This is a genomic window from Neolewinella antarctica (assembly GCF_011927835.1).
GTDB classification, from domain to species: Bacteria; Bacteroidota; Bacteroidia; order Chitinophagales; family Saprospiraceae; genus Neolewinella; species Neolewinella antarctica.
The window spans coordinates 444,775-502,445 of record NZ_JAATJH010000001.1 but is presented as its reverse complement, the minus strand read 5'-3'; the positions used below and the strand labels follow the sequence as shown (position 1 = coordinate 502,445).

General features: G+C 54.9%; 46 protein-coding genes (1 of these 46 running past the window's edge). 23 read left to right on the top strand and 23 right to left on the bottom strand.

Features of this window, described 5'->3' with window-relative positions; translation table 11 throughout:
• Positions 1–73 precede the first annotated feature (73 nt).
• Complete coding sequence (locus GGR27_RS02075; RefSeq protein WP_168035734.1) at positions 74–391, bottom strand: hypothetical protein; 318 nt, start codon at positions 389–391, stop codon at positions 74–76.
• Between the two features lie 105 nt (positions 392–496).
• On the bottom strand, positions 497–2,551 hold the full coding sequence (locus GGR27_RS02070; RefSeq protein WP_168035733.1) for a S9 family peptidase: 2,055 nt from the start codon (positions 2,549–2,551) through the stop codon (positions 497–499).
• 120 nt (positions 2,552–2,671) lie between these two features.
• Between GGR27_RS02070 and GGR27_RS02065 the strand changes: the two genes are divergently transcribed.
• The 3 genes from GGR27_RS02065 to GGR27_RS02055 all read left to right on the top strand — a co-directional run bounded on the left by GGR27_RS02065 (position 2,672) and on the right by GGR27_RS02055 (position 6,794).
• Complete coding sequence (locus GGR27_RS02065; protein ID WP_245184362.1) at positions 2,672–3,805, top strand: cytochrome c biogenesis protein; 1,134 nt, start codon at positions 2,672–2,674, stop codon at positions 3,803–3,805.
• An 89-nt stretch (positions 3,806–3,894) separates the two neighbouring features.
• Complete coding sequence (locus GGR27_RS02060) at positions 3,895–5,202, top strand: ATP-binding protein (RefSeq protein ID WP_168035732.1); 1,308 nt, start codon at positions 3,895–3,897, stop codon at positions 5,200–5,202.
• A 338-nt stretch (positions 5,203–5,540) separates the two neighbouring features.
• Positions 5,541–6,794: a tetratricopeptide repeat protein gene (locus GGR27_RS02055; protein ID WP_168035731.1), complete on the top strand. Its 1,254-nt coding sequence runs from the start codon at positions 5,541–5,543 to the stop codon at positions 6,792–6,794.
• A 13-nt stretch (positions 6,795–6,807) separates the two neighbouring features.
• On the opposite strand, the gene GGR27_RS02050 is transcribed toward GGR27_RS02055, so the two are convergent.
• The 3 genes from GGR27_RS02050 to fahA form a co-directional block, all read right to left on the bottom strand.
• Positions 6,808–7,332, bottom strand: coding sequence for an AAA family ATPase (locus tag GGR27_RS02050; RefSeq protein ID WP_168035730.1), 525 nt, complete (start codon positions 7,330–7,332; stop codon positions 6,808–6,810).
• Between the two features lie 17 nt (positions 7,333–7,349).
• Positions 7,350–8,318, bottom strand: coding sequence for an SPFH domain-containing protein (locus tag GGR27_RS02045; RefSeq protein ID WP_168035729.1), 969 nt, complete (start codon positions 8,316–8,318; stop codon positions 7,350–7,352).
• 88 nt (positions 8,319–8,406) lie between these two features.
• Positions 8,407–9,627, bottom strand: a complete 1,221-nt coding sequence (gene fahA, locus GGR27_RS02040; protein ID WP_168035728.1) for a fumarylacetoacetase — start codon at positions 9,625–9,627, stop codon at positions 8,407–8,409.
• Between the two features lie 360 nt (positions 9,628–9,987).
• On the opposite strand from fahA, the gene GGR27_RS02035 reads away from it, so the two are divergent.
• The 3 genes from GGR27_RS02035 (at position 9,988) to GGR27_RS02025 (ending at position 16,278) form a co-directional block, all read left to right on the top strand.
• Positions 9,988–12,930 carry a TonB-dependent receptor gene (locus tag GGR27_RS02035; RefSeq protein WP_168035727.1) on the top strand — a complete coding sequence of 981 codons (2,943 nt, stop codon included), beginning with the start codon at positions 9,988–9,990 and terminating at the stop codon, positions 12,928–12,930.
• 115 nt (positions 12,931–13,045) lie between these two features.
• Positions 13,046–14,656, top strand: a complete 1,611-nt coding sequence (locus tag GGR27_RS02030) for a T9SS type A sorting domain-containing protein (protein ID WP_168035726.1) — start codon at positions 13,046–13,048, stop codon at positions 14,654–14,656.
• 77 nt (positions 14,657–14,733) lie between these two features.
• Positions 14,734–16,278 carry a glycoside hydrolase family 28 protein gene (locus tag GGR27_RS02025; RefSeq protein ID WP_168035725.1) on the top strand — a complete coding sequence of 515 codons (1,545 nt, stop codon included), beginning with the start codon at positions 14,734–14,736 and terminating at the stop codon, positions 16,276–16,278.
• Between the two features lie 149 nt (positions 16,279–16,427).
• Here the strand turns inward: GGR27_RS02025 and GGR27_RS02020 are convergent, their stop codons facing one another.
• Complete coding sequence (locus GGR27_RS02020) at positions 16,428–20,717, bottom strand: response regulator (RefSeq protein WP_168035724.1); 4,290 nt, start codon at positions 20,715–20,717, stop codon at positions 16,428–16,430.
• A 64-nt stretch (positions 20,718–20,781) separates the two neighbouring features.
• A complete protein-coding gene (locus tag GGR27_RS02015) occupies positions 20,782–22,476 on the bottom strand; it encodes a glycoside hydrolase family 88/105 protein (protein ID WP_168035723.1) in 1,695 nt (564 codons plus the stop codon).
• Positions 22,477–22,843: 367 nt separating this feature from the next.
• Here GGR27_RS02015 and GGR27_RS19790 point away from each other — a divergent pair, with 367 nt between their 5' ends.
• The 6 genes from GGR27_RS19790 (at position 22,844) to GGR27_RS01995 (ending at position 27,657) form a co-directional block, all read left to right on the top strand.
• A complete protein-coding gene (locus tag GGR27_RS19790) occupies positions 22,844–23,167 on the top strand; it encodes a sulfatase-like hydrolase/transferase (RefSeq protein WP_209037854.1) in 324 nt (107 codons plus the stop codon).
• Between the two features lie 9 nt (positions 23,168–23,176).
• Positions 23,177–23,317, top strand: coding sequence for a hypothetical protein (locus GGR27_RS19785; RefSeq protein ID WP_209037853.1), 141 nt, complete (start codon positions 23,177–23,179; stop codon positions 23,315–23,317).
• A gap of 267 nt (positions 23,318–23,584) precedes the next feature.
• Positions 23,585–24,406, top strand: a complete 822-nt coding sequence (locus GGR27_RS19780; protein WP_320060331.1) for a sulfatase-like hydrolase/transferase — start codon at positions 23,585–23,587, stop codon at positions 24,404–24,406.
• Positions 24,407–24,574: 168 nt separating this feature from the next.
• Entirely contained in the window at positions 24,575–26,104 is a 1,530-nt protein-coding gene (locus GGR27_RS02005; RefSeq protein WP_168035722.1) for a glycoside hydrolase family 28 protein, read from the top strand.
• Between the two features lie 100 nt (positions 26,105–26,204).
• A complete protein-coding gene (locus tag GGR27_RS02000) occupies positions 26,205–27,455 on the top strand; it encodes a cation:proton antiporter (RefSeq protein ID WP_168035721.1) in 1,251 nt (416 codons plus the stop codon).
• A gap of 16 nt (positions 27,456–27,471) precedes the next feature.
• Complete coding sequence (locus tag GGR27_RS01995) at positions 27,472–27,657, top strand: hypothetical protein (RefSeq protein ID WP_168035720.1); 186 nt, start codon at positions 27,472–27,474, stop codon at positions 27,655–27,657.
• 102 nt (positions 27,658–27,759) lie between these two features.
• Here GGR27_RS01995 and GGR27_RS01990 read toward each other — a convergent pair whose 3' ends face one another.
• Positions 27,760–27,972: a hypothetical protein gene (locus GGR27_RS01990; RefSeq protein WP_168035719.1), complete on the bottom strand. Its 213-nt coding sequence runs from the start codon at positions 27,970–27,972 to the stop codon at positions 27,760–27,762.
• A 361-nt stretch (positions 27,973–28,333) separates the two neighbouring features.
• On the opposite strand from GGR27_RS01990, the gene GGR27_RS19775 reads away from it, so the two are divergent.
• From GGR27_RS19775 to GGR27_RS01980, 3 genes are all read left to right on the top strand, one after another.
• Positions 28,334–28,795, top strand: a complete 462-nt coding sequence (locus GGR27_RS19775; protein ID WP_209037851.1) for a carboxypeptidase-like regulatory domain-containing protein — start codon at positions 28,334–28,336, stop codon at positions 28,793–28,795.
• 3 nt (positions 28,796–28,798) lie between these two features.
• Positions 28,799–31,297: a SusC/RagA family TonB-linked outer membrane protein gene (locus GGR27_RS01985; RefSeq protein ID WP_262887701.1), complete on the top strand. Its 2,499-nt coding sequence runs from the start codon at positions 28,799–28,801 to the stop codon at positions 31,295–31,297.
• A gap of 72 nt (positions 31,298–31,369) precedes the next feature.
• Positions 31,370–32,719, top strand: coding sequence for a RagB/SusD family nutrient uptake outer membrane protein (locus GGR27_RS01980; RefSeq protein WP_168035718.1), 1,350 nt, complete (start codon positions 31,370–31,372; stop codon positions 32,717–32,719).
• Positions 32,720–33,016: 297 nt separating this feature from the next.
• Here GGR27_RS01980 and GGR27_RS01975 read toward each other — a convergent pair whose 3' ends face one another.
• Positions 33,017–34,126 (bottom strand): glycoside hydrolase family 88/105 protein, encoded by a 1,110-nt coding sequence (locus GGR27_RS01975; protein WP_168035717.1) that lies wholly within the window; start codon positions 34,124–34,126, stop codon positions 33,017–33,019.
• A gap of 473 nt (positions 34,127–34,599) precedes the next feature.
• Entirely contained in the window at positions 34,600–34,989 is a 390-nt protein-coding gene (locus GGR27_RS01970) for a hypothetical protein (RefSeq protein ID WP_168035716.1), read from the bottom strand.
• Positions 34,990–35,111: 122 nt separating this feature from the next.
• Between GGR27_RS01970 and GGR27_RS01965 the strand changes: the two genes are divergently transcribed.
• Complete coding sequence (locus GGR27_RS01965; protein WP_168035715.1) at positions 35,112–35,459, top strand: DoxX family protein; 348 nt, start codon at positions 35,112–35,114, stop codon at positions 35,457–35,459.
• A gap of 45 nt (positions 35,460–35,504) precedes the next feature.
• Here GGR27_RS01965 and GGR27_RS01960 read toward each other — a convergent pair whose 3' ends face one another.
• The gene (locus GGR27_RS01960) at positions 35,505–35,870 is read right to left on the bottom strand and encodes a DoxX family protein (RefSeq protein ID WP_168035714.1); all 366 of its coding nucleotides are present in this window, start codon (positions 35,868–35,870) and stop codon (positions 35,505–35,507) included.
• Between the two features lie 315 nt (positions 35,871–36,185).
• Here GGR27_RS01960 and GGR27_RS20220 point away from each other — a divergent pair, with 315 nt between their 5' ends.
• Entirely contained in the window at positions 36,186–36,314 is a 129-nt protein-coding gene (locus GGR27_RS20220) for a hypothetical protein (protein WP_262887688.1), read from the top strand.
• Between the two features lie 5 nt (positions 36,315–36,319).
• Here GGR27_RS20220 and GGR27_RS01955 read toward each other — a convergent pair whose 3' ends face one another.
• The 6 genes from GGR27_RS01955 to GGR27_RS01930 all read right to left on the bottom strand — a co-directional run bounded on the left by GGR27_RS01955 (position 36,320) and on the right by GGR27_RS01930 (position 42,188).
• Positions 36,320–37,246 (bottom strand): hypothetical protein, encoded by a 927-nt coding sequence (locus GGR27_RS01955; protein WP_168035713.1) that lies wholly within the window; start codon positions 37,244–37,246, stop codon positions 36,320–36,322.
• Between the two features lie 10 nt (positions 37,247–37,256).
• The gene (locus GGR27_RS01950; protein ID WP_209037849.1) at positions 37,257–38,582 is read right to left on the bottom strand and encodes an MBOAT family O-acyltransferase; all 1,326 of its coding nucleotides are present in this window, start codon (positions 38,580–38,582) and stop codon (positions 37,257–37,259) included.
• A 550-nt stretch (positions 38,583–39,132) separates the two neighbouring features.
• Positions 39,133–39,798 (bottom strand): response regulator transcription factor, encoded by a 666-nt coding sequence (locus tag GGR27_RS01945; RefSeq protein ID WP_168035711.1) that lies wholly within the window; start codon positions 39,796–39,798, stop codon positions 39,133–39,135.
• Between the two features lie 74 nt (positions 39,799–39,872).
• Complete coding sequence (locus GGR27_RS01940; RefSeq protein ID WP_168035710.1) at positions 39,873–40,688, bottom strand: sensor histidine kinase; 816 nt, start codon at positions 40,686–40,688, stop codon at positions 39,873–39,875.
• On the bottom strand, positions 40,685–41,332 hold the full coding sequence (locus tag GGR27_RS01935) for a hypothetical protein (protein WP_168035709.1): 648 nt from the start codon (positions 41,330–41,332) through the stop codon (positions 40,685–40,687). The genes GGR27_RS01940 and GGR27_RS01935 overlap by 4 nt, the downstream gene beginning before the upstream one ends.
• Before the next feature lie 64 nt (positions 41,333–41,396).
• A complete protein-coding gene (locus GGR27_RS01930) occupies positions 41,397–42,188 on the bottom strand; it encodes a hypothetical protein (protein ID WP_168035708.1) in 792 nt (263 codons plus the stop codon).
• A gap of 539 nt (positions 42,189–42,727) precedes the next feature.
• On the opposite strand from GGR27_RS01930, the gene GGR27_RS01925 reads away from it, so the two are divergent.
• Positions 42,728–43,399, top strand: a complete 672-nt coding sequence (locus tag GGR27_RS01925) for a hypothetical protein (protein WP_168035707.1) — start codon at positions 42,728–42,730, stop codon at positions 43,397–43,399.
• A gap of 119 nt (positions 43,400–43,518) precedes the next feature.
• Here GGR27_RS01925 and GGR27_RS01920 read toward each other — a convergent pair whose 3' ends face one another.
• Positions 43,519–43,941 (bottom strand): hypothetical protein, encoded by a 423-nt coding sequence (locus GGR27_RS01920; protein ID WP_168035706.1) that lies wholly within the window; start codon positions 43,939–43,941, stop codon positions 43,519–43,521.
• Between the two features lie 408 nt (positions 43,942–44,349).
• On the opposite strand from GGR27_RS01920, the gene GGR27_RS01915 reads away from it, so the two are divergent.
• Together GGR27_RS01915 and GGR27_RS01910 are read left to right on the top strand one after the other, a co-directional pair.
• Positions 44,350–45,831, top strand: coding sequence for a T9SS type A sorting domain-containing protein (locus GGR27_RS01915; RefSeq protein WP_168035705.1), 1,482 nt, complete (start codon positions 44,350–44,352; stop codon positions 45,829–45,831).
• 894 nt (positions 45,832–46,725) lie between these two features.
• Positions 46,726–47,739, top strand: a complete 1,014-nt coding sequence (locus GGR27_RS01910) for an alcohol dehydrogenase catalytic domain-containing protein (RefSeq protein WP_168035704.1) — start codon at positions 46,726–46,728, stop codon at positions 47,737–47,739.
• Positions 47,740–47,796: 57 nt separating this feature from the next.
• On the opposite strand, the gene GGR27_RS01905 is transcribed toward GGR27_RS01910, so the two are convergent.
• From GGR27_RS01905 to GGR27_RS01895, 3 genes are all read right to left on the bottom strand, one after another.
• The gene (locus GGR27_RS01905) at positions 47,797–49,644 is read right to left on the bottom strand and encodes a PLP-dependent aminotransferase family protein (RefSeq protein ID WP_168035703.1); all 1,848 of its coding nucleotides are present in this window, start codon (positions 49,642–49,644) and stop codon (positions 47,797–47,799) included.
• Positions 49,645–49,998: 354 nt separating this feature from the next.
• Positions 49,999–50,940: a diacylglycerol kinase catalytic domain-containing protein gene (locus tag GGR27_RS01900; protein ID WP_168035702.1), complete on the bottom strand. Its 942-nt coding sequence runs from the start codon at positions 50,938–50,940 to the stop codon at positions 49,999–50,001.
• The gene (locus tag GGR27_RS01895) at positions 50,930–51,970 is read right to left on the bottom strand and encodes an SPFH domain-containing protein (protein ID WP_168035701.1); all 1,041 of its coding nucleotides are present in this window, start codon (positions 51,968–51,970) and stop codon (positions 50,930–50,932) included. The genes GGR27_RS01900 and GGR27_RS01895 overlap by 11 nt, the downstream gene beginning before the upstream one ends.
• A 521-nt stretch (positions 51,971–52,491) precedes the next feature.
• Between GGR27_RS01895 and GGR27_RS01890 the strand changes: the two genes are divergently transcribed.
• Together GGR27_RS01890 and GGR27_RS01885 are read left to right on the top strand one after the other, a co-directional pair.
• On the top strand, positions 52,492–54,411 hold the full coding sequence (locus GGR27_RS01890; protein WP_168035700.1) for a TonB-dependent receptor plug domain-containing protein: 1,920 nt from the start codon (positions 52,492–52,494) through the stop codon (positions 54,409–54,411).
• The gene (locus GGR27_RS01885; protein WP_168035699.1) at positions 54,408–55,376 is read left to right on the top strand and encodes a DUF4465 domain-containing protein; all 969 of its coding nucleotides are present in this window, start codon (positions 54,408–54,410) and stop codon (positions 55,374–55,376) included. Before GGR27_RS01890 ends, GGR27_RS01885 begins: the two co-directional genes overlap by 4 nt.
• Before the next feature lie 192 nt (positions 55,377–55,568).
• Here the strand turns inward: GGR27_RS01885 and GGR27_RS01880 are convergent, their stop codons facing one another.
• Positions 55,569–56,339, bottom strand: coding sequence for a hypothetical protein (locus tag GGR27_RS01880; RefSeq protein ID WP_168035698.1), 771 nt, complete (start codon positions 56,337–56,339; stop codon positions 55,569–55,571).
• Between the two features lie 3 nt (positions 56,340–56,342).
• Positions 56,343–57,110, bottom strand: a complete 768-nt coding sequence (locus GGR27_RS01875) for an SDR family NAD(P)-dependent oxidoreductase (RefSeq protein WP_209037848.1) — start codon at positions 57,108–57,110, stop codon at positions 56,343–56,345.
• Positions 57,111–57,184: 74 nt separating this feature from the next.
• Between GGR27_RS01875 and GGR27_RS01870 the strand changes: the two genes are divergently transcribed.
• Positions 57,185–57,671 carry the 5' portion of a hypothetical protein gene (locus tag GGR27_RS01870; RefSeq protein ID WP_168035697.1) on the top strand. The gene runs 452 nt beyond the window's last position, so 487 of the gene's 939 nt are visible here — the first part of the coding sequence; the start codon lies at positions 57,185–57,187; the stop codon falls past the right edge of the window.

Genomic DNA, 57,671 nt, shown 5'->3' with positions numbered 1-57,671 from the left:
CACGCAAATGGTCCTGGCCGCGCCAAAGGTAGATCGCTAATCGGTAGCTGAATCGCTCACCCGTCGTGAAGGATTACTTCTCCAGGTCTTTCTTCAGTTCGTTGAACTCGCCCTGCGTGGGGATCTGCCCCGTTTCCTTGAGCGTATCGATCGCTTGCTTTGCTTCCTCTTTACTGAGGTCTTGGTCGCGGTGACCATCCATGCCTTCGCGGTTGATGTTATAGTTGGAATCGTTCACGACGTGACTGTATGCGTCGTGCTCGGCTTTCTTGAGTTCGATCTGGTCCGTCTTCGCTTTCTGGTAGTAAAGCACGAGGCCGACAATGATTACGACAACACCAAGCAGGTAAGGCCAGTCGGAGGCTAAGTTCGTATCGTATAAAAGGTACATGTTTATCGGTTTGGTTAATGGTAATACGCAGCGTCATCCCGGGGTGTTTACCCCGGCGTACGTGTGCGTAATGTTCGGCAGCGGGGATGGTTTATTCGCGACAAATCATTTTGCCTTACCCGCCAAATCCAGTACCCAGGCATAATCCCGAGCCACTTCTTTAATCGCATCAAACCGCCCGGATGCACCACCGTGGCCCGCTTCCATATTCGTGTGCATGACGAGTTCGTTCTCGTTCGTCCGCAGCTCACGCAGTTTCGCGATCCACTTGGCGGGTTCCCAGTACTGAACCTGGCTGTCGTGCAGGCCGGTCGTAATGAGTAGGTTCGGGTACGCTTGCGCCTTCACCTGGTCGTAGGGGCTGTAACTCAGGATGTACTCGTAGGCTTCCCGCTCGTTCGGGTTGCCCCACTCGTCGTATTCCCCCGTAGTGAGGGGGATGCTGTCGTCGAGCATGGTGGTAACGACGTCCACGAAAGGAACTTGCGCGACGACGCCGGCCCAGAGGTCCGGGCGCTGGTTAATGATGGCACCCATCAGCAGGCCACCGGCGCTACCGCCCATTGCGTAAAGATTTTCCGGCTTGGTGTAGTTGTTGTCAACCAGCCATTCTCCTGCATCGATAAAATCATTGAAGGTATTTTTCTTCTTCAGGAGTTTACCATCTTCGTACCAGTGCCGCCCCATCTCCTCACCTCCGCGTACGTGGGCGATGACGTAGATGAAACCGCGATTAAGAAGCGATAGGCGGGCGACGCTGAAATAGGGGTCCATGCTGTGGCCATAGCTCCCGTAAGCGTAGAGGAGCAGGGGAGCGGTGCCGTCTTTCGGGGTGTCTTTATGATAGACGATGCTCAGTGGGACTTTCGTGCCGTCGCGGCTAACGGAAAAACGACGCTCGCTCACGTAATCGTCCGGACTGAATTCGCCGAGGACGGGTTGCTGCTTCAATAAGGTCTGCTCCTTGGTGACCATGTCAAAATCATAAGTAGAGGCCGGGGTGGTCATCGACTGGTAGCCGTAGCGAAGGGTTTGGGTGTCGAATTCCGGATTTTGGGAGGTGTAGGCCATGTAGGCTTCGTCCTTGAAATCCAGGTAGTAAGAGTTGTCGGTACTGTTTTTCAATTGACCCGGGTTTGAAATCACCCGCAGCTGCGTCAAACCGTTCGTGCGCTCGGAAAGGACGAGGTAGTTTTTGAACAACTCGACGTCCTCCAATAAAGTGTTCGGCCGTTTGGCAATGACAGTCGTCCAGTTATCTTTTTCGGTCGCCTCCTCCGGCGTTTCCATCAGCTGGAAATTCTTGGCGCCGAGGTTCGTCAGGACGTAGAAGCGATCGTCGATGTGCGCGATGCTGTATTCCAGATTGCGCTCGCGGGGTTGAAACATCCGTGGTTCCGCGAGTGGCTCGTCGGCCTTCAGCAGCCGGTACTCGTTGCTGACGGTTTGGGCGGAACCGAGGATGATGTATTTCCGGGATTTACTGCGGTAAACGAAGGCGCGGAAAGTCTCGTCGGTCTCTTCAAAAACCGTCACGTCGTCCTGCGGCGCGGTGCCGAGTTCGTGGCGCATGATCTTGTAGGGGCGCAGACTTTCGTCTTTAATGGAGTAGAATATATAGTTCCCGTCGGCGCTCCAGACACTGCCGCCGGTGGTGTTGGGGATAACGTCGGGCAGGTAATGACCGGTTGCCAGGTCTTTGATACGGATGGTGTAGATACGGCGGCTGATCGTGTCTTCGCCGTAGGCCAGGTAACGGTTGTCGTCGCTGACGGTGAGGCCGCCGACTTTGTAGAAATCGTGGGGTTCGGCGAGTTCGTTGACGTTGAGCAACGTCTCTTGCTCCTTCTTGTCTAGCTTGCGGCGGAGGTATTTAGGGTACTGATCGCCAGTGTCGTAGCTCGTTTGGTATTCGTAGCCGCGGAAGACGTAGGGGACGGATTGATCGTCCTGTTTGATGCGGCCCTTGATTTCTTCGAAGAGATCGTTTCTGAAATCATCGGTGTGCTTCGTGCGGTCGGCGAACCAGGTGTTTTCTGATTCGAGGTAGGTGATGACTTCGGGGTTTTCGCGTTTGTTTAGCCAGTAGTAATCGTCGTTGCGGTCCTGGCCGTGGGCGGTCAGGGTGTGGGGTTTCTTGGTGGCTTTGGGGGCGGTCATGTTCGGGGTATTTGTCGGGTAGAACGGTATTTAGCTGCTTTCGATCACGGTATCATCAAATTCCTTGCCCAGTCCCCCGGCACCCGCGTCCGCGCCCAAATTGTCAGGTATCTTTGCGGCATGGAAAAGATGATGCGTAAATCCTGGTGGAAATGGCTCGGCGTGGCGCTGGTCGTTTACGGAATCGTGGCGGGTTTGCTGGTGCCGCTGAAGCCGAATGCTTACGGCGTGATGCCGGGTAGCGCGACGTTGGGGCAGACGGAAACGTTTGAAATGCTGGGGTATAACACCAGTTTTTTGGGCGCGGACGCAGGTGCCGTGAATGCGTGGGTAAGAGCAGGGGAGGGACTAGCCCTCCGAGCGGACCGCATAGAAATAATTGACGACCGGCGCGCCAAACTGACCTTCACCTTTCCTGAATATCTGCCCGAAAACGATGTCCCCGCCGGACAAGCACGCGCGCTCCCGATTATCATGACCACCGACAACGATGGCACCTTCGTCGTGCCGGATGCCGTGACCTTGCGGCAAGTCACCACCCCGCTAAGCACGGAAGTGGCGGAAACCGGCTGGACGACCGGAGCTATCGTAAAGGGCGACTTGTTCCCAAGCCAAGGAATCACTTTTCCCTACCGAAATGTCTTATTGGAAACGATCCGGAACACTTACTTTCACGTCAGTCTCTGGTTCGCGATGATGTTTCTGTTCATCGCCGGGGTCGTGTACGCGATCAAGTACCTGCGGCGCAGTGGCGAGACGATGCTGGACGGTATCCACACCGTCAGCCGCCGCGATAAAGCTGACTATTGGGCCGTCGCCTTCACTTCCGTCGGGATGCTTTTTGGTATTCTTGGTCTGCTAACCGGCGCGGTTTGGGCCAAATACACCTGGGGGACCTACTGGAGCTGGGACATCAAGCAATTCACGACGCTCATCGCATTGCTGATTTACGGCGGTTACTTCGCCCTCCGCGCCGCACTGCCGGACGCCGAGCAGCGGGCACGACTGAGCGCGGCTTACAATATTTTCGCCTTTGCCTGCCTCATTCCCTTAATCTACATCCTGCCCCGGCTGGTCGGTGATTCCCTGCATCCGGGGGCGGCGGGCAACCCGGCGATGGGCGGCGAAGACCTCGACAGCACCATGCGCATGGTCTTTTACCCCATCATAATTGGCTGGACGCTCTTTGGATTCTGGATGGCGTGCATTACTTTTCGGGCACGGGTTTTGCTGGAACGGACTTTACGGGTCTGACGGCAACGTTTTTGGCCCTAAGATCATTTAAGCGAACACCGGTGCCCACTCGGTTATTGACGAACGGGCGGTAAAACCCAGGACTGAACATGGACCACCAAAAAGAACTCAACGACCTTCGCCAAGCCCTTTCCGCTTCTCCCGAGAACGTCTACATCAGGCGTTTACTGATCGAGAAATTGCGGGAGGTTGGTGGAGAGGAGAAAGAACTTGAAAAGGAACTGAATAAACTGATCCGTAAGGAGCCTCATTCGATCGACCTTAAGGAGTACCTTATAGAAGTCTACTTCAAACAGGAAAAATATTCTACCTGCCTCATCATTTTCGAGGAAGTCGAAGAACCCATTCTGCTCTCTCCGGAATCGCGCGTCCTGGTTGCCAAAGCTTACCTGAAGGACGGCGACACGGCCCGCGCCGGCGAAGTCTACCGCGGCGCGGTGGAGCACGACGATGACGTCGCCGACGACGAGCTCGACCAGCAATTTCGCCTGGGCGTCGATATTGAATACACCATCGACGCGACCGAAGACGAATTCCGCCTGATGGCCAAGCCCGACACTAACTTCTCCGACGTCGGCGGCATGGAAGGCGTGAAGCGGGAAATCGACTTAAAGATCATCCAACCCCTCCAGCACGTCGACCTCTACAAAAGCTACGGTAAGAAAGTCGGTGGCGGTATCCTACTCTACGGACCTCCCGGCTGCGGCAAAACATTTATCGCCCGCGCCACGGCCGGCGAGATCAACGCCAACTTCATCAGTGTCGGACTCAATGACGTGCTGGACATGTGGATCGGCAATTCCGAAAAGCAACTTTCCGAATATTTTGACCTGGCTCGTCGCAAGGCGCCCTGCGTGCTGTTCTTCGACGAGGTAGATGCGCTTGGTGCCAAGCGTTCCGATATGCGCCAATCCGCTGGCCGAAACCTGATCAACCAGTTCCTCGCGGAGCTCGACGGGATCGAATCGAATAATGAAGGTCTGTTGATCATCGGCGCGACCAACGTTCCCTGGCATCTCGATACCGCCTTTCGCCGTCCGGGGCGTTTTGACCGCATCATCTTCGTCCCACCACCCGATGCGACCGGCCGGGAGGCCATCCTGAAACTTAAGCTGAAGGATAAACCGCTTGGAAAGATCGATTACGTTAAGATCGCTAAGCGCACGAAGGACTTCTCCGGTGCCGACCTGAACGCAGTCATCGATATTGCCATTGAAAATATTCTGGAACAGGCGATCAAGACGGGGGCTCCCAGGCCAATTGAAACCAAAGATTTGCTAGCTGCCGCCGAGCGGCATAAGCCTTCGACCAGCGAATGGTTTTCTACGGCGCGGAACTATGCTACTTTTGCTAATAAGGGGGGGCTTTATGATGATATTTTGGGGTATTTGAAGTGAGGGGAATTAGACTCATTCATTAAAATTATTTGTGGGATAACAAAAACATTTCAGGACAATAGCCCATAACCACAAACCAAATTGTGGGACACAAATCCTTATAAATAATAAACGGAAACGTGGGGCTGCATGCGCATGCTACGAATTAAACGAAAACGTGGGACTGCATGCGCACGCTACGAATTAAACGAAAACGTGGGGAAGCATGCGCTACGCGTCTCCTTCGGGGTCCCACGCTACGGTAGACGACCCTCCGGGCCTAAACGGAGATTGCTGAAAATACCAGACCAATATTAGTAGTGGTCAATCTTTGCTATTTCCTCTAAACTCATCCCGATTTGTCACCAAACAACCTACAACAACGCCTCAGTCTCCTCTTTCAGCAGGATCGTTTTAAGGAAAGCCGGGAACTGCTGGAGAATTATCTGTCGGACTTTCCCGACGACCGGTTCGCGCAACTCAACTACGTCAACGTGCTGCTCAACTTGGGGGAGAAGAAGGCAGCCCGCGAGGTGATGGGGCCGATCGTCAATGAGAATCCAGACGATCCGACCGTGCTCCGGCTGGCTGCCTCGCTGGAGTTGATGGATGGTAAGGACAAGGTGGCCCAGACCTACGCCGAGACGCTCCTGCAAATGAATGCGCGGGATGCGGACGCTTACGTACTGATGGCCCGCATAAAGATGAAGCAGCGTAATTATGACGGCGCGTTATACTACGTGGATGAAGCACTCGCCATCAACCCCGAAGATTCGGCGGCGCTTAATCTCAAGATATTCGTCGGTAGTCTTTTGGGCCACAAGGATGTTGGCGTAACGGTCGAAGATGCCTTGAACCTTTCTCCGGAAGACCCGACGACCATTGCGCAACACGCCTACTCGCTGCTCTCGCAGGGGAAGTCGAAGGAGGCACTGGAGCGCGCGCGCTACGCACTAAGCCTGACTCCACAAAATGACATGGCGAGGTACGTCATGCTGGAAGGACTGAAGGCCAGATTTCCCATCTACCGGGGCTATTTTAAATACCAGCAATTCATGGCCCGGCTGTCTGGCAGCGCCTCCTTTGGCATCACTATCGGATTGTGGATCGGCGTGAATGCACTGAACCGGTTCGCAGGCAGCAACCCGGCTTACGCGCCTTACGTCCAGCCCATTGTGTACTTCTTCGTAGGAATTTTCTTGCTCTCCTGGATCATCACGCCTTTGATGAATTTCTACTTGCTCACGAATCAGTACGGCCGGGTGCTGCTGGATCAGGAGGAGAAGGTCATGGCCCGCCTCGTTGGTGGCTCCTTCATTGGTGGGGTAATCAGCTTCGTAGCCAGTGCAGTAACTGGTTACGATGTGTTCTTTTTATTGGGGATGGTGTTGATTGCGCTGACCATTCCACTCGGTACTTTTTTACGGCCGTTGCGGAAGCGTCAGAAGCAGATCTTGACTGCGTATACGGTCGGGTTGGCCTTAGTGGGACTTGCTGGTGCGCTACTTCTGAATTTGACCTTGCTTAGCATTGCGGGCGTTGCTATTCTGGCTTATCAATTTATCCTCAACGGGATGGCGGCGCGGGAGATGGGGCGGACTTTTGGGGAGTGATGGTATGAGGTAATTATTTCGAACAGTTGGGATAGAGAACCCGAATGGCCTGAATTGCCGTTTGCTCTCGATCCTCACCAGAGATAATCGCAAGGGTAATACCCGACTGGTGTACCAGCTTCAGATACCGTTCGTAAATAAGTAACCGATCTCTTACGTCAGGGTGTTCACGCAGCGGATCATCCGCCCACGGCAAGTCAGGATAACAGAGTAAAATCAAGTCATAATCAATCTCCGCAATAGCTTTCGCAATGGCCTTCGAGACCTGGCCATACTTGACGGACGACCACACGTAGAGCACGATCGGACCGGTATCACAAATCATAATTTCTACATCCCCGAGATCTAAAGCAGCCCGTTCACCAGCTAACTGACCAGCTAACATTACATCCAAATCCGCCGCAACGTAAGCGGGGTCCTTTTCCAGGTACCCCCGCGCAAACTCCGGCACGTACGCCCCCGAAAAAAAAGTGGCAAGCCCACGCGCTAACGTCGACTTGCCACTGCTTTCCGGACCGGTAACTAAGATTTTAATCATTGGTTACCCGGGTGGTTTTAGCGTTGTAATTCGATCTTTTCCTTGGCTTTAGCTGCCTTGAGCGCTTCTGAGCTGGTTTTCATCTCCTCACCCATCTGCTGGCTGGCGATGAAGCTGGCCGTCATTTGGCTGAGCATGTCGGAACCGGCCGTAGGGGCGTTGGGCAGCATGATTAGGTTGGAGTTCACGTTTTCGCCCATGCTCTGGAGCGTATCGTAGTGCTGGGTAACGACGATGAGCGCGGAAGCTTCCTGTGAGTTGATACCAACGGAGTTCAGAATGTCTACCGACTCTTCCAGTCCCTTGGCAATCTCCCGCCGCTGGTCGGCGATACCCTGACCCTGAAGACGCTTTGATTCGGCTTCGGCCTTGGCCTTGGCGACGATCCGGATGCGTTCTGATTCTCCTTCGTACTCGGCGGCCAGTTTTTCACGTTCGGCGGCGTTGATCCGGTTCATGGCCATCTTTACGGTAGCGTCGGGGTCGATGTCCGTAACGAGGGCACGAACGATGTTGTAGCCGTAGGCTTGCATGGCGTCTTGAAGTTCCGATTTAATGGCGTTGGCAATATCGTCTTTACGAACGAAGACATCGTCGAGGATCATCTTGGGTACTTCGGCGCGCACCACGTCAAAGATGTAAGAATTGAGCTGCTCGTCGGGGCGGTCGAGCTTGTAGAAAGCATCGTAGACGGAATCGCGACCGACGACGTACTGCACGCCTACCTTCAATTTTACGAATACATTATCCTTGGTTTTTGTCTCAACGTTGACATCTAGCTGCCTAACTTTCAGACTCATGCGGCCGGCGACTTTATCAACAACGGGAACCTTGAGGTGTAAGCCTGGCCCCCGGATGGAAGAAAAGCGCCCGAAGCGTTCCAGAATGACCATGGATTGCTGCTTCACGACGAAGAAGCTGCTCATGAAAACATAGAGGATGAATAAAAGCGGGAGTAAAACTAGCGGGTTAAACAAAAAGTCCATAGACGTTGATTTTGTGTAAGATAATATACTTATCGACAAAAGGTTAACGTGCGGCGGGAAAGAATGGATGTCGCTCGTAAACCTTGTGTCACCGAGCCGGCAAAACCCGTCCGCTGGCTTCGCCGAACCCTACCCGCAAGCCGTCTTTTACGCCGTATCCGCGCAACACAATCGTATCGCCATCTTCCACGAACGTTCGTTCGGTTCCGTCCGGCATCGCTAATGGTGAACGACCACCCTCGCTTATCTCCAGTAGGGAGCCGTAGCTGGTTTCGTCCTTGCCCGAGATCGTTCCGGAGGCCATCACGTCACCGACCCTGACGTTGCAACCATTGCTGGTGTGGTGGGCTAGCTGCTGGGCCATGTTCCAGTACATGTATTTGAAGTTGGACCGGGAAATAGTTTTGGAAACACCGGCGGAGGTCGTGAGCGTCACTTCTAGTTTAAGATCGAAATTGCCGTTTCCTGTATATTTTAGGTAATCCAGCACCTCCGGGTCCTGCGTTGGCCCGGGTGTTCGGAAGGGTTCGAGGGCGGCGAGTGGGACGATCCAGGGGGAGATCGTGCTCGCGAAGTTTTTGCCGAGAAAGGGGCCGAGAGGTACGTATTCCCACTTTTGGATATCGCGCGCGGACCAGTCGTTGAACAGTGCCAGTCCGAATATATAATCATCCGCGTCTCCGGTGGCGATCGGCTCGCCCAGTGTGGAGTCTTTACCGATGACGAACGCCATTTCTAGCTCAAAATCTAATTTCGACGTCGGTTCGAACTGAGGGGTGGGGTAGTGGTTTGGCTTCACTTGTCCGCGCGGGCGGGTGATGTCGGTGCCGCTAACCACGATCGAGGAGGCGCGGCCGTGGTAGCCGACGGGGAGGTGTTTCCAATTAGGTAGCAGGGCGTTCTCCGGGTCACGAAACATCTTGCCGACGTTGGTGGCGTGCTCAATGCTGGAGTAGAAGTCGGTATAGTCGCCGATGCGGACGGGCAGGTGCATCCGCGCCGCTTTGCGGGCTACGAAAACTTCCGGGTGTCTAGCCAGTAAACCTTGCTCCTCTTGCAATAATTCTTGCACCCGCGACCGCGCCGCATCCGTCACCTCTTTGCCCAGGGAAATAAATGGATTCAGGTGGTCCTCGTAGAATACGCTGACGTCGAAATCGAACAGTCCCAGTTCAGCTACCACCGACATATCGATGATGTGGTCGCCGTAAGCAACACCCACGCGAGGGTCGTTGCCAGCCACGGAGAATATACCCCAGGGGAGGTTTTGGAGGCTAAAGTCCGAGTGGGCGGGAAGGGTTGGAATCATGGCGGCAAGATAGGGCGCGGTCGCAGGTGCAAGGAATTAACGAAGTGATAGTTTATTACTCATCCAAAATTTTCTTAGTTGAAATCTAATAATTACTACTCACTAACAAAGAAATCGTACACCTCACTTACGTAGCAACTTGTTACCGGCAGCAAATCGGCAGAGATTTTCAAACAGTTCCCATTTGCCCACCGGCGAGTGCATAAAGTGCTTGGAATCAATCAAGTATTTCTCCCCGTTACTATCTTGGAGAAGTTTGGTACTATTACGAAGCGCCCGGGCGGGGCCCGCGATTACCTTTGGAAGGTGGTTATTACCGTAAGTTTTAATTGCTTTTCGATCATTCGCATTTTATAGTATATGTATCAAACCGACCAACTGAATTTGCTCCCGGGAGTAATCATGTCAGTGCTTTTCACCGTCTTACTTTCCACTAACCTGAGTGGACAGGGCTCCGTCGCCGGCGTAGTGACCGGGGCGGAAGGGGAGACCCTGATCGCCGCGAGCGTCTTCGTGCCCGGCACGACCAAGGGGAACTTTACGGATCTGGACGGTGGCTACCGTTTGAGCTTGCCCGCCGGCACTTATGAAATACAAGCAAGTTACATCGGTTACGAGGCAAGTAGTCAGGAAGTTGTTATCATAGACGGAAAAACGGCCAAGCTGGATTTCGTGCTGGCGACGGCTAATATGTTTGGTGAAGAAGTCGTGGTGACGGCTCAGATGATGGGGCAACGCTCCGCCATCAGCCAGCAATTGAACGCCGACGGTATCGTAAACGTCGTTTCTGAAGAACAGATTCAGGAACTCCCGGATGCCAACGCGGCGGAATCCATCGGCCGCCTGCCGGGCGTTTCGCTAAAGCGATCCGGTGGCGAGGCTAACAAAGTCGTGCTACGGGGGCTGAGTGATAAATTCAGTCTGATCACCCTGAACGGGGTGCCCATTCCCGCGACCGACGCCAATTCTCGCGGGGTGGATCTCAGTATGTTCTCTCAGAGTTCCCTTGCGGGAATCGAAGTGACGAAAGCCGTCACCGCCGATATGGACGCCGACGCGATCGCGGGAGCCGTCAACCTCGTGACGCGTAAAGCGCCGGAAGAGCGGGAATTTCGCGTTGACCTCGGCGGAGGATACAACCGGTTAGAAAAAGATTTTGGGCAGTACCGGGTGGACGTGCGTTACGGCCGCCGGATATTGAATAACAAACTGGGCGTGCAGGCATCCGTCAATAACGAACGGCTGATCCGGAGTCGGGAGTCTTTTAGCCAGGGTTGGCAGATTGACGCGGATAGCTCTACCCAGATTACCGACCTGGGCGTCAACTACGTAGACGAAACCCGGGGTCGCCTGGGCGGCAACTTACTACTCGATTACGATACCGGTGACGGCGGCACCATCCGCTTCAACAACTTCTACACGCAGACTAGTCGGGACCGTATTACGTCCAGCCGGGACTATCCCGTGACTGGCGACGTTAACTATAACATCTCCGATACCGAGACCATCAACAGCACCCTGAACAACTCGCTTTCGGGCGAGAACTTTCTCGGGAATGGCATTGAGATCACTTGGAATCTCTCTCACGCGCAATCCGTCGGTAGAAGCCCGTACGACTACTCCATGAACTTCCAGGAAGGCGGCGCGCCCGAGACGGGTATGCGGAACGTCCCCAATGAATTGCTCGACGGACCCGGCCAGGCGCTCATTCCGCTGGCGTATAATAATTTCCGGCAAGCCTTTCTTTACGGCGCGCGCTTTAGTGACGCCGAGAACCGGGATCGGGATTTCATCGGTACCGTAAACGTAAAAAAATCGTTTTCGCTCAGCGAAACGATCAACGGTTCCTTCAAGACGGGCGCAAAGATTCGTCAGAAAAGACGGACGCGCGAGGCGGACAGTCAGCAGTCGCTCGACTACCTGGGATTACCCAAAACGTTCGTTCAATTGCCCAACGGCGACATCGTTCCTCAGGATTTTAGCGCCACGTCATTCAATGATTTTACGAAGGTCGGGGGCAGCAATGTTTCCTTGGTGAACTTCCTGGACGCGACACCCGCGCAACGGGAACTGCTGGATCAGTACGCACTCAACCCGCTGGTCAATCCCGAACTGGCCCGGGAGTGGGCGGAGATTACGAGGAATGCGGTTAACCAACAGGGGGAACTTTTCCAGTACGTAGAGGATCTCCAAGCCAGAACCGGTAACTACGACATCCAGGAAAGAATCTATTCCGCTTACGTGATGACGACGTTGGACATCGGCGAAAAACTGCGGGTTATCGGCGGCTTGCGTTTCGAGCGCGAAGACAATGAGTACCAGGGCATTTACGCACCGGAACTGGGGGGTATACTCCGAGCGGACCCATCCGTACTCCAGGATACGACATCCTCGTACGCGGCTAATTACGTGCTGCCTAACCTTCACTTGCGCTACAAGCCGGAGGAGTGGTTCGACCTTCGTTTTGCCGCCACAAAAACCCTTGCGCGGCCCGACTTTGCCATGCGGCTGCCTCGGTTGGAGATCGATCGCGTCAATCGGACGGTTAGTAGGGGAAACACCACGATCGAATCTACGGTAGCGTGGAACTACGATGTGATCGCATCCTTCTACCAATCTAAATACGGTCTCTTTACGGCGGGGGTATTCTACAAGGCATTAGATAACTCCTTCTACAACCTGAACAACCGGCGTATCCTCACCCAAGCTTCCGCAGATGAGCTCGCCTTACCAACGGAGCGCGGGACTTTGGTGGGCTTCAACCTCAGCGAGCCCATTAATACCGACGACACCAAGGTCTACGGCGTAGAGTTTGATTTGCAGGCGAATCTGCGGTTTCTACCCGGCGTGCTCAAAAACCTAGTGTTCCGGGCCAACTATTCCCGCATTCAGTCCGAAACCAACTACCCCCGGGTAAGAATCGATCAGGACAATTCGGAATTCCCACCCACCCAGACGGTCGTGCAATTTACCGAGCAGGGTAAGTTGGAGGGCCAGCCGGAGAACTTTGGCAACGTCGCCTTGGGGTACGATCTGGGGGGGTTCTCGTCCCGCCTAAGTGTGTTCTTCCAGGACGACTTTCTAACAACGGTGACCAGCACGGGCCTGCGCGAACAATCCGAGAAAGGCTTCTCCAAGTGGGATTTCGTCGTCAGCCAAGAAATAAAAAAGATAAAACTTATTTTCAACGTCAATAACATTACCAACTTTTCCGAGGGGCAGTTTTATAACTTTCGGGGGTTGGACCGGGGAGAATCCAAATTCGGTGTCCAGGTTGACTTTCGCGTACGGTACACCCTTTGATCCGGGCTGCCATCGCGTGATATAGTCACATTCGCGGCAGCAACTAAAAATTCACACAATCGCTCCTGCGGTACCCATTATTGGGGCCACTATTTTCTAATCAATACATCCTATTATGAAATTCAACTTTACACTTTTATTCACCCTTCTGGTCGGCCTTTCCGCTACGGCGCTGACCGCTCAGGAGGAGATGATGATCGAGCCGGGTACTGGCTTCCTCAACCAGATCATTCTTGCCGACACTACCGCAACCGGCGAGCGGAATGATGAAAACCGGATTTACGTCCTCCGCCGCGACGCGGAGTATTTCGTTCAGGGGCCCTTTCGCACCCAGACCTTTATGCTACACCTCAAAGCCGAAGAAGGCACGGGTGAACTACCGCACGTTAAGCCTTTCGCCGACCAGGATGGTGCGATCAACGGTAATCTGATCCGGACTTACGCCGATGCCATTTTTGAGAACATCTACCTCGATGGTCAAGCCAATGAGGAAGGTCAGCCTTACCCCGCCCGTATTTTGCGGATGGAGGGAGAAGGCGCTAACCTGACGGTACGTGGCTGCATCCTCAACAACGGTGCCCAGTCGGCCCTACGCGTCAATAGCGCCGCCGGAACGATCCTTTTTGAAAACACCGTCGTGGCCAACATGGGTGCTATCGCTCAGGACAACATGGGCAACGGCCGGGTCATCGACTGCCGCGGTTCCGCCGTGCAAATGCTCAAACTTGAGGATTGCACCTTCGTCAACACGATGGACCGCATTATTCGCCACCGCGGAGGTTCCGGCGTGCTGGATTCATTCGAGATGAATCATAGTACCGCCGTTAACCACATGGGTTACCACGGCGTGATCGAGCTGGGCAATGTCGGTGACTACGTTAAGATCACCGATAACCTTTTCTACGACGTCTTCAGCATGGGCGTAGATTCTACCGACGCCGAGCGACTGACGGAATTTGACGCGACGACGGAAGTCGATGCAGCCGGTAATCCGATAATGGTCTGGGTAGGGTCCATTCCTAACGACAGCACCGAATTCATCATCGACCAGAACATCTACGGTATTTCTCCCGAGCTACAGGCTTGGTACGATGAGTACGATTTAGATGAAGGCCCTAATCAAATTCTGACAAACCACATTGCAGATAAGGTCGCACAAACTACGGTAATGGATAGTGTGTCCACTCCATTTGCGAAAGCCGACGTGACGTTGACGGAAGTGCCAATGTTTGCCAAGGAATTACAGGATTGGTACTGGCGCCCAACCGCAGACGGCGGTGCGGGAAAATCCAAAGTCACGACGACTGAGTTCACGATGAACCGCGAAATGTCCGATTACTTTGGTTATGAAGCTACGTTAGATGCAAGTTATAACACTAGCGATAGCTTGCTTACCGGCACTGGTGGAGCGCCCGTAGGTGACCGGACTTGGATGTCGACCATCACCAACACCAACGATCCGCAAAGATCCGAAGTCGCGATGCGCAGTTTCCCTAATCCGATTAGCAGCAATGCTACATTAGAGTACACTCTGGAGCAGGCAGCTACGGTACGGATGGAACTCTTCGACTTGAACGGTCGTCAGCTTCGCCAGGCGAATTTGGGTCAGCAGTCCGCTGGCGTTCACTCGACTACCCTAGAGCGCGGCAACCTAGCACCGGGTCTTTACTTGATCCGAATTTCCGGTAACGGTCGTTCGGGTATGTTGCGAGTGACGGTTCAATAGGATCATTTTCTACATCTTTTACGCTTGATCAACCGCCCCCTCGCCTCGTGAGGGGGCGGTTTTAAATTACTGTCGTTATGAAAAAATTATTTACGGTAGGTCTCTTCTTTTTTTGCCTATCGCTTACCGCCCAAACGGGGGTGTTCGACGTGAGTCAGGAGGTCTTCGGGCCCGGAAAGGACGTGCTGATCACCACCGAACTGCAGACCCTGATCGACCGCTGCGCGGAAGCGGGTGGTGGTAAAGTCTATTTCCCCGCCGGCGAATACCTCACCGGATCACTCGTGCTGAAAAGTAACGTCTACCTCGAGCTAGGTCCCGGTGCTACGCTGTACGGAAGCACGGATATGAAAGACTACGCCGCTTCCGACGGCCAGAGTCTCATTTACGCTAAGGGCGTGGATAACGTCGGCATCATCGGTAGCGGAACCCTGAACGGCCAGGGGGATTCCTTCTGGAGAGGAAAGCCTCGTCCTTTCAACCGTCCGGAGCGCTTCATTCTCATCGTTGAAAGTACGAACGTTCACTTCAAGGACATCAAGATGCTCAACTCCCCCAACTGGAACCTGGAGGTGCGTAACTGCGATGGCGTCTGGATCGATGGCGTGACCATGATCAGCGAGCGTAAGGCTCCAAACTCAGACGGTATCGATCCGGTCTCTTCCCGGAACGTATTTATCTCCAATTGCTACATCGAGGTCGGGGACGACGCGATCTGCCCCAAAAGCCAGGACGGCGTGCCCACGGAGAATCTGGTCGTCACCAACTGCATCCTGGATTCCGACGACGCAGCCATCAAATTTGGTACCCGCTCCGAAGATCCAATTCGCAACTGCGTATTCAGCAACATCATCATCCGCAACACGGATTACGGGATTGCTTTTTTCGCAAAGGACGGCGGTACTTTTGAGAACATCCGGTTCAACAATATTACCATCGAAACCACCCGGGAAGCTGCGGCGGACGCGACGAAGCCGTCCGGTACCTATCCCATTTTCATGGACCTGGAGCGGCGGGAAGGTAAACTGGGCGTGATTCGCGACATCTACTTTAGTGACATCAGTATCGATTCGCCAAGTGGTAGTTGCTTGTTTCTGGGCCAGCCCGACAAGCCTTTGGAAAATATTAACCTAAAGAACATCAGTTTCGTCCTGCACGAACGTCCACCCTTCGCGGGAAAGATGAAGCCGCGCGGCGTTCGGAACCTCAAGAATAAAGCTTTAAATGACTATTCAGACGTAGCGGCCAACTTCTCCTTCGCGCACGTCAGGGGATTATACATCGACGGACTATCAGTTACGGACCGCTCGGCGGGTGGCAAGAATGAGCGGAGATTTTTGTGGGGTTATGACGTGCACGATGTTTCGCTCAATAACCTGCGGGAGCGTCTACCGGTAGCTAATGTTAATCTACCCATGCTTCATTTCGTTGAGTCTTCTGACGTAGAAGTGAGTAACTCTTCCCCCCGCACGGAAGGAACTGCGTTTTTAGAGATTGACGGGGAAGCTAGTACTGGATTTACCCTCCGTAATAATGATTTACGTAAGGTCGTAAAGCTGTTGGAAACAAGCAACGGAGCCGACGTGATAAACGTGGATGATCGGCAGAATCTAAGAAAGTAGTAACCAAGTAGCCATGAGTAACAAAATTCCGCCACAAAAGCACACAAACACAAAAGAGTAAACAACCATTGTTTCGGCACAGAAAAAAGCTATTGTGTGTTTTTGTGTTTGTGTGGCGAAAAAAGCTGTATTGCCTCAGTGTTTGGGGTCTACCGCCCGTGCTTCCGCTGATAAGCACTAGGCGAAACCCCGTAATGCTTCTTAAAATAAGTAGAAAAGTGATTAGGCGCCGCAAAGCCAGTCTTGTACGCAATCTCCGAGATAGATAGGTTACGCTCGATCAGCAACTGGGAAGCATGCTTTAACCGAACGGACCGGACAAACTTGTTGACGGTCTGCCCGGTGAGCGCCTTCAATTTCCGGTAAAGTTGGATCCGGCTTACGCCCAGCAGGTGCGACAAGCCTTGGGCATCCAGGTCACTGTTATCCATTTGTTCCTCTACGGTACTGATCGCCCGCTGGAGGAATTCTTCATCAACGGAAGCCATGCGCCCTTCGGAGGTATCGACCTCACCACTGCCCTGGAAGTGACGGCGCAAGCGATCGCGGCTACGGATGAGGGCGGCCACGCGGCTTTCCAGCACCCGGTAGCTGAATGGTTTTTCGATGTAGGCATCCGCACCCACGCGGAAGCCCCGGATTTTCTCTTCTTCCCGCGTCCGGGCGGTTAGGAGAATCACCGGGATGTGGCTGGTATCGAAATCGTTCTTGAGTACGGTGCAAAAGTCGATGCCGTCCATTTTGGGCATAGTGACGTCCGAGATGATCAGGTCGGGGTATTCGCTTTTGGCGAGGGTGAGGCCATCTTCGCCGTTGGTAGCTTCGATCACCTTACAGCGGGCCTCAAAGCAGGTGCGCAGGAAGATGCGGGTGTCGAGGTCGTCCTCGACGATAAGGAGTTTGGTTTTGTGCGTGGGTACGTCCGCTGATGCGGTATCGGGCGCCGCGGATTTATCTGCTTGTAGGCTGAGTGGGGAGAGGGATATTCGGAGTTCTTCGAGCGCGTACTGCATGTTTGCCGACGGCAGGGTAGTTATTGCCGACACGGTATCTTCTGAAGATGTATTGACGCTGGGAAGCAGGACGGTAAAAGTGGTGGCTACGCCGGGATCACTAGTTACCGAAATTGTGCCGCCGTGGGTACCTACTAATTCTTTGATGTAAGACAGTCCGATGCCCAACCCCAGGTGCAGATCGGCCGATGCGGTTTTTTTCACCTGGTAGAAACGGTCAAATATTCGGGTGAGGCTGTCGGCGGGGATGCCGCTGCCGTCGTCCGTTACCGATAGTTTTACGTTTACCCCGCTCTTCTCGGAAAAACTCGTGGCACCCGTCCCGATAGCTATCGGGACGCCCAAATTATCTGCAGCCGTCTCGTCAAGCTCCACCCGGATCGTGCCTCCAGTAGAAACGTTTTTAAAGGCATTGGACAGCAGGTTGAAAAGAATTTTCTCAATCTTGTCGCCATCGAATTCCGTAAATAAGGAAGGGCCCGAATACTCGGTCAGGAGGGTGACGCCACGCTGGTTGGCGAGGGGACCAAACTGCGTGGTGATCTGCCGGACGAATTCAGTCAGGTCAGCGCGCACGGGCCGGTACGCAAGGCTGCTATCCTCTACTTTGTAAATCTGGAGAATCTGGTTGATGAGGCGGAGAATGCGCTGACCGTTCCGCTGGATAATGGTGTAATACTTGTCCCGCATCCCGTCGTTCACCGGGTTGACGCCGTCGAGTAGCTCGTCGACGGGCCCCAGAATGAGACTAAGCGGCGTCCGAAATTCGTGGGAAACATTGGTAAAAAAGCGTAATCTGGAAGTCGATATTTCCTGAATTTCCGCCAAACTGTGTTCTAGCTTTCCCTTCTGTTCCCGAACTTGCTCGTTCCGCTGCCGCAGTAAACCGGACTTGTGCTCCAGCTCTACGTTGAGCACCTTAAGGCGCTGATAATGACGGAGTACGAGGTACTGAAGCACACCAATGGTGAGCAGCGCGAGCGCGGCTACGAAAAGGAACTGAGGGCGTAACCACCACGCGGATAGCACCTGAAACGCCTGCACGGGGGGGCGGGAATCAACGTTAAAATCACGATCCCGCGAGCGCACCTCCAACCGGTAATCACCCGCCGGCAAACCTTCAAAACGATGGTACTTTTCCGGGCTGTAGTTCGACCAAGTTTCCTCGTTGAGCCGGAACGAATACTGTAACTCGTCAATCGTCGTTTGCTCGAAGTAGTCGTTACCCGCCCAGAAAACAGTAACGTTGCCTGCCTGGTCCACCTCACCGGGCTTAGTGATTATCCGCGTCCGGGGCGGGTTCTTATCTTGATTATAGGCAACCGTGCGGTGCCCCGCATACACGGAAGGCGCAACCTCCGGCCAAATCATACCGCGCCGCCGCCAGTCGATGCCGGAGCGGTTGAACCACAGAAACCCGGAAGTGCCGCGAGCGAGGCGGGTGTTTTCGGGGCTCAGAACGAGAGATTGCGGGAACAGATTAGCCGTCCATTTTTCACCGTCGTAGTGGCAGACGCCGCCGTAAGTCGCGACCCACACATTCCCGGGGTCACTTGCGTCGATGCTGATAATGTTGTTGCTGGGTAAGCCATCATCGACGGTATGGCGCCGCCATTCTTTACCGTCATAAATAGCAATGCCGTGGTAGCGAGTACCAACCCAGAGCGTGCCGTCGGGAGCGTTTTGTACAACGTCGATGTGGCCACCGAGCCAGTCAAACCCCGTGGCTTCCCCCCATTCTCCTTCGCTGAAGTAATGAAGCTTCTTTCCACCGAACCAGAGCACGCCGTCCGACGATTGGCCGATGCCGTAGCAACTATTGAGGTAGTCACCCGGGGCGGTGGCGTGGTGAATCCACTCGGTTTTGTTGCGCTGTGGACTGCGGAGTTCGAGGACACCGCCGAGGTGGCCCGCTTCCGGTTTGATGTCGACCCCACAGCCGAACCACAGGGAGCCGTCGCGGTCTTCGAAAACCGCCCGGTAATCGATCCCCCAGGAAACGCGGGGGTGCAGCTTCATTTTCCAGCCGTCGTCGTTTAGGTAGGCCGTAGCCGCGACGCCTTCGTGGCTCCCGACCGCCCACATTTCTCCGTAAGAAGTGGTGAAGACCCGGACGGGTTGGTTCATCAATCCGGCTTCGGTGCCAGAAATTTGCCAATTACCAAAGCGTTTTTGTACCACGCCTCCCCGCGCGCCGATGAACCAGGAGGTGCCGTCGTCGGTCTCCAGTTGAAAGTTGAGGTTCTCGTACGTAGCCCAGGTATCAAAAGTATTGTCGAAGCGGAAGACTTCGCTCATGAAACCGAGCACCCAGACGCTTTTGTCCGCCGTTTCATAAAAAGTGAAGCGGGAGGCGGTGGAGATATTTACTTCCGGATACTCGTACATCTTCCAGTCGCCTTCGCTGAGGCGGAAAAATCGTCCGTGGCCGTCCACCCAAATCGTGCCGTCGGAGCAAGCCAGTACGCTGCTTTGGGAATTTACGCCGCCGAATGTATCGCTCAGTAGGACGGACGTCCAGCGCCGACCGTCGAAGTGCTGAACGCCCAGGTCGTGCGCCCGGGAGACGACCCACAGGTCGCCCGTCTCCGTTTCGGCCATGTCTATTCCACCACGGATATTTAAACCTTCGGTGTGGGAATGCTGCCGTTCCAACCGTAGTTCGTTATTCATGCCCCGGTCGTACCGAAAAATACCGATGCTACCGTCCGCATCGTTACCGCTGACGGCCACGTAAATTCGATTTTCCCGACCGAGCAAAAGGTCCCGTACGCTCATTACTTGCCGACCGTGATCGGTGATGGTAAGTGACGGGGGGATTTGTTCCACCTTGAGGACCGATAAAGTACTGGGGGAGAGGCTCGTTAGTGTGCTTTTGGCCGCATAAAGGAGTACGTCGTTTATCCGAATACGGAGCAGGCCCGCTACGTTCTTTGCGTGGTCGATGGCTTTTAGTCCCGCCAGGATGCTGCCGTCGGGCAGTATAATCAAATCACTGACCGACGCTTGCTCGGCATCCGAAAAGGGGAATAATTTTGTCCATGCCCCTTGCTTGAGCATCAGTAGTCCTTCATCGGTGCCGACGTACACCGCGCGCTCGTTTTTAACGGCGATGCAGGTGACGGAGTAGCCGGCGAACTGGGTGGGAAGCTCGAATTTGGTCCATTCGTAGCCGTCGTAGCTCGTAATCCCGCCGGCCACGCCGAACCACATTTTACCGTCAGCGCCCTGGGAAATACACCGCGGCCCCAAGTTCCGCAACTCGGGAATAGCCGCCCAGCGCCAGGCTTCGGGAATTTTATCCGCGACCTCCGGCGTAAAGGGTCGCGTAGCCCGCAGCGGGGTACAAAACGCGTAGCAGAGGGACAACAGGAAAAGGCACGAAAGCAAGTTCGACTTCTTCCCTAAAACGGAATGTAATAACAAGGATAATGATTAGTAGCCGTACGTAAAGGTGTAAGATAACAAGCCGGCGATTCCCGGTTACTTTTTACCACCCTTTTTCGTTGGCGAGCTTATCTATGGCCATGGCTGCCCACAAGATGGCACCTACCCCGCGTGGGTCATTCTTACGGGTAGCGTGGTTGTCGTACGCCGCGGGGTTAGGGAGAATAGGTGTACCCTGAACGATGCCGGCGATCGTGCCGTCGGTACTGATCTGGCCGGACATTCCCCGGTAACCGAGTAGCGCCGCGTCCCGGTATTTTTCTCCGGTTAGCCACCCCATGCGGTAGCCCGTCGCCAGGGCGTAGGTGAACATGGCGGTGCAGGAGGTTTCCTTGTACGTCGTTGAATCGGTAATGACCTGGTGCCAGCGGCCATCCGCGGATTGGTAGTCGAGCAGAGCGGCGCACCGAGACTGAAAGCTCTTCAGGATCTGCTCCATGCGCGGGTCGTCACGGCCCGCCAGGCGTTCCAGTAAGATTGCGTCGACGACCATCGTCCAACCCATGCCTCGGCCCCAGATGGTGCTTGACTGCTGGCCGCTTTTGGTGTTGTAGGCGTGGCGGTAAAGACCGGTTTTTTCGTCGGTTAGGTACTTAGAAAAGTTGACGGACTGTAATAAAGCGTCCTCCAGTAAGTCTTCCCGGCCGAGCGCGAGGCCGGCACGCACGGAAAAAAGATTGGCCATGAAGAGGTCGTCGGACTGAACGGTAAAACTGTCCGGCGTGATCCGGCACAGCGTACCGTCTTCCAGGCGGGGGACGGCGGTCAGAATTTGGTGGGCGATGGCGTTGGCCAATTGGTAGCCCTCGTTAGCAAGTGGGTGGTTGGGGAAGGGGGCGCGGGCGGCGGCACTTTCGGCGAGGGTTACGCCCTGGGGCCCAAAATCGTCGAGCATCAGAAAACGGAAGTAGTGGCCGAACAGGCCGCCGCGGAAGCCATTTTCTTCACGGGACCGGGCAACCTCGCCACGGTTGGCGAAGAAAAAATCGTGGTGCCGTTGAACGTAGTCACCGTAACGGGGCTCCCGGTAGTAAGCCTCGGCGTCTCTGAGCGCCGCCAGAATGGTTCCGGTAAAGTAGCGAAAATCGGACCAGTCGAGTCTTTCCCCTGATTCCGGGATTGCCGGAAGGGTAGGGGCTTGCCACGCTCCGCCGGGCGTCCGCCATTTGTAGCCAACTTGTTTTCCGTCTATTTCCTGCCCGGTGCTTACGCGATGACCCATGCCGTTAGGCAATAGCCAACTCAGGTAGAGGCCGGGTGATGCTACTTCCGGGTCGAAGACGAGATTGCGCAACTCCAGCGTATGCTTCCTGCCGTCGGCGTAGCGATCGGGCATATTTATGGTTGTGGGAAAGACGGCGAAACTGTAGTCTTTTCGAACCGGGCCGCCGCCATCAACGCTGTTTACGCTCAGCCGTTCTCCGTCAATAAAGACCTCAAACATGGCCCCATCGCCGGCGAAGCCAAGACGCATATTCTGCTTATCCGTGGAAAAGGTAATGGCCATTTCCAGTGCCCCTTCCGCGTGACCTCCGGCGCGGCGGGGGTCAAAAAGAAATGTGCGCTCCTGGGGCTCCTGACTTTCGTGGTAGCGGAGCTTGAAATCAGTCTGCGCTGCTACCATGCCGAACACCCGGGCGACTAACTGTTGGGGGGCTACGGTGTAGTCCTGGGCGACAACGGTAACCGAAATGAACGTAAAAAGCGACAGGGAAAGCAGACGGCGGAGTAAGTGCATGATGGTAAAAGTGAATGAATGGAAACGGGCTAAATAAAGATGGACGTAGCGGCCATTATTTAGACCAAAGTACTTGCTTAATTGTCCGGGGGGAATCCGGGATAGTACCAATTAGCTCCACGCACGTTTCCCGCTGCAGATTAAGTCATGGGGCGCGGGCGCGGGTGCAATGAAAGCACGTTTGCCGGCGTAATTTAGCGGTTGCGCGGATCGCCGTAGCAATTATCCCGGCGGGTCGCGGATGTCCGTTATTACCAGATCTCAGACCATTTTTCCGCCTAGGGTGCTGTGTATGTCTGCGCTCCCCGATCCATCCTTTGCACCCGCGACCGCGCCCTAATTGCAACTCCGCTTAAACTTCGTGGCTATGAACTCCCACTTTCTTGCTCTCCTGTTAACGGCTCTGTTAATCGCGACCAACGGCTGTTCGAAAGTAGCCCGTACCGTAGATCGACCCAACATTCTCCTTGCCATCAGCGACGACCAATCCGTCTTTCACACGAGCCGGGCGGGTGCTCGGTTCGTGAATACGCCAGCGTTCGATCGGATTGCGCGGGAGGGGATCTACTTCACAAATTGCTACGCCGGTTCTCCCGGTTGCGCGCCCTCGCGAAGCGCACTGGTAACCGGCCGGCATCACTGGCAAAACGAACAGGCCGGTCAGCATGCCTCCGCTTGGTTGAAAAAATAAGTCCCCTTCGTGGATTTGTTAGCCAGCAACGGCTACCGTACCGGGCGGACGGGCAAGGGGGTGTCTCCCTTTCAGTACGCCCGCACCCCGGCTGATTCGTGCTGGCGGGAAACGAACGCGGGTGGCCCCGCCCACAACGACCTTCAGTAAACCAACGAGAACGATGAGCGCACCGCCGGTGGGATCAACAAGACGAACTACGCCGAAAACTTCAAAGCTTTTCCGGAGCTGGGGGACGGTGACGCTCCTTTTTTCTTTTGTTACGGTGCCGGCGAACTCCACCGGAGCTACGAAAAGGACGCCTGGAAGCGAACCGCCAAAAAACTAAGCGACGTGGACGTGCCCGCGTTTCTACCCGACGACCCGGAAATACGGGGCGATTTACTGGATTATGCCGTGGAAATCGAGTGATTCGATTTGCACCTACGGCGCATGCTGGCCCACCTGGAAGCCACTGGCGAACTAGAAAATACCATCGTGATCGTTACTTCGGATAACGGCATGCCCTTTCCCCGAGCAAAGGCGAACGCTTACGAATGCGGCGTTCACGTACCGCTGGCCATTCGGTACCCGGCTAACTTTCCGGGCGGTCGGACGATCCGGCAGCCGGTCGGCTTTATCGACCTGGCGCCCACCATACTGGAGGCGACCGGTACCGCCAGTCGTGGAATGTTACCCATCACGGGAACCAGCCTGCTGAAACTGCTGCGTTCGAACGACGTGGCCCCGGACGGGGATACTGAACGGGCGGTGTTCTCGGGGCGGGAGCGGCACTCGTCCGCGAGATATCTAAATCGGGGGTACCCCCAGCGGTCGGTTCGCAAAGGTGGGTATCTGCTCGTGTGGAATTTGAAGACAGACCGCTGGCCTGCCGGTGCACCACAACGCTACTCGCCCGAAGATAGCTCGCAATTGTGGCCGATGCACGGGGTGGGCACGGATGGAAACTTCCTGCCCGGCGGGGCTTACACGGACATCGATGACTGTCCCGCAAAAACGCTGATGGTCGAGCACTACGACGACCGGAAATGGCAATCTTATTTCGAGCTGGCCACCGCCAAACGACCGGAATACGAACTGTTCAGGGTTGATGCGGACCCCGACTGCCTGGTCAACTTGGCCGTTGACGCTGCTTATGCCGGCGTACTGGAGAGCCTACGCACGGAGCTGAAGCAGGAATTAGAAAGAACCGACGACCCCCGGGTGGTCGGGCCCGACCGGGAAGTCTTCGATAGTTAACGCCGGTATTCGAAAATGCGAAAATTCCCCGCACCGCCAGCGTCCCAGTAGTCTACAGAATAGTATCAATTCATTCCGCGCTGGTTACTTTCGTATAATTAATTTGGCCGGGGCGCTGCGGTGGGGGCAGTAAAAGCTATCATTACATCAAGGTAAAAAATACGAAATATGAATTGGCGCGGGCGCGGGATGCAAGGAAAATACGCTAATCAGCGGGGAAAGATTGGCTACGACCGGTTAGCAACCTTGGCGGTTACGGTGCTTATGATCGCCGCATGTACCCCCGCTCCCTCAAATTCAGCTGGCGCTACCCCAACCAAACCAATCACTCTCCAGGCCGAGCAAGCTTTTACCGCCACCTACGCCGCGAATTACGCCGAAGAACAGTGGGCGACCGTACCCGAACGATTAGCCCGCATCGTAGCGCCTGACTTTCCCGACCGGGACTTTAACGTCGAGCCAGGAAACGACGACCGCGCCGCCATCATGCGGGCCATCCGGGAATGCACCGACGGCGGTGGCGGACGGGTCGTGCTGCGCCCCGGAACCTACCTGTCCGCCGGCCCCATCCACCTCGAATCCAACGTTAATCTGCATTTGGAAGAGGGCGCTACGCTGACCTTCTCCCAGGACCACCTGGACTACACGCCACTCGTAAAAGTCCGCTGGGAAGGCACGGTTGCCTACAATTTTAGCCCCTTCATCTACGCCATCGGCAAGGAAAACGTGGCCATCACCGGCAGCGGAACCATCGACGGTGGCGCCGAACAATGGTCCCGCACCTGGCGCAAAAAACAGAACCCGGATAAAGCGGGCCTCCGCCAAATGGGCAACGACGGCGTTCCGGAAACCGAACGCGTCTTCGGCCACGGATTTCTCGATCTCGACGGTGACGGCGCGGACGACGGCCACGGTTCCGGCGAGCTCCACTACCTCCGCCCGACGCTGATCGAGCTTTACGACTGTAAAAATATCCTGATCGAAGGCGTGACCCTGCGCGGCAGTTGCTTCTGGACGACGCACCCTACTTTTTGTCGCAACGTCACCATCCGCGGCCTAAAAATCTACGGCGGCTACCTCAACGACGACGGCATCGACCCCGACAGCTGCGAAGACGTCCTCATCGAGGACTGCTACGTGGAAACCGAAGACGACGCGATTTCCATCAAGGCCGGCCGCGACCAGGACGCCTGGGACCGGATGCCGACCAAAAACGTGATCGTCCGGAACTGCGAACTGGCCTCCGGCGTGAATGCTTTCTGCATCGGCTCGGAGATGAGCGGCGGCGTGAGCGAGGTGTTCGCCGAAAATTGCCGCCTGACCGCCGGAAAACACGCGCTGAACTTTAAGTCGAACCTCGACCGGGGCGGGGTAGTCAGCGACGTCTTCATCCGCAACATCGCGGCCGATACGCTGGACGAAGCGCTGTTCATCTTCCGGATGGATTACCACGGCTACCGCGGGAACAATTTCCCCACCAAGTTCAAAGATTTTTACGTGCAGAACGTGCGGGCGAAGTACGTTCGGAACCAGGCTTTCAAAATTGTCGGCGTGCCGGATGCGCTGATCGAGCGGGTCTTTTTAGATAATGTGAGTAGTGGAGCTAAAAACGTGGGGGTTGCGGAGTACAGCGAGGATGTTTTGTTGCGGCGGGTGGAAGTTAACGGGGAGGCTTTGTCGGAACTCACGGCAGAGTAGTACCGGTCAACCTCGAGCGAAAGAAATCTTGGACCGGAAGATGACGGCGGCCGTATGTTTGTGAAGCCGAACCCCAAAACAGCGGACCAAAACCCAAAAAATGGACTATTACGCAATAATAGCCGGCCTAGTCCTACTAGCCGCCGTCTTCGGCTACATCAACGCTCGCTTCCTCAAGCTACCCACTACGATTGGCTTGATGCTCGTTACCATCCTCTACACCCTCGCCGTGCTGGGCCTGAGCTTTTTCGACGATACGCTTCTAAAAGTCGAGGCGCGCCTGATTAAGGAAATCGATTTCGAGGCGGTCCTGATGGATTACATGCTCAGTTTCCTACTCTTCGCAGGGGCGTTGCACACCAACTTCGACGAACTTAAAAAGCAACGCTGGCCGATCATTGCGTTCGCTACGTTGGGCGTTGTCACCTCGACGTTCCTGATCGGTACGGCCACCTACTATTTGCTCCAGCTACTGGGGACGGAAATCAACTACGTCTACTGCCTGCTGTTCGGTGCGATGATCTCGCCGACGGACCCCATTGCCGTGCTGGGCATCCTCAAGCAGGCCAACGCACCAAAGAAGTTGGAAACGAAGATCGTGGGCGAGTCCCTGTTCAACGACGGTGTCGGTGTGGTGCTGTTCCTGACGCTGTTCGAGATCGCCTCCGCCCCCGGTGCGGCGATCGACCCACTGGACATTGTCAAGCTTTTCGGGCAGGAAGTCTTCGGCGGTCTGTTGCTCGGCCTGGCGGTGGGGTGGGTGACCTACTGGTTGATGAAATCCATCAATGACTTCAGCGTCGAGGTCATCATTACGCTGGCCGCCGTCATGGTCGGTACGGTCGTAGCCACGAAGCTGCACCTTTCCGCGCCGCTGGCGATGGTTATGGCGGGGCTCATGGTCGGTAATGACCGGGCGCGGGACAGTGCGATGTCCGAAACGACCGAGCTGTACGTGGATAAGTTCTGGGAACTGATCGACATCCTGCTCAACGCCATCCTGTTCGTACTAATCGGGATGGAAATGCTGATCCTCACGTACGAAGGCAACTACGTAATTGCCGGTTTGCTGAGCATCCCGGTTGTGCTCCTGTGTCGTCATATTTCGTTGTGGCTACCGGTAAAGGTCTTCGAACGTAAACTGGAGTTCGTCAACAATACCCACGCCATCATGACCTGGGGTGGCCTGCGCGGTGGTATCTCGATCGCGCTCGCCCTCACGCTGACGGGGGAGATGAACCGCGAGATGTTTCTCGTGATGACCTACGTCGTGGTGGTGTTTTCCATCCTCGTGCAGGGGTTGACCATCGAAAAGGTGATCCGTCGATTCTTGCCGGGTAGAGATGCGTGAGTGAGTCCGGTACAGCATGAGTAACGGAGTCATTATCTGCGTTCGGCACTTAGCTTTTCTGCTGCCTGCGGCGGTGGAGGCGCCGGTCCCGATAGCTATCGGGATCGGGGTGGGTGCGGGGGAGATGAGGGGGAGCGAGCAACATGCGTTTCCGAGTAGCAAAAAGGACGGCACCGAGGGTAATTCGGGCTTGTCCGGTTAATGGTCCGAGCGGGTAAGTGGTGTAGCCGTCACCAAACCGTGCGGCGGCGGGTGAATGTGCTTACCCGCCAATGATGCAACGCTGAAAATTATTGACACCTTACTAAAGATCCTTGATGTCCGGAGTTTCCGGCATCGGCATCGGGACACAATCGGAGTCATCTATTGTTTCCCCGTCGTCATCGGGCACGTCCGGCGGGGGTTGAGGAATAGTTTCTTCCATTTCCTCCTTTGTCCATTCTTCCTTCTTTCTCTCCTTTCCTGATTCGGGGACGTCCGGGGCATCGGCGGAAGCGGTGAGTTGACTGTTGAGCATAGTGCGGCTGTTTATGATAATGCCGGAGTCCTGAAGCTCCGGATTGTTTACGCGTCGGAAACAATGTTTGAATGTCGCTATCGAGTTGTAATGTGGGTTGGTAATTAGTATGTTACAATAAGCTGGGTATATATTATTTAAGGGGGAAATTTTGTGGGGAGGTGGGAAACGGCATCACCCGGTGAACTCGGCACCCGCGACCGCGCCCGCCGCAAATATTGCCCGCATTCAAATAGAGACAACACGAACGTAGGCGAAAGTCGTGAGAACCCGGACCGAACCGCGCCTCAAACCCGACTTTGTGGGGATAAGAGTACATTAGCACGTCTGGAGTCCCCCGATCATCGCAAATTCACGGTATATGAAACGCTTTTTACGACCGCGCGCGGCCCTGCTGGGGTGCGTACTTTTATTGATGGCCTGTCCGCTGCTCGCGCAAACGGCAAATTTTACCGTCGCCGGCACGGTAACCGAGGCCGACGGCCTGCCCCTCATCGGCGTGACGGTCCGGTTGGCGAAATCAAACTCGGGTACCGTCACTGATTTCGACGGTAACTACCGCCTCAGCAGCGCCAACGTCCCGGGCACTTACGCGGTGATCTTCAGCTACCTCGGTTACGCCGACGAGCGGCGGGAGTTTACCGTCAGCAACGCCGGCGACGAGATCAACCTCGACGTGACGCTGGCCGACGACGCGCTGAACCTGGACGAGATCATCGTCACCGGCGCGTCCGTAGCCACCAGCCGGCGGCAACTCGGTAACGCGATCTCAACGCTGGGTTCCGAAGCCCTGGAAGAAACTGGCGCGGTGTCCGTCGACTAGGCCCTGAGCGGTAAGATCGCCGGTGCCTTGGTGCAGCAAAACAGTGGCGATCCGGCCGGTGGTATTAGTATCCGTCTGCGCGGGGCCACCACCATCACCGGTAGCTCAGACCCGCTGTACATCATCGACGGCATCATCGTCAATAACTCCTCCAACAATCTCGTCGACCTCGGAGGTAACAGCCAAAACAGGCTGGTGGACATTAACCCGGCGGACATCGACCGGATCGAAGTCATCAAGGGAGCCGCCGCCGCGGCCATCTACGGATCACGGGCCAGTAATGGCGTCGTGCAGATTTTCACGAAGCGGGGCAAGCAGGGCGCGCCGCGGATCAACTTCACGACCAACTTCCGCGTCAATCAACTGCGTAATCAGATCGACTACAACACCGTGCCTCTCGCCTGGGAAGACCGGGCCGACCTGACCAACCTCAACACCGTACCCGTCGAACGCTTTAACTACCAGGACGATATTTTCGCCACTGGCTACGGGACCGATAACAACGTGTCCATCTCCGGGGGAAGTGATAAGACCCGCTACTTCATTTCCGGCGGCTACCTCAGCAACGAAGGTGCCGTTAAGAATACCAGCTTTCAACGATTCACCGGGCGGCTGAACCTGGACCAGGAGATCAATAATTGGCTCAGTTTGAGCTTTGGTCTCAACTACGCGCGGTCCTCGAGTAATGATATCCCTAATGGTGGCATCGCGAGTTCCTACGGCGCGATTACCGGCTTTTTATTTGCGAACAACGAAAATGATCCCCGGCCGAACGCGGACGGGGTTTACCCCGGCGTGTCGATTATACCGCGCACCAACCCACTCGAAGCCGTCAACCGCCTCGATTTCGGTTCCACGACTAACCGGACGATCACCAACCTCAGCCTGACGGCCGTGCCGACGGAAAACTTGACCATCAAGTACTTGCTCGGCGTCGACTTTACGAACTCTTCCGCAACCGGCTTCATCCCCATTGGTAATACCTCACCCGAGCCGGGCGGCTTTTCCCGCCGCGCCGACGTAAACGGTCTTCAGTACAACAATGACCTGAACGCAAGCTACAACTTCAACGTAGCGGAGCGGATAGCCTCGACGACGGTTGTCGGCGGAACGTGGCAGTACGAGGACAACCAGCAGATCGCCATTCAGTCGAGCCGGATCGCGCCCTTCATTAACATCTCTTCTTTAGGTGAACTTACGGAGCCGGGAGAAAGACGATTTGAAATCTCTTACTGGGGCGCTTTCGTACAGCAAACCTTTGGGTTCAATAACAAACTCTTCCTTACCGGTGCCTTACGTTTAGATGGTTCTTCGGTTTTCGGGCCGGACGAGCGCGGCCAACTGTACGGCAAGGTCAGCGGTAGCTACGTACTGAGCGAGGAAAACTTCTGGGAAGCGGGCTTGGGCAGTTTTGTCAACACCTTTAAGCTGCGTGCGAGCTGGGGTCAGGCCGGTAACCTAACCGCCATTGGCCCCTTCGAGCGCCTGTCTAATTTTCGGGTGACCAACTATCTCGGTACGACGCCCGCCTTTCCCGCCGCCTCGCTGGGTAACACTAGCCTGGCACCGGAGCGACAGGAGGAGGTTGAAGTGGGCTTCGACGCCGGTTTTCTCAATAACCGGGTCGGGCTCGAGTTTACTTACTACCGGCAGCGGGTAACCGATTTGTTACTCCGGCGGGAGCTGGCCCCGAGCACCGGATACGGACTCCGCACGGAGAACGTAGGGGAACTGGAAAACTCCGGGATCGAGCTAGCGCTCAACGCAACACCCGTTAAAACGGCGGATTTTGTCTGGGACGTGACGGCTACCTACGCCAACAACACGAACGAGATCACGAGCGTCGCCGGGGGTGGACAAATCACGTTTAATGGTAGCTTCAGCACCAGTGCCGTTATCGAAGGCGAGCCGATTGGCGTTTTCTACCGCCAGTTCTACGCCCGCGACGAAGCGGGCAATTTACTGCTCAACGATGCTGGGTTTCCGTTCAGCGGGCGAACGGAGGAGGGCCTGACGTCAAAAGTTCTGGGTGACCCGAATCCGGATTGGTTTGGCTCTTTCATCAATGAATTTAAGTACAAGAACTTTGGCATGCGCGTGCAATTCGACGCGGTCCAGGGTTTCGACATTTTCAACTGGAACCGCCGCTTACTGGATAACCCGCTGTTCGGCGGTGGCGCGGGCGTCGGGGAAGAATTGCTGGGCAACCGGCAAAAGGGCTACGGCGGTGCGGTGGCCAACATCTTCGAAGAGTTCGTGGAAGACGGCTCCTTCGTCAAACTACGGGAGTTCTCCCTCAACTACAGTTTCCGGCCGCGGACGGACGCCATCGAGAGCGTACGGATCAGCCTCGTGGGTCGTAACCTGATCAGCTGGGATAGCTACTCCGGCTGGGACCCGGAGATCAACACCGCCGGACAAAGTAACGGGGTGCGTGGTTTTGATTTTGCCGGCGTGCCAATCCCCAGGACCTACCAGGTAGGTTTAAATCTTTCCTTTTAAGAGTCACCCGTCGGCAACCTGGTGAGCGCCGTTAAGGCCTCGCCACTAGCTCGCGTTTTAAATATGTGCGTAATGCAATTAAATAATAACGATTCCCGGCCCGGATTACGGGCGGTACTGACGAGCCTGGTCATGCTGGTGGCGCTGACCGGTTGCCAAACTGATTTTCCGAATCCCAACCTACCTTCCGAAGAACAGGTACTCAGCAGCCGGGAGGGCCTGATCGCCTTCAGTACCGGAACCAAACAAGTGTTCAGCACGAGCGGGCTGCGCTGGCTCATCGAGACGCCCGCCATCACGACGCGGGAAGTGGCCGTCACGACCACTTTTCTGAACATGGTGGAGCTGGAGGCGGGCGGAACGATTCTGCCGAATAATAACTCCAACGTCGACGGCATGTGGTCGACCATGCTTAGCCTCGTTGCCGCCTGCGATAAGCTGACGGACGGTGCCGAACGGGTCACCCTCGCGCCGGAAACCCGCGCCAGCATCCAGTCTTTCTCCCGCACGATCAAAGCCATGTCCATTGGAGCCCTGGCGCAGCACTTTGAACGGGTAGTGGTGGAAACCAACACTGATAACACCGCAAGCTTCGTCACGCGGGAGGAGGCCTTCGCCGTCGCGATCGCGGAGCTGGAGGCTGCCAGGGACGCACTGACCGACGGGGTGCCGACGGCAGAATTTCAGACGGCCGTCCTGCGGGAGATCGACCTGGCGAACACCATTAGTGCAATGCTGGCCCGCTTCAACCTGTATGCGGGCAACTACGAGTCGGCAATCTCCGCCGCGCGGGCGGTCGACCTCGGCGTAGCGTCCGTATTCGAATACGACGTGATGAACGCCAACCCGATCTGGGAACGTGTCGTACTGAACGCGCTGCCTAACTGGAAACCGCGCGACAACTTCGGCCTGCCGGCAGCTTTCGACGTACCGGAAAACGACGATCGCCGGAACTTTTACCTCGTAGCGAACGATTCGCTGTTGAGCCTAAATGAATTACCAATCGAAGACCTGGCCGGGTTCTTTACCGCCCCCACCACGTCCATCCCCGTGTACCTGCCCGACGAGATGCGGCTCATTATTGCCGAGGCCGTGCTCCGGTCGAGCGGTAACACGTCTTCAGCGCTGGGGCAAATCGATGCCGTACGCACGGATACTACCGATGTGTTCGGCGTCAATGCCGGGCTGGAGGAATACTCGGGAGATACGTCGGTCGACGCGCTACTGGACGAAGTGTACCTCCAGCGCCGCCTCGAATTATTCCTCACCGGGCAGAGCCTGGAGGACAGCCGCCGGTTCGGCCGGCCGCAGCCCAGCCTGCAATCGGGCGTGCTGACGGACGAGCGGAACCGTAACTTTTACCCCTACCCGGAGCGGGAGCGCAATAGTAATCCCAATATTCCGGACGATCCAGCTATTTGAGTGTTCTGACTAGAGTGAACGGGGTAGACCGAGACGCTGCGACGGCCACCTTTGACGTCGTGCGGAGGAAAGTAAATCTGAATTACAGAAATACTCATCCAAAGTTTTCTCCAAATATATTTAAAACTAATACTTGTAATTAGCAATGGCGGGTAGGGAATAATCAACCGGCTGATCTTCCATCAATTGTGGCGCCAACTAGATGCATGATTTAAGAACGATACGGGCAGTAAATTATGAAACCACATCAGCCGGCTTACTAGCCAACGTCAGGATCGCAAGACCCGCAGGTGATGATCATTTCAACTTCATCACCTCACTACCTGCCAACAAAAACGCCCCCGTACCAAAATTCTGCCAGCTATCCGCCGAGGCGGGCCGCGGGGCGTCGCCGATGTTCTGTACCCAGGTCACTTTACCGTCCGCCTCCTGAATTGCCGTCAGCGACGTCCAGGCCCTCGTGACTGCGTCACCGTATTCCTTTTTACTCAGCAGACCGTTGTTGATGCCCCAGGCGAGGGCGAACGTATAAAAGCCCGTCCCGCTCGTCTCCCCGTGGGGCCAGGCTTCCGGTTCGAGTAGACTTACCCGCCACATCCCGTCTGCGGGCTGGATGCTTTTGATCTTGGCGGCCATTTCTTGGTACAGGTTGACGTAGAAAGGTCGGTGTTCGTAGTCCTGCGGCATCTTATCGAGCAGCAGGGCCAGACCGCCCATCACCCAGCCGTTCCCCCGGCTCCAGAAGATCTTCTTGCCGCTGCCGCCCTTCTTATCGGCGGGCGCGCCCGTCCAGACAAAGCGGGTATCGCGGGCGAAAAGGTGCTCTTCTTTATCGTAGAGTAGGTCGTAGGTTTCCGTATAGTATTCGTGCATCCGGTCTAGGTAACGGCGGTCGTTTTTTAGGGCCGACCACTGCGCCAGGGCGGGGGGCGCCATGAACAGGGCGTCGCACCACCACCAGAGGATCACCCGCATGTCGGTGCGCGTGCCTTGTTTCCATTCGTGGTCTTTCTCCAGGTGGTCATCGATCCACGTTCCGACCGGTTCGAGGTCGACGATGCCCGGTCGTTGCTCGTTTAAGTAGAGGTAGGGGTAGGCGATGGCGATGTCGTCGGCGTAGTAGTAGCGGTCGTAGGGTTTCCATTCCGTGCGCCCGCCCATGTCCTCGATGGCTTTTAGAAACACGGGGTTGTCGGTGGCTTGGTGCGCTCTGGCAACGCCAGTGTAATAAGCCCCATTAGTCCAGTCGGTCGCGTTTTTCTCGAAGATTGGGTGGGCTTCCTGCCACGTCAGGGCCTTCACTAATTTGTCTTCAATCTCGTCTCGCTTGTTGGATCTAGGGGCGCTGGCGCAGGATGCCAGGAAAATTAGGAGGAGCAGGGGGAGGGTTAATTGGTTGACGCTCATTCGTTGATTTGTTAAGCTACACTTTAGGTGCTAGCCCGATGAAAGTACGAATAGTCGCTTTATTTTCAGTGTAATTAGTGTACTCAATGTGTAAAGCGTGATAGATTAAGTTTTCGCGTGGCGCATTGCCTGATTTCGTTGTTGATCAGTAGGGTAGGCAGTGCTACTGCCTCATTAACCATCGTTACATCAAAGTAAAAGCTGAACGGGACGGAAATATCATTTAATAAACATTACTCATCCGTAATTTTCTTTGCATATATGCGTGAGCATATACTTCGGTATTAATACCGTACTTCGTTATTATACAGTCGCCAATAATCGAGTTAGTCGGACCAACACTCGAACATAAAGCAGTGAGGCATACAAGTGAGAAATTACGAATAGATAGGGTAGTGTCTTTGTTAGATCTCAATACGCCGCTGCCGCACATCAACCGAAACCGGCCAAATCAGTACTACTCACTCGACCGACTATTCCATCCCCCGATCCCAACCCAGCAAAGAAGGTTTGCGTAGCAGGGTGCCAACGTAAATCATCACCCCGATCGTCAGCCCCGGCAGCGGAACGTCACCGATGACTAATTCCCCGACGATGATCGCGCCGACGTAGGAGCAAAAGAGAAAGAAGCCGACGTTACTCGTGCGGGGAATGGCGTACAGGACGACGACGCCGATCTCAATGATGCCGATCAGGACGGCGTAGTCGGCCATGCCGAGTTTCTCGAGCAGCGCGTGAATCTCGTTGTCCGGTAAGAATTTAGTGAACCCCGAGCCCATCACCGCCAGCGCTGGCAACAACGAGAGCACGTATCCGGTAATGCGCCGGGTTTTACTAATTCCTTTTTCGTGTTGCGCAAACATTGTCTTACGTTTTGTCCTTAGGTTGGGGGCTCAAACCCGGCCCGTGGGTAATGGTTCGGATGGGCATCTACACCACGCGCACGGCTTAACCTTTCTCAGTCGACCCGACAGTATTTTCTCCTATGGACCTTCCCACCGTGGCCACCTATTTCTCCGGAGTTTCTTTTCTCGCTTTTGGGGCCAGCTGTTTGGTGTCGTCGCACATGAAGGCCGAATTTATCCGCTACGGCCACGCCGGCGAGCGGGTGATGACCGGCATCCTGCAAATGCTCGGTGGGCTGGGCTTGCTGCTGGGGTACCACTTCTCGCCGCTGCTGGCCACCGCCGCTGCCGCCGGCCTGTTCGTGATGATGGCCTACGGCGTGGTGGTGCGGATGAAGATCGGGGATAGCCAACTCCAAGCCACCCCGGCTTTTTTGTACGCCGCCCTTAATTTGTACCTGCTGGTTCACTTCTACGGTGCGCTTTAGCCGTACGGGCTACGCTCCAGTAGCTCCCAGGCCCACGGCTAATGCTTAGCCGACGAAAGCTATGATCAGGCACATCACCAGAAAAAGCGCCGCCGGGAAAGACTTGAATAAAGGGTCACCAATTTTAAAATGCATCACTACCGACCCCGCCAACATTGCGGCCAGACCGATCGCAGCGGGGTAGCGTAGCGCCGGGAACCAAATGGCTACGATTAATAAAACGGAAAGAACGACTTTGATGGCGCCCACTACGTAAGTCGACCAGACGGGCAGGCCGTAGGCAGCAAACTCTTCAAAGATCGTCGTGGCGCTGCCGCCCCGCCACTTGGTGTCCTTGTTGTACTGCACCAGCCAGACGTTGAGGATGCTGAGGCCGACGATAAGTTGCAGGGCGATGATGAGGTAGTGCATGGTGGGATTGTTAGTTATGATTGGTGATACGTAGCCGTAAGGTAGTCAGTCGACGGTGCCGAACTTAGCCGTAAAGACCCGAAAGGCGCTTTTATCCCAGCAAATATTGTCACCCTAAACTCGGAAAAAATAATCACGGTCGCTCCCGCCCGTCAGTTTTTGCTACACCCAACTACCATTGCACCCGCGGCCGCGCAAACTAATGACGGATAAACTAGCCACGAACGGAACTACTCGCCACTATGACCGCGAACTCGTAAACCGCAAACCGTCAGCTTTCCTCAGGGTGCCGTGCCCAGCAAACTAGCGGAAATTATGACGATCCGGCCCCTAGTGGCCAAGCAACCTAATTACCCCGTGCCGCACGCCGGAAGCTCCGCGGCCCGTGAGCATCGCTACGCAACACACGAATCCATTCGCGCCCGCCGCGACGGCCGCTCATAACGTTGTCACCGGTTGTCAATCACCGAATCTTCAATCAATTGTATGATCTTCTCAGTAAACAGCTCAGCCCCCGCTGCATTTAGGTGACTCTCATCGTGAAATAAGTCTCCCTTGGATACAAAGTCATCACTTCTGGAAAAGTCGATGAACGGAATTTGATGTTTAGCGCAGATCCGACCGCATAGCTCGATGGAGTAGTCACTGGCGTACGTGTAATTGACTGGAGAGTAGACGACCAACAGAGGTACCTTATGTTCCTTTGTGAGCAACAGGAACTCCTCGAAGACCCTGGCTTTATTATCGTCGATATCGTACATCGTATCGGTCTTGACCGTCTCAATGCTTCCCTGCATGGTGCCGTGCATCGGTACGTAACCGTTGTAGGCGCCAACGTTATTTTCTCTGCGCTTATTAAACTCCAGATTTCCTACCGCAATGGTGGTGAGTAGCGAATTGTAAGGGTAGATATCTGACCATAGCTTGAACCGTTCGAATTTTGACTTTAGCAAAATCACGTCCCTCATCTCCTCATGACCGCGGTAGTACGGCAGTAAGGAGGACAACCTATCATAGTCAGACTGATTGAAAGCGAAGGTGCCAGTGAAATCCAGCACTATTTGTTTCGGCGTGTATCGCTTCAGGACCGATTTTAGTACAGCCGTTTGGTAGAAAATAAAATTGCCATCCCTTCCGGTGTTGTACGCGGAAAGGTTAGTTTGCTCCTCGATAAGTTTAGTATCGTAGTGGTGGTTAGCTCTGGACGACCCGAAAACTAAGACGTCAGCCTCAGTCTCTTCGATTGAATAGGTCGTCCGGTGCAGGAGACCTGATTCGTTGTTGAAATAAAAATACTCCAGCGCCTTTCCAATAGCGATATCTGCTATTACGACCAGAATAAGACCAATTAATAGGTGCGAAGCGTATTTTATCACGTCTGTTTATCTAGAATTGAAAGTATATGAACTCGCTGCCGTCAAAAACTCCGAATAATAATATCATTAGAGTCAGTGATGTGTACCACAAATATTTACTATAAGTATGTTCCGCGATTGGAAGGTTTAAATTTAATTCGTCGTACAGATCCTTCGCCAGTAGGATTGAAATACCCAGGAGACTATAGATGAATCCAGCATTATCGCCGATGAAAAAACTACCGCTTTGTGTAGCTATCCGCTTGATGATCACTGTAGCGTCGGTTAACGAGTTTGCTCTGAAAAATATCCAGGTGAAATTTATCAGCACGAAGGTCGTGAGAATCCGTAATCCCGTTGCCCACTTTGCCGCTGACTTGGGTGCGTTAAGCTTAAAGACAATTAACAATACTTGAAATAGTCCATTAAGCCCGCCCCAGATCACGAACGTCCAGTTGGCACCGTGCCACAGGCCACTCACCAAAAAAGCGACCATAAGGTTTAAGTACCTCCTGCTGGTGCTCACTCTACTCCCACCCATTGGGATATAAACGTAGTCTTTGAACCAAGTCGACAGCGATATGTGCCATCGGTGCCAAAATTCACCGCACGTCTGCGCGAAATAAGGCCGCCTGAAGTTTGTCATTAAATCAAAGCCTAAAATTTTCGCACACCCAATGGCGATGCTTGAATACCCTCCGAAATCACAATAAATCTGGAAAGCAAAGAAGATTGTCGCAACGACGAGACTGATCGAGCTGTGCATCTCTGGGTTATTGTAGACGGAGTCGACGTAGATCGACAGCCGGTCCGCTACAACAACTTTCATAAAGTAGCCCCAAATGATCAGTTTCGTGCCATCAATAGCTCTACCGTAGTCAAACCTGATAACTTTGTGGAATTGGGGCAGCAAGCTGGTCGCTCTTTCAATTGGCCCAGCGACTAATTGCGGGAAAAACGAGACAAAAAGTGCGTACTTTCCAAAGTGTTTTTCGTGAGGTAATCTCTTTTTGTAGACATCCACCGCATACCCAACCGCCTGGAAGGTGTAAAAGGAAATCCCAACGGGCAACAACAGTGAAAACTTTGGAAAGTCTACCCTCAACCCCAGATAAGTGAGCAGATCGAAAGCGGAATCAGTTATGAAATTGTAGTATTTGAAGAGAAACAGGATGCCAAAGTTCAGCACGATACACAGTATGAGCAGCGTCTTTCGCTTCCGATCCACCCTCAAGGAATCCATAAAATACGCACAGGCGTAGGTAATAACGGTTGAAGACCCAATTAATAGTGCATATATCGGCTCCCAGTTCATGTAGAAAAAATAGCTGGTAAGCAACAAGAAGACCCAGCGCATTCGGTGCGGAAGTACGAAATAAAATATGCAAACTAAAGGGAAAAATAGTAAATAAGTGAAAGAATTAAACAGCATGTTTTATTGTTTTTCCTCCAAAGTGAACTTTTTTATATGGCGGATAACGACAGTGTAAGTAAATATAGTAAGTAAAAAACACTAATGGCAAAATAATGAATTAAAAATCATATCACATAAACGTAGCATGTAATGCCAGTTAAAGACGCAGGGGACAAAACACGCCAGGTAATTGGGGGCAGCCACGCCAGCGTGAAATTTGCCTTCGCCCCGTGGCCGTGTCGGATTACTATTCTCGATTGCCCCGTGCGCACGGGGTATAAATTTTGACGGATAAGTAAGTTGATGAAATCGACAATGTTACGGAACATCAATAGGCCGTTCGCTCGGACGGTACCGAGTTTGCGAATGGGTTTACTGACTGTCCTTACCCATAATCCCTGCATCCTGCGACCGCGCCAAATCACCCACCGCAATGAAACAAGCCCACCGATGGGGTGGGGGAGGTCGGCTTTTCCGGTCGGACCCATCAAGTCTACTGCACCAGCCCCTGGCGAATCGCGAACAACACCAGACCCACAATATTCTTAGCCCCCGTCTTATCCTGCAAGCTGCGCCGGTGGCCCTCTACGGTCCGTACGCTGATGAAAAGCTGGGCCGCAATTTCTTTGCTGGTAAGTTCCTGACAAATCAACTGCAGCACCTCCAATTCCCGATCGCTGATGTCGGGGCCGCGGTAACCCACCGCCTTTTGCCGCGACCGCCCGCCCTTCAGCAGGGCCTTAGAAACGTAGTCGCGGAAAAACAGCCCTTCCTGAACTACGCGGCGCACGGCCTCAATGACGACTTCCGGGTCTTCGTCCTTGAGCAGAAAGCCACTCGCCCCGAGCCCCATGAGGTGACTGATGAGTCGGTCGCTGTCGTGCATCGTGAGCATAATGACATGAATCTCCGGCCGCTCCCTCTGGAGCTGCTCCAGCGTGGCGATTCCGTCCATACCGGGCATTTCCACGTCCAGGATGACTAGCTGCACCGGCTCGAAGGCGAGGCGCTCGAAAAATTGTTCGCCGTGGCCCGCCTCGAAGACCACCTCGATGTCTTCCGTACCGTCCAGAATCATTTTCAGCCCGCCCCGGAACAGCTTCTGATCGTCGACGATGGCAATACGAATGGGCGAGGAGGCGGGGGGGAGATGTGGCATGGAGGAGATGGTAAGTGAAGCAGGAAAATACGGTGCCCCTATAGCGTACCGTTACTAAAAACTAGTGCCGGAGCTCATTCCTCCGACGGTGGCTTGCCCAGGGGGACGGACACTTCCACCCGCATACCTTCGCCCGGGGAAGTCTCGGTAACCAGGGTGCCCGCCAGCAGCGACACCCGGCTTTCCACGTTCCGAAGCCCCAGCCCGGACCGGGGCCCGGGCTGAAGATCGACCCCCTTACCGTCGTCGGCGTAATGAAGGGTAAAGGATCGAGAATCAGCACCCAGACTCACGCGCACGGTGCGCGCACCGGCGTGTTTCAGGGTGTTGGTCAGTAGTTCCTGTAGCACCCGGTAGAGCCCTATTTCCGCCTCGCCGGAGAGCCGCAGACCTTCTGGACTAGTATCCTGAAAAATGACCGCCAGCTCCCCACCCCCGTCAATGCGCTCGCAGAGGTCTTCGGCGGCGGCCTGGAAACCGAACTTTTCAAGCGTGGGTGGGAGTAAGTCGTGGGTGATCCGGCGCGCGTTCTGGATCATCTCGTCGAGGATGGACAGCGACTGGTCCCGGATACCGACTACCTGCTCGGTCGTGCTGGCGGGCTTGAGTTGCCGGAGGTACAGCCGCGTGGCCGTAAGCAGGGAACCGATGTCGTCGTGCAAATCCCGCGCGATGCGCTGCCGCTCCGCTTCCTGCACTTCGACGGCCGCGGCGAGCAGGGACCGCTGGTACGCACGCCGCTCCTCGTCCCGCCCCCGTTCCTGTTCGAAGATCTTACGCTGATACACGACGAAAAATGCGATGAGGGAGAGGGCCAGCACAATCATGCCGATTACACCCCCCAGAAAGATGTTTACGTGATCGCCCGTATGGACCGCTTGTATTATCATAAACTCACCAGGCTATTATTGACTGTTGTTTGTTCCCCCGTAGTTGCCCGCCCGACGCCGATGGAAATAATCAGTAGTACGTTTAAAAAAATGATCAAACCATGGTTAATACTAATTACGGTCGTGTAGAAACCTGGCTCGTACGCGACGAAATTAAAAGAAAGCCAGTTCAAAAAGTTACCGGAAAAGTAGATCAAAAATCCACAAGACATCCAGAACAACGGATCGCGTTCTAGCAACCTGACCGATAGCGTACGCAGCAGGTGCAAAAAGTAACCCGCCGCCCAGAGTATACCGGTGATGGAATATACCCCCACGATTAGGGAGGGAAAATAGTAGAAACCGTCTCCCCAGAATGCGTTTGCCACCGTGAGGCCAGTTATCGAACCCAGTAACACCCAACGCAACCAGGGCCACTCGCTGGCGAATAAGGTTGGTCCCGCGATCCGGACGTAACAGAAGTATAGTGGGGGCGTAAGTAGGTGATACCAGGGAGAATTAGACTCCGGACTAAAGTAGAACTTCGTTAGTGCGCTAGACGCAAGGTATTCCATGAATAGGGTGAAAGCGACAAAGACGAGCAGCCGACGATGCACCGGCGTCAAATGTCGTAGACCGATCAGCCCAAGAAATAGCGTGAGCATCCAAGCTTTGTACGACAAGGTCACGAGCTCCGCGGAAAACGTAAACATAGGGTGATCGAATATTTTAAACATAGCGCGGGGGACCCGGGGGCGTTGGTAGTGAATAATCATAAAAACTAGCCCCCTCCGTGTCGGATAATCCCGAGGCATCACGCTGGAAACTACGGTTCCCGTCCTGCGTGATGGCGCCGGAAACCTCCAGCACCGGGCGAAAGCTAAACGGATGCGCCCAGATAGCTACGCCGTTGCCGAGGTGGACGTCGACGTGGCTCTCCACGCCCCGCTTGCGTCCTTTTTTACCGGCCAGCATGTCGAGGTAGATACTCTCGCTTTCCACCTTGCTGAACGTGTACGCTTGGATTCTTTCGCCCGTGACCCGGGTCGTGGCCGTAAACGGCTGGGCCAGTTCGGCCTGGCTCGTCTCCAGCCAACTGTACACGAACAAGTACGCCCCGGCGGCGGGCATCGCGTTGAGCGAGCTGGCCGTGACGACGGAGTTGCCGGCGCTAAACTTTCCGTCCTTCACCCACGTGCCTACTTCGCAGCCTTGTTGCCAGCCCGTATCCGCTGACAGCACCTGGAGGTATAACTGAAAAGCCGGTGCGGTGGCCACGGAGCCGGATAGGTCAGTCTTGTCCAGCCCCAGGTGAACCACGAACTGAAATCCACTGGTGCCTTTCGCAGCCCGCAGGAGCCGGTTTGCTTCGCCGCGACCGAAGCGGTAGCTCGCCACCCGTTCGGTTTGTGCTTTCGTGCCCGAAGCGTCGAAGGCGTAAAAGGCCCGCGGGAGGTCGTCGGTCTGGCACCGTTGCCAGCGGGCGGCGCTGGCGGCAACCTCTTTGTGTTTTATGGACATGAGCTATGGTTTTTTAGGTAAAGTAAAGGGGGGAAGCCAATCGGCGGCGAGCGCGCTGGTGTAAAATAGACAGTGAGTGTTCCGCAGCGGGTCCCTGGTTCAAGTATTCAAAAAATAAGCCGATCGTTACACTTCCGCCCCTTTAAAATTTGCGTCTAGTATGTAAAAGATTGTATTCCGTCACCTCGTACATCCATTTCATGCTTCCCGCACTAGATCGCCAAAGGGAAAATGCTACAAGTTGTCGTACCTGATATGATGACGGGTCAAATGTGCGTCCGCAAATCTATACCGGCGCGATTTAGCATCCGAAACACGTAGTTACCCCCATTCGATGCGGTGTTTACCACCGGGTAAAACACCGTAGGGGTGGTAACGGACCAATCGAGGTGTTCTGCCGTGGGCGTTATTTGGAGGGCGCGGTCGCGGGTGCAGTGATGATCCGGGGTGCGGTCCGAGTCCCACCGTAAAGTCCTGGTTACGGATCGGTCAACCTCATAATCGCTATATTTGGTAGCTCACCAACGACCAACCGCACCATGAGCAAATATCTCCTCCTTCCCCTGTTACTCACCGTCCTGATTAGCTGTATTCCCACCACGGACACTACCGAAAGCGCTGGCACAACACCCACCGCGGAATCTGACGACCAGCCGGAACTAACAAGCACCACTACTAATGCAGTGGCCATTATCACTGACGAAGCCCGCATCGCCACCGCCCTGCTGGCCGCACCCGAGGAGAGCCGGGCGGAATGCACCGTGATCGGTACCGACGCATCCGGCGAGATTGTAACCCTCAAAGAAGGTACCAACCAGTTCATCTGTCTGGCGGACGACCCCGCCAAAGAGGGTTTTAGCGCCGCGTGCTACCACCGCGATCTCGAACCCTTCATGGCCCGGGGGCGGTCACTAAAGGCGGAAGGAAAAACCGCTCAGGAAGTCTTTGGTATTCGGGAGCGCGAAGCCATCGCCGGAACGCTCGATATGGGCAAAAGCGGCACGACGCTGCACATCTACTACGGCCCCGACGCCACTTACGACCCGGCCACCGACGAAGTTACCGGGGCGAAGTACCGCTACGTCGTCTACATGCCCTTCGCCACGGCCGCCTCGACCGGTCTGCCGGAGGCGCCGATCGCACCCAACCACCCGTGGCTCATGGACCCGGGTACGCACCGGGCGCACATTATGATTTCTCCGTTGGAATAACGGATCACGGGTATTTACCCGGCACCCGCGACCGCGCCGAAAAACTACTGTTGGCTGACATTAAGCAGGGCTTGCCCCCGAGAATAGTAAGGAAAACAAGTCACGAGCACTGGTTGCGGCTACTTCAATAACTCATCGATGCGCTCCGCTACCTCGCTAACTTGTTCGTCAGCGACACGAAGGTGGAAGAGCCGAGTATTAGCTACGCGCTGGAGAATTAGAAAATCGTTGATGCTTTGCGTGAAGCCGGTGGTTGACCGTAGGCACCCGACCGTCACGCCAAGCTCCAGGAGGCACCGTAGATTAATTACGGTTGCGATCCGTTCCAAAGTCTTGTGTACTTCTTCGTTGTAGGCGTGCAGGTCGTGCTCAACGATGTCGGTGCGGAAGGCGAAGACCGCCGCCAGCTCCGACCGCAGTTTTGGGGCCTCAATTAGCGACACGTCGCCGGTGTTAACTATGACGTCGAAGGTGGTGGGGGTGAAGGTGTGAAACACACCCTTGGCGATAACTTCCGAAACTTCCCTGGCGTCCAGTACCAAACTGTAGGGCTCGGAACCAGTGAGCAGCCGGGTGGCGTGGTCGAGGCTCCCAACGTCGCGCCGGCGTCGCCGATGTTCATCCGGGTGCTTTTATGCTCCTCCGCTAAATCCGCGCGGATGGCCACGTACTACCTCCCGTAGCGTGCGTCGTGCCTTCCGTCCGATATTTCACCGATCGACACTAGTGGCGATCACTAGGCCCAGGGTGATGAGGGATATCTGTAAGAGGTACATCAAAAATCTGGTTCGAAAAGTATTGGGTGTGGCACGACGGAGTAATAAGGGAACTAAGGTATTAAGACATCGCCCATTTTTTCCAACCAGAAGGCCAACGTGCTGCTCGAAAACGTGCCGAATCCAGAATTTTTTACCTTTGCCCTATTCATGATCGACACAATCTTACTTTCCATGCGACCACTATTTCTTCTGCTGTTCATCCCCAACTTTATCATGGGTCAAACACAAATAGGTGTGGATATTGATGGCCTTTTCCAAGACGATTTTTCCGGCCATTCGGTGTCCATGTCCGCAAATGGTGATCGGGTCGCCATCGGCACGCCATTCGGCGGAGATGGTATCTTTGAGTTGTACCGGGGCTTCGTTCAAATATACCAGGAAAGAGATGGCGAATGGACCCAGGTCGGCCCAATCATTCGGGGGGAGGATCGAGGAGATTACTCGGGTAGTTCCGTTTCCTTGTCTGCGGACGGTCGTCGGGTAGCGATTGGCGCACCGGAGAATGGCGATTTTGATACCAGTATGAATAGAGGTCACGCCCGAATCTACGAAGAGCAGGCAGGAACTTGGGTACAGATTGGCGCGGATATTGACGGAGAGCGTGAAGGAGATCAATCCGGTTGGGCTGTTTCTTTATCTGCTAACGGCAAGCGGGTAGCCATCAGTGCAGTCTATAACAGCGACTATCGTGCGGGTGCGGGCCACGTTCGTATCTACGAGGAAAGTGGTGATATCTGGACGCAACTTGGCGGAGATATCGATGGGGAAGGAAGCTTGAATTTTTCTGGTGTGTCCCTTTCGCTATCCGCGGACGGTGATCGGGTAGCGATTGGCGCAGTTGAGAATAGAGACGCCGGGGTACGGGCCGGTCACGTACGCGTCTTCGCGCTAAAAGACTCCAGTTGGCTACAGGTTGGTAATGACCTCGATGGGGATGGCAGTGAATCTTTATTTGGCGGTTCTGTTTCACTAACTGCAAACGGCACCCGGCTGGCCGTTGGTGCGACCGGAATAGCCGGTAGTACGATGGATTTGGGACAAGTCAGCGTCTACGGGGAGGAGGGCGGAAATTGGAATAAAATCGGTTTAACCATTACGGGAGAAGCTGCTGAAGATGTTTTTGGCTCCGCAGTATCCTTATCCGAAAATGGTCGTCATCTGGTAGTTGGGGCAGCGGGCAGTAATCGTGATGCTGGTCACGTACGGGTCTACGCAGAAGAAAACGGGGATTGGATTAAAACAGGGGCGGATATCATCGGGGAAGGCAGGGGCGACAGGTCTGGTGAATCCGTTGCGCTGTCAGCAGACGGTAAAAGGGTAGCCATCGGTGCATCGTACAATGATGGGAACGGCGACAATGCGGGTCACGTCCGGGTTTACGACTTGAACACGGTCGTCTCGGTGACCTCGGCGCGCGTGCTGAGTAATCTATTAGTGTATCCTAACCCTAATTCGGGGTCATTGCTGAAACTTACGCTACCGGTAGGGCTCAGCGTGTTGTCCGTAGACTTACTTTCCACGCAGGGCAGGCCCCTACGTACCTTTCCGGGTAGTCCGGAGAGTCTCGACGTAACCAACCTGCCGGCGGGTACATACCTTGTGCGGATTAACACTGCGCAGGGTAGCATACAAGATTGGGTGGTAATTCAATGACGTGGTTATTTGATGCTAAATATGCGAGAGAAAATGGGGGAACAGCTGTGTCAAGCCGACTGGAAGATCAGCAGTCGAGAACTGTACTGTAGATTGGCTACGTAATTTGGAGTGGTGAACTGAACCTGTTTCACGGCGGCGGATAGGAACGCTCTTACCTGACTGAGCATAAGCTATTGACCACACCGTATCTGGCACCGTGTGTTGCTCAATTATTTGGGCGATACATCAGGCGAGGGGAGGGGAGGGGACGCTAAATTTGAATAACCTAAGGCTCAAGTACCGGCCAGTTCTTCAGTTCTCCTAGGGGTAATTAATTCTGCTTAGATCCAATTCAGAAAGTTGGCCATGCTTCTCTGTTGGTTTTGATACCGGTTCCGGATTGGGCGATGAAGCGTAAGCTAAAATTGCATTACTTAACATAATATAAATTATAGGCAATTGAGTTATTTTGCTAACCGACCAGGTAATCAATGTATAAAACCGTCATCCACGGTACCGTAAACAGCCAACTGACTGCAACCTGCCCACGAAACCGTCGCGAAACTTGTTTGAATAACGGTAGCACACTCACCAAAACCAACATCACGCCAGCCGCTACCATCAAATATTCGGTGAGTGACCACCACAGCGGTAGCCACGCATTATATAATGCATCATCTATACTACTGGCCCGCGCGAAAAAATCAATGGCGCGTAGCAGTCCGAATATTATTCCAAAAACTGTCGCCGCCGCGTTTAGGTAAATCGCTAATTTTCCGATTCGCCAGTATTCGTACCCTACCCCGTTGCTCTCCATAATTAACAATTCTACTTAACATAATAATTTTGCACACAGGTCTTAATTCATCCAAGTTACGGGTGCACAAATAAATTTATTCTTACTATAACTCCATGACCTACGAACTTACCGCCGGATCCCTCGCTAATTTACGTCTTGTCAATCGACCACCTTCGCCACCAACTCCTCATGAAGTTACCATTGCGGTACGGGCAATTGGCCTGAACTTCGCCGACGTTTTTGCCATCTGGGGGCTCTACAGCGCAACGCCCAAGGGTGCCTTTACTCCCGGCCTTGAATTCGCCGGCGAAGTGACGGCGGTCGGTACAGATGTGGTTGATATTCAAGTGGGCCAGTCGGTCATGGGCGTGACGCGCTTCGGCGCCTACACCACTGCGCTGACGATTGACCGGCGCTACGTCCGCCCCCTGCCGCCGGGTTGGTCGATGGCCGAAGGGGCCGGCTATCTCGTACAGGCGCTGACGGCCTACTACGGCCTGGTAAAACTCGGTCAATTACACGCCGGGCAAACGGTACTGATCCATTCCGCGGCCGGTGGCGTCGGGACTTTTGCCGGGCGCATCGCCCGTCAAATCGGTGCCCACACCATCGGTACGATTGGTGGGTCGGCTAAAGTAGATTACCTGCGGCGAGAGGGTTACGACGACTGGATCGTACGCAACAAACGAACGTTCAGGAACGATTTACGCCACGCGCTCGGTGAGCGAGAACTGAATCTCATCATGGAATGCATCGGCGGCAAAATATTTACGGTCGGCTTCGAGGAACTCGCCCCCATGGGCCGTAGCATCGTCTACGGCGCGGCCCGGTACAGTACCGTCGGTAACCGCCCAAATTACCCACGCCTACTCTGGCAGTATTTGACCCGCCCCAAAATCGACCCCCAAAACCTGCCCGAGGTTAACAAATCCGTCATGGGGTTCAATCTCATTTGGCTTTACGAACGCGCCGAGCTGATGGCGGAAATCCTTGACGAACTCTCGGCCCTGAACGTCGGCCGCCCGGTCATCGGCCATCGCTTCACCTTTGCGGATCTGCCCGCGGCGGTTCGGCTATTTCAGGGCGGGAAAACTATGGGTAAAGTGGTGGTGGAGGTGAATACTTAATAGCTGACGCCAAGTAAATCATGACTATTGAGCCGGCGTGAGGTTCGTCCGCCACCATCAGGCAAGCGAATTCGCAAACTGCACAAACACTTTTTTATGTTGCTCTACATCCACGTCAGGCGCAAGCGACGCCCGCACGATATAATCCTTATCCCCCTCACGAGTCGTGCCCTGCGTCGAGGTAGCGGGAATCGTCCAGTAACATCCCTTCAACTGGCCGTAACTCACGCAAAACTTACTTTCATCGGGGATTTCCTGGATCATCAGGTTAATTAACCGGTAATTTAGTTCCCTTTTGTACGCCTCTTTCTCCTCCTCCGAATCACCCTCAGTAGGCAAGTCGAGCGAGAATACGGACGGCGTAAATCCTTCCGCCGCCAGCGCTTCCGACACAAAGTTGAGCTTCGCCGCCGGTAGTACTTTCCGAATGAAATTCACAAATTCACGCGTATTCAGGTAAGCGGCGTGAATGCGCTCGTTCATGGACGGTAACTGCTTGGCGAGCGTAGCCATTTGATACTCCGTCGCTCCGTTATCGCAAAGCTCCAGGTGGAAAGCTACCTTTTCCAGTAGGGAAGCTACCCCCTCGTTACCCACGCAGTAACCCGCCGTGACTAGTCCGCCACTCGGGAACTTAGAACCACTCGCGTAAGAAATTGTCCGGATAGTAGACAGCACGGCCCCCTCCCCCAGGAAGTTTACGTTGGGGCAAAAGGTCTGATCGAGGATGAATACCGGATCGGTGGCAGTCTCTCCACTCCTGGTTTTCCGCACCTTGCTCAGCGATTCTTTCAGGGCCAAAAGGTCCGGCACCTCTACCCTAGGGTTTGTGGGAATTTCCGCTATGATGTAAGGTACGGCATCCGTGGCGGCCAATTCGGTCAGTACCAGTTCGATGCTCTCCACCATGTCCTGCCCCCCATCGACTGGTAGATCGACTATCTCCACGTTATCCACTACGGCGGCCACGCGCCGCGCCTGGTCGTTCGTCCCACCGTAGCAGTTGGGCGGTACGATGAATTTTATCGCCTTGCCCGGGTAATTCTCCCGCGCGTCGTGGATCAGCCCCATCATGATCGCGTACTGCACGGACAAACCACTACTGGCGACCACTGGCATAACGGACGTGTCGGTTATTTTTTTGATGGAAGCAGCCACGCTTGCCCTGTCCGCCGCGGCATCATCCAGGATTTTTGCAACGGTGGCAACCCCGACCATCCGCGCCAGGGCAACGTGACAATCGGCCGGCGTCATGGCGATGGTCTCTCTCCGCCGAACGTGCTGGATGGCGGGGAGGTAAGCTTCGTTTTTCTCGCCGTGGATCAGTAGTACGCTACCCAAGTGAGCATGCACGTTGACGAAGAAGTCAATGGCTGTGGAGCGGTTGAACGCAGACACGTCTTCCTGCGGGGAGACTAAAATATTAGTACCAGCGAAGGCAGGAATTTCCCGCGCGTCGTCTACTTTCGTCAATTCAAATTGGTAGCCGTACACGCTGCTCAGGAGCTCACTATCCAGGTAAGCCGGTAGGTCGTCAGCGTAAACAATGCGCGTGGCTTTGTTATCTAACGCATTCTTCCTCAAAATGGCCAGAATAGCCATACGCTGCGAAGCGAAACTGATTACATTTTGAGGTGCCGTGTCCGTTTTCTTGGCGATCACCCACTCCAGTAGACAGGACAGCGGATGGCCCAGGCGGATGTAGTCAAAAGCCGTTGCCAGATCACTCAGGGCGCCGGGGGTGGCATCACCGGTGGCGTAAAGCGCCTCTAACCGTTCCAAAAATTCTGTCTTCGCCTGTTTCTCGTTGTAAATATCCAGGCGGTGCGTTGTCAGATGGAGCCAGTCCGGCGGCATATTTTCCAGGACTGTCTTGACGTATTCGTGCACGTTATTCATCTTCATGGCGTAGGTGTTGGCGGGTCTTGCGGTATGCGTACTCAGGTCGGTGGTGAACGCTTCGGCGTTCGCAATAGTTAAGCGCCGGGTGCCGCGGAATCTCTCTCCTCCACAGTGGAATAATACCCCGGGCGCGGTCGCGGGTGCCGGGGTGGTTGGGTGCAGGAGCAGGGAGGTTCGTAATACCGTGGCCGGGCCTTAGTTTGAACCTTACGTTTGGCACGAAACTAGCCCTTTGGTACTAACCCGTTTCTCAGCTAATGCGTATTTACTTGGCACCCGCGACCGCGCCCACACCTAGTTTATCTTTGAAGGAAATTTCCGGATTAAAAACGAAGCTAGCTCGTCCATCCCGCCCGGTCAATCCACCAGCCGGCAGTAGGCATCGGACAGTCCGACCTGCGTGACGACCCCGCTCGTAAACGACAGAAAGTCCGCTTCGATGCCATCACTAAATATCACGCCATTCTGCGGCATCCGAGAACAAATCTGCAAAGGCCGCTGGGTATCGATGCGACCGGTTACGATGTCGATCCCGGTTTGTACGCTGGCGAAGGGCTCCCGGACGGCAAACACCAATTCTTCCGCCGAGGGGCGAAACTGCAGCGGATCCAACTTCGCTTCGTTACCGGCAATGCCCCGGGCCATGTTGATGACCGAGCTGAACCACCCCGTGCTCCCCGCCTGCGTCGATACGATCAACCCGCTGGACGACTGCACTTCCCGCTGCCCCGCGTAGTCCAATTCGTACCGCGCCGAGACGTGGCTTGCCGCCCCGATGAACAAGTCGTTGAAGGCGAGCAGGGATTGACCGTCACTGAGCCGAGCCTCGGCAAAACGGCGGTCCGTATGCGCAAACGAACCGGTAAGTACCCGCCGCACCGCGTCCATGAAATCGTGACGTGAATACGGAAGCAACACCCCGTCGTAGCGTTCCGGATCGGGATTGACTCCGATAATGGGTACGCCCCGGGAATATTTGGCGGTGTTGGCCACCAGACCATCCTGCCCCACGACGACGATCAGGTTCCTGTCGGAGAACACGTAATTGGTCAAGTACTCCCGGTAAAGAATTTTATTCTTTAGGTGCTTGCCAAGACTGGCCTGTACTTCGTTTAGACACCGATAAAATATGGTGTGTTCCGCTTCGTATTCGCCAAAGTTTCCGCCTAAGCTATTGATGTAAAACTCAGCCTGGGCGCGCGTATTGAAGCGCTCGATGAGTGCTTCCAGGCGCGTCTTACTCCGGACAATGATGGCGTAGTCGGGGATGGTTAATGGAGTAGGCTGTTTATCGCTCATTACGGGGGCTATTGCGCCGCTCGGGCCGATCCTTGAGAACGGTTTCCAGTAAGTCCGGGCTAATGTTCAAGTTACCGATCTTGCCCGCGTTGTCGGCCATTTCGCGGAAAGCCAGTGCGATGTCTCCGGCCGGGGAGTTTCCTCCTTTCAGGGCGGTCAGCGTCTTCCAGTCAATATCGCGGTACGGCTCCAAATTAGCTTCCAGCACGTACTTGCGGGCGTCGGCTTCCTTGCGGTCGTTTTCTACCTTTTGGGTGATGAGGGCTTGGCGCTTGTCTTCCATCGATATATCGGCGCTCAGCTGCAATTCGCGGAGCTCGCGTTGGTTCTCGCTGCGCATAACGTCGGATTCCATTTGTTTTTCGGCGATCTGCTTTTGTTTTTCCTTCACGGCAATCTCGGTGTTTAACTCCGTCTCTTTAATCCGTCGTTCTTGCTCTACCGCAAAGTTGCGGCGCTCGTAGACGGCCTCGTCGGCTTCCTGCAGGAGCCGTTCGCGCGTTTCGGTCTCCAGGGCACGGGCCGTCTCGGGGTTAGCGGATATTTTTAGGACGTTGACACCCATGATCTCGACACCGAGTAGGCTAACCGCGGCCGAACTGAGCAGCCCTTCGAAAATCCTGCCTTCGATGACTTTCCCGGACCGTAGCACCTCCTTGAGGGGCGTTTGGTGAACGTAGGTCGAGGTGGAGGTCTGCGCTTCGTTGATGATCCGCTGGTTCAATTTTTCGACGTCGTTACTCTTGTAGTTCCCCCTGGCGTCTACGGTGAAGTCCAGTACGGCCGCTAACATTTCCGGGTGAATGACCCGGTAACTGATCTGGCCCTGGGTGCTGATGGTCTGGTAATCCCGCGTTGTGCTCCCGAAGATGAAGGGTAGGTCGTTACTGCTCATCGGGATCGCGGCGATTGAGCTGTTGGGGGCGAAATAGAAAAAGGAGAGTCCCCTACCCTCCTGTTGCACCTTGCCCTTCTGGTAGTGAATCACGTAAGTGGTAGCGTCGAAGGAAGCGTGTTTTAAGCCGAACATACTTGGGCAATTTAAAGGGTGATGAAGAAGTAGTACCTGGAACCGCGACAAAGATAGGGTTAGTTTAGTTATTAAACTAAGTACGATGATTTAATTATTTTGAGACGGTGAGTTGCCAAGTCTGATATCTTGGGTGTCCGCTGGAGTAGTTTACAAAATTGGGGGATTACGTTCACCTTACCTCAGCCTAAGGTTTTGGATATTGACCGAGGTGCCGGACTTTGGCCTTACCTTTGCGGTCCAATTTGCACCCCGGGGCCGATCACTAGCTAGTAATCGGCAGCCAGGACGAAGCACGTGAGAATCGTGCGCTGTCGCGCAACCGTGAGCCATCCTCCCCGATGGCGAGTCGGATCGCCTGCCCGGAGTGTGGACGCTGCTTTCGCATGTAAAGGCAGGACCGTCCGGATCATCGCCGCCACGTTCCCCACCGCTCGCCGCTCAACCCGGCGCGTTACGGAACGGGTTGCGCATCCGAGCGCCCGGACTTTACGGTTTCTTAACCTTCCCCGAGCTCACCCGTGACCCGTTTCACCACTTTATCACTTATCGGATTCCTGGCTTGCTTCGCCACTACCCTCCTGACCGCTCAGGGCAGGGTCGACACCGTCGTGACGTTACCCGCTATGGAAGTACGGACTACTTCCGTGCGTCAATCAGACGTCGGTGCGCAAACGGTTAGCTGGACGGCGGAAGCACTGCAGAAACTGCCCGTGACGACGGCGGGTGAATTGTTGGAAGCACTTACGGGCACGTTCGTGAAGAACTACGGGGCCGGTAGCCTGGCGACGACGTCCGTCCGGGGCGGTAGCGCCGGTCATACGCTCGTACTCTGGAACGGCCTGCCCGTACACAGCCCTATGCTCGGTCTTCTCGATCTTAGTTTGTTACCACTTGAGGGTGCCTCCTCGGTAAGCTTTACTCCCGGAGGTAATTCATCGCTCTGGGGAAGTGGTGCCCTGGGCGGGGTGATCGGGGTGAACAACGCGGCGAATTTTGACCGCCGGAAAGAGGTGACGGCCGGTTTGGATATCGGTTCTTTCGGACTCGTAGAACGAAGAATTCACGTCGGGCTCGGTAACGATACCTGGCAAAGTGACACCCGCCTGAGCCGCTTGACGGCCACCAACGATTTCCCATACACGCCCGCGCCGACCGTTGCCGAGCTCCGCCAAAGCAACGCCGCCCAGGAGCATACGCTACTAACCCAGAATCTTTACTGGCGGCCCGGCACGGACCAGCAATTAAGTTTTCATTTCTGGCACCAGCGCAACGCCCGGCAAATCCCCCCGACTAACGTGCAAACCCGTAGCGCCGCCCGCCAGGATGACTCCGCCGACCGCCTCGTGGTCGCTTACCGCAACGAGGGCGGCCGCATTAAGTGGGGCGGCAAAGTAGCTGCTTTCAGTGAGTCGCTCGAATACTACGATGAGGCGAGCGGTCTGGTCGCCCCCAGTGGTTTCAATACCTTACTGGCGGATGCGACGGCCGACTACGTCCCCCGCCGGAGCGACCACCGCTTCATGATCGGTACCACGGCAAGTCGTACCACCGCCCGGGCGGATGGTTACCGCGAAGAAACACCTACGGAGCAACGCACGGCATTATTCGGTGGGTGGCAGTACCAGGGATCGAGACTTAGCACCAGGCTAAGCCTGCGGGGAGAAATAGTGGATGGGCGGACAATACCGGTCATCCCTGCTTTCGGGTTTTCGTACTCATTGCGCCCTGATCTGTGGGTAGAGGGAAAGGTTGGCCGCAACTACCGTTTACCTACCCTGAACGACCGCTTTTGGAAACCAGGTGGGAACCCCGCGCTACTCGCCGAAGAAGGTTGGGCGGAGGAACTAACGGTCCGGTACGCCCGGCAAACGGATCAGTGGGATGTTTCCGCCGGTCTCACCGCTTTCTACCGCAACACGAATAACTGGGTGCTCTGGAGCCCGAACCCTGAATTCGGCTACTGGGCGGCGAGTAATCTTTCTCGCGTGTTAAGCCGGGGCTTAGAACCGCGCTTGAACATCGGTTATCGACACGAAGCGCTTAACCTGCAGCTAACGGCCGGTTACGACTACGTACGCTCAACTAATGAGGTAGCCATCAGCCTGCCGCGAATTGAGGAAGGCGAACAGCTCATTTACGTCCCGGAACACCAGGGGCGGGTCGCGGTGACGGCCTCGTGGCGCGACTGGCAGGTAAGCTACCGCCACCGTTACGTTGGAGCGATGATGGGCGTGAACGGGCCGATCGATAGTTATGCGGTGGGCGACGCCCGGATTCATCGGGCACACAAACTCTTTGGCCTCGCGGCCAATCTCTTTTTTAACCTACGTAATGCCTGGAATACTGATTATTTAATTATTGATCGGCGGCCCATGCCGGGTCGTCACTTCCGTGCCGGGCTTACTTTTTCTTTTTTTCAACCTAAAATTTCACCATGAAATTATATTTTACTTCTTTCTTTCTTCTCCTTGCCGTGGCTTTGTTGCCCGCCCAGGACGTAGTAGACTTCGAATCGTTCGACCTCGAAATAGGTACTTTTCTCAACGGTAGTGATGGCAACGGCGGCTTTCAAGCCGGTGATGCCTTTTTCCCAAATAGCTTTACTCAGGGAGATGGGTTTAGCTTTTGGTCCGGCTGGTCCATTTCATCGACTACGGATACCATTTCACCGGGTTTTACAAACCAGTACAGTTCCATCACCGGTAGCGGATTTGGCGGTTCCACCACCTACGGTGTTGCCTTCGATACGACGGGGATTAAACTGAGCGGTACCGCCGCAACTCGGCCCGTCCCCGGATTTTACGTAACTAACTCTACTTATGCCTTCTTCACTCTTCGGGACGGCAATCAATTCTCTAAAAGATTCGGTGGTCTCGACGGTAATGATGCTGATTTCTTCCTGCTGACGATAAAGGGCTACGTGGACGATACCGAAGTAACCGACAGCGTAGATTTTTACCTGGCTGATTACCGCTTTGAAGATAACGATGAAGACTATATCCTGAGTGAGTGGGAATACGTTGATCTGAGCGGCCTGGGTGTGGTGGATAGTTTGTCCTTCAGTCTGTCGTCCACCGACAGAAACTCTGCCGGTATACTTACACCAGCTTACTTTTGCGTTGATGATTTCTTCTCCGCCCAGCCCGTGAGTGTACGGACGCCGGTAGTTAACAACCTGTTCAAGGTTTACCCTAACCCTACGGCAGACGAAGTACAAATCAGCTACCCGGAACGAGTGGGTGGACGAGCATTTGTCACCTCCATTACCGGTTCGGTTTTGCTGGAGCAGTCGCTCGGTTTGACTGGCGGTTCCGTTAATTTACGGTCGTTACCGGCCGGTCGCTACGTGGTTACGGTGCGGGACGGCTTGGTGCAGTCCAGTAAAATCGTGGTTAAGCAGTAGGTCCACTAAAGGACTGATGACGACTGGGCGGTGAATCCTCTGGTGCGACTAAACTTAGTCGGATTGGTAGATTTTCCGCCCTTTTTGATTTAACAATTTCGGATTGATTTCAGGCTATTCGGTGAGAAACCAACCATCGAAATTTGTAGAGTACTTTAGGTCAGTAAACACTTAGGTACCGGGAGCGTCAGCCTAGCGCCAGAGCCAAAACCAGCTTTGCACCGGCTCGATGTGAATCCAGTGCAGCCAGAAGTAGTTTAACAAACCGAACGCTAAGCCTAAGGCAACAACGCCCGTCCCCCACTTACCCCGCACCCGCGTCCGCGCCACGTAGATAAAATGCTGCTTGCCGTCACCGTCGCGCTGCTTCCCGGAGGCGTAGTAGATCAGCACGCCCAGTGCCGCCATGAAGGCAATAACGTTAAGGTAAAGGCCGGCCACCGCGCCAATGATCGTACCGGCGATTACGTAGACCTGGGTACCCTCCTTTGGGGACAGCTTTGCGGAATTACGGTGGCGATTGGCGTCCCTGATTTCCTTGAGGGCGACGTTCTCTCCCCGTTGCAACAAAAGGTTTCTGGCCACCACGGTGGCCTCGATCCCGTAGTAGTCTTCTTGCGTCAATATCGTCCGCAGCTCATCGGAAGCATAGTCCGCGAAGGGATGCTGGTCGATGGTCTCACCGGTCCAGGCCGCTTCGGCCGCTTCCCGAATGGTATATTTTGCTTTTGCGAAGTCGTTTTCGCGAACCTCGATCCAGAATTTTGGCTGAAGCGAGTGGCCCATGATCACGCTTTCGCGCCACTGCGTAGTACCGTCGGTCGACCGGCGCACCGCAATTTTTTCGGCCTGCAGCGTCCGCACCATCCCTTCCATGTCCTCCCTGCGGATAAAGTGCTCGAATACGGCGAAATCTCTGGAGATGGCTCGTTCGTCTAAGGGTCCGTCGTGGGTTGGTTCCATGGCCTAGCGAAGGTAACTCGCACCGTTTAGATCGAGTACGGCACCGGTGGTAAAGCGGGCTTCCGGCGTGCAAAAGTACAGAATGGCCCGGGCGACCTCTTCCACCGTCGCGACGCGGCCCAGCGGGCTCTGTGCCTTCACGGCCTCACCGGCTTCCCCCCGGAGGTGTGGCCGGGCCATGGCCGTCTCAATGAAGCCCGGGGCAACGGCGTGGACGGTAATGTTGTCGACGCCGACTTCCTGGGCGAGCGATTGCGACAGCGCGTGCAGACCGGCTTTGGCGGCTCCGTACCCAACCTGACCGGCTTCCCCCCGAAAGGCTCCCCGGCTACCGACGTTAACGATCGTGCCCCCACCCTGTTTGCGCATGTGCTGGATGGCGGCGAACGAAGCGGCGGCGGGGCCGATTAGATTAGTCTTAAGTGTCTCCTGAAAAGTCGCCAGCCAGTGATCGAAGGTGATGGAGCCGTCAACGGGGTGCTTGCGAAAAACGCCCGCGTTATTTACCAACACGTTGAGCGCACCGAATTTATGGTGCGCGCTGTCAACCAATCGCCTGGCCGCGCCGGGGTCGCGCAGGTCGGCCTGCAGTAGCGTATGCCCGACTCCCCGTAGACTAGCCAAAACTCTTTTGGCGCCTTCCTGGTCCTGGTGATAGTGAACGCAAACGCGGGCACCCGCCTTGGCAAACAAGCGGGCGGTGGCCTCCCCTACCCCTTTACTACTTCCGGTGACAAGCACCGTCTTACCGCTCAGATCAATTGTTACCATTTTACAAATGTAGCCGTCAGAGGTATACTTTCCCGCTGGCCCGACGTATATATAATCGTCCGAAATTATTATCCATGAAGTTCCACTTTTTGTTATCCGTCTGTCTCGCGTTTTCTTTTGCGAGTAGCGGCCAGGCTACCGAGCTCAGCGACGATCAAACTAAATCGCTCCGGGAACAGGAAGCCGCTCTGGTGGAACTCTCCTACGAAATGCACACGGACAGTTCCGATGACGCTCGTTTTCTGGCGTGTAAAGAACTCATTAAGGGCTTAGTGGAAGCGCTCAAAACGCCGAACAGCTACCGCTACCCCTTCGACTCACTCCGTGGGGTCGTAATCAAGGAGTCTCCCGACCAAAAATTTCGACTCTTTACTTGGGAACTGCACGTGAATGCGGACACTTACCGGCATTACGGTGCCATTCAAATGAACACAACCGACTTGCAGTTACAGCCGTTGCTCGACCGGGGGGCAGCCCTCCGGGAGAATCCGGAAAACGCAGCCATGTCCGCCGAAAACTGGCTCGGCTACGTGGTTTACGACATCATCCCGGCGGGTGGCT

What these genes read in the sequence shown, in the direction of transcription:
- GGR27_RS02000 (WP_168035721.1), top strand. Translation starts at nt 26,205, where the DNA reads ATGGACTATTACGCAATAATAGCCGGCCTAGTCCTACTAGCCGCCGTC.
- GGR27_RS01970 (WP_168035716.1), bottom strand. Translation starts at nt 34,989, where the DNA reads ATGTTTGCGCAACACGAAAAAGGAATTAGTAAAACCCGGCGCATTACC.
- GGR27_RS02060 (WP_168035732.1), top strand. Translation starts at nt 3,895, where the DNA reads ATGGACCACCAAAAAGAACTCAACGACCTTCGCCAAGCCCTTTCCGCT.
- GGR27_RS01945 (WP_168035711.1), bottom strand. Translation starts at nt 39,798, where the DNA reads ATGCCACATCTCCCCCCCGCCTCCTCGCCCATTCGTATTGCCATCGTC.
- GGR27_RS01905 (WP_168035703.1), bottom strand. Translation starts at nt 49,644, where the DNA reads ATGAAGATGAATAACGTGCACGAATACGTCAAGACAGTCCTGGAAAAT.
- GGR27_RS01950 (WP_209037849.1), bottom strand. Translation starts at nt 38,582, where the DNA reads ATGCGCTGGGTCTTCTTGTTGCTTACCAGCTATTTTTTCTACATGAAC.
- GGR27_RS01885 (WP_168035699.1), top strand. Translation starts at nt 54,408, where the DNA reads ATGAAATTATATTTTACTTCTTTCTTTCTTCTCCTTGCCGTGGCTTTG.
- GGR27_RS02005 (WP_168035722.1), top strand. Translation starts at nt 24,575, where the DNA reads ATGAATTGGCGCGGGCGCGGGATGCAAGGAAAATACGCTAATCAGCGG.
- GGR27_RS01975 (WP_168035717.1), bottom strand. Translation starts at nt 34,126, where the DNA reads ATGAGCGTCAACCAATTAACCCTCCCCCTGCTCCTCCTAATTTTCCTG.
- GGR27_RS20220 (WP_262887688.1), top strand. Translation starts at nt 36,186, where the DNA reads ATGACGATCCGGCCCCTAGTGGCCAAGCAACCTAATTACCCCGTGCCG.
- GGR27_RS02025 (WP_168035725.1), top strand. Translation starts at nt 14,734, where the DNA reads ATGAAAAAATTATTTACGGTAGGTCTCTTCTTTTTTTGCCTATCGCTT.
- GGR27_RS01940 (WP_168035710.1), bottom strand. Translation starts at nt 40,688, where the DNA reads ATGATAATACAAGCGGTCCATACGGGCGATCACGTAAACATCTTTCTG.
- GGR27_RS01960 (WP_168035714.1), bottom strand. Translation starts at nt 35,870, where the DNA reads ATGCACTACCTCATCATCGCCCTGCAACTTATCGTCGGCCTCAGCATC.
- GGR27_RS19775 (WP_209037851.1), top strand. Translation starts at nt 28,334, where the DNA reads ATGAAACGCTTTTTACGACCGCGCGCGGCCCTGCTGGGGTGCGTACTT.
- GGR27_RS01895 (WP_168035701.1), bottom strand. Translation starts at nt 51,970, where the DNA reads ATGTTCGGCTTAAAACACGCTTCCTTCGACGCTACCACTTACGTGATT.
- GGR27_RS01880 (WP_168035698.1), bottom strand. Translation starts at nt 56,339, where the DNA reads ATGGAACCAACCCACGACGGACCCTTAGACGAACGAGCCATCTCCAGA.
- GGR27_RS01990 (WP_168035719.1), bottom strand. Translation starts at nt 27,972, where the DNA reads ATGCTCAACAGTCAACTCACCGCTTCCGCCGATGCCCCGGACGTCCCC.
- GGR27_RS01925 (WP_168035707.1), top strand. Translation starts at nt 42,728, where the DNA reads ATGAGCAAATATCTCCTCCTTCCCCTGTTACTCACCGTCCTGATTAGC.
- GGR27_RS01935 (WP_168035709.1), bottom strand. Translation starts at nt 41,332, where the DNA reads ATGCTCACGCTATTTCTTGGGCTGATCGGTCTACGACATTTGACGCCG.
- GGR27_RS01900 (WP_168035702.1), bottom strand. Translation starts at nt 50,940, where the DNA reads ATGAGCGATAAACAGCCTACTCCATTAACCATCCCCGACTACGCCATC.
- GGR27_RS02070 (WP_168035733.1), bottom strand. Translation starts at nt 2,551, where the DNA reads ATGACCGCCCCCAAAGCCACCAAGAAACCCCACACCCTGACCGCCCAC.
- GGR27_RS01875 (WP_209037848.1), bottom strand. Translation starts at nt 57,110, where the DNA reads ATGGTAACAATTGATCTGAGCGGTAAGACGGTGCTTGTCACCGGAAGT.
- GGR27_RS01980 (WP_168035718.1), top strand. Translation starts at nt 31,370, where the DNA reads ATGCAATTAAATAATAACGATTCCCGGCCCGGATTACGGGCGGTACTG.
- GGR27_RS01965 (WP_168035715.1), top strand. Translation starts at nt 35,112, where the DNA reads ATGGACCTTCCCACCGTGGCCACCTATTTCTCCGGAGTTTCTTTTCTC.
- GGR27_RS02035 (WP_168035727.1), top strand. Translation starts at nt 9,988, where the DNA reads ATGTATCAAACCGACCAACTGAATTTGCTCCCGGGAGTAATCATGTCA.
- GGR27_RS01930 (WP_168035708.1), bottom strand. Translation starts at nt 42,188, where the DNA reads ATGTCCATAAAACACAAAGAGGTTGCCGCCAGCGCCGCCCGCTGGCAA.
- GGR27_RS01915 (WP_168035705.1), top strand. Translation starts at nt 44,350, where the DNA reads ATGCGACCACTATTTCTTCTGCTGTTCATCCCCAACTTTATCATGGGT.
- GGR27_RS02065 (WP_245184362.1), top strand. Translation starts at nt 2,672, where the DNA reads ATGGAAAAGATGATGCGTAAATCCTGGTGGAAATGGCTCGGCGTGGCG.
- GGR27_RS02050 (WP_168035730.1), bottom strand. Translation starts at nt 7,332, where the DNA reads ATGATTAAAATCTTAGTTACCGGTCCGGAAAGCAGTGGCAAGTCGACG.
- GGR27_RS19790 (WP_209037854.1), top strand. Translation starts at nt 22,844, where the DNA reads ATGAACTCCCACTTTCTTGCTCTCCTGTTAACGGCTCTGTTAATCGCG.
- GGR27_RS02030 (WP_168035726.1), top strand. Translation starts at nt 13,046, where the DNA reads ATGAAATTCAACTTTACACTTTTATTCACCCTTCTGGTCGGCCTTTCC.
- GGR27_RS02015 (WP_168035723.1), bottom strand. Translation starts at nt 22,476, where the DNA reads ATGCACTTACTCCGCCGTCTGCTTTCCCTGTCGCTTTTTACGTTCATT.
- GGR27_RS01995 (WP_168035720.1), top strand. Translation starts at nt 27,472, where the DNA reads ATGAGTAACGGAGTCATTATCTGCGTTCGGCACTTAGCTTTTCTGCTG.
- fahA (WP_168035728.1), bottom strand. Translation starts at nt 9,627, where the DNA reads ATGATTCCAACCCTTCCCGCCCACTCGGACTTTAGCCTCCAAAACCTC.
- GGR27_RS02075 (WP_168035734.1), bottom strand. Translation starts at nt 391, where the DNA reads ATGTACCTTTTATACGATACGAACTTAGCCTCCGACTGGCCTTACCTG.
- GGR27_RS02045 (WP_168035729.1), bottom strand. Translation starts at nt 8,318, where the DNA reads ATGGACTTTTTGTTTAACCCGCTAGTTTTACTCCCGCTTTTATTCATC.
- GGR27_RS01910 (WP_168035704.1), top strand. Translation starts at nt 46,726, where the DNA reads ATGACCTACGAACTTACCGCCGGATCCCTCGCTAATTTACGTCTTGTC.